66 protein-coding genes (2 of these 66 only partly in view) are annotated in these 57671 nt (G+C 41.7%); 60 read left to right on the forward strand and 6 right to left on the reverse strand.

The window, feature by feature from the left end:
* Nucleotides 1-229: the 3' end of a CcdC family protein gene (locus G6R08_RS20735; protein WP_163530818.1), read on the forward strand. 233 nt of this gene lie to the left of the window's left edge; the window shows 229 of its 462 coding nt (coding positions 234-462); its start codon lies beyond the left edge, outside the window; the stop codon is at nt 227-229.
* 92 nt (nt 230-321) lie between these two features.
* On the opposite strand, the gene G6R08_RS20740 is transcribed toward G6R08_RS20735, so the two are convergent.
* Nucleotides 322-750, reverse strand: coding sequence for a DUF2621 domain-containing protein (locus G6R08_RS20740; RefSeq protein WP_163530820.1), 429 nt, complete (start codon nt 748-750; stop codon nt 322-324).
* A 270-nt stretch (nt 751-1020) separates the two neighbouring features.
* Here G6R08_RS20740 and acnA point away from each other — a divergent pair, with 270 nt between their 5' ends.
* From acnA to G6R08_RS20770, 6 genes are all read left to right on the forward strand, one after another.
* Complete coding sequence (gene acnA, locus G6R08_RS20745) at nt 1021-3726, forward strand: aconitate hydratase AcnA (RefSeq protein ID WP_163530822.1); 2706 nt, start codon at nt 1021-1023, stop codon at nt 3724-3726.
* Between the two features lie 257 nt (nt 3727-3983).
* Nucleotides 3984-4586: a TlpA family protein disulfide reductase gene (locus tag G6R08_RS20750; RefSeq protein WP_163530824.1), complete on the forward strand. Its 603-nt coding sequence runs from the start codon at nt 3984-3986 to the stop codon at nt 4584-4586.
* Between the two features lie 52 nt (nt 4587-4638).
* The gene (locus tag G6R08_RS20755) at nt 4639-4782 is read left to right on the forward strand and encodes an FbpB family small basic protein (RefSeq protein ID WP_163530826.1); all 144 of its coding nucleotides are present in this window, start codon (nt 4639-4641) and stop codon (nt 4780-4782) included.
* Between the two features lie 171 nt (nt 4783-4953).
* Nucleotides 4954-7215: an AAA family ATPase gene (locus G6R08_RS20760; RefSeq protein WP_163530829.1), complete on the forward strand. Its 2262-nt coding sequence runs from the start codon at nt 4954-4956 to the stop codon at nt 7213-7215.
* A gap of 9 nt (nt 7216-7224) precedes the next feature.
* The gene (locus tag G6R08_RS20765) at nt 7225-7650 is read left to right on the forward strand and encodes an acyl-CoA thioesterase (protein WP_163530831.1); all 426 of its coding nucleotides are present in this window, start codon (nt 7225-7227) and stop codon (nt 7648-7650) included.
* A complete protein-coding gene (locus tag G6R08_RS20770; RefSeq protein ID WP_163530833.1) occupies nt 7650-7958 on the forward strand; it encodes a hypothetical protein in 309 nt (102 codons plus the stop codon). Before G6R08_RS20765 ends, G6R08_RS20770 begins: the two co-directional genes overlap by 1 nt.
* A gap of 20 nt (nt 7959-7978) precedes the next feature.
* Here G6R08_RS20770 and G6R08_RS20775 read toward each other — a convergent pair whose 3' ends face one another.
* The 4 genes from G6R08_RS20775 to plsY form a co-directional block, all read right to left on the reverse strand.
* Entirely contained in the window at nt 7979-8272 is a 294-nt protein-coding gene (locus G6R08_RS20775) for a HesB/YadR/YfhF family protein (RefSeq protein WP_163530835.1), read from the reverse strand.
* Nucleotides 8273-8361: 89 nt separating this feature from the next.
* Nucleotides 8362-8607 carry a membrane protein insertion efficiency factor YidD gene (yidD, locus tag G6R08_RS20780; RefSeq protein WP_163530837.1) on the reverse strand — a complete coding sequence of 82 codons (246 nt, stop codon included), beginning with the start codon at nt 8605-8607 and terminating at the stop codon, nt 8362-8364.
* Nucleotides 8608-8613: 6 nt separating this feature from the next.
* Nucleotides 8614-9552: a GTP cyclohydrolase FolE2 gene (folE2, locus tag G6R08_RS20785; protein WP_163530839.1), complete on the reverse strand. Its 939-nt coding sequence runs from the start codon at nt 9550-9552 to the stop codon at nt 8614-8616.
* 149 nt (nt 9553-9701) lie between these two features.
* Nucleotides 9702-10283 (reverse strand): glycerol-3-phosphate 1-O-acyltransferase PlsY, encoded by a 582-nt coding sequence (plsY, locus tag G6R08_RS20790; protein ID WP_163530842.1) that lies wholly within the window; start codon nt 10281-10283, stop codon nt 9702-9704.
* A gap of 184 nt (nt 10284-10467) precedes the next feature.
* On the opposite strand from plsY, the gene G6R08_RS20795 reads away from it, so the two are divergent.
* Nucleotides 10468-11718 (forward strand): glycosyl hydrolase family 18 protein, encoded by a 1251-nt coding sequence (locus tag G6R08_RS20795; protein WP_163530844.1) that lies wholly within the window; start codon nt 10468-10470, stop codon nt 11716-11718.
* A gap of 85 nt (nt 11719-11803) precedes the next feature.
* Here the strand turns inward: G6R08_RS20795 and G6R08_RS20800 are convergent, their stop codons facing one another.
* Entirely contained in the window at nt 11804-13345 is a 1542-nt protein-coding gene (locus G6R08_RS20800) for a recombinase family protein (RefSeq protein WP_163530846.1), read from the reverse strand.
* A 910-nt stretch (nt 13346-14255) separates the two neighbouring features.
* On the opposite strand from G6R08_RS20800, the gene G6R08_RS20805 reads away from it, so the two are divergent.
* The 52 genes from G6R08_RS20805 to G6R08_RS21055 all read left to right on the forward strand — a co-directional run.
* A complete protein-coding gene (locus G6R08_RS20805) occupies nt 14256-14657 on the forward strand; it encodes a phBC6A51 family helix-turn-helix protein (protein WP_163530848.1) in 402 nt (133 codons plus the stop codon).
* 203 nt (nt 14658-14860) lie between these two features.
* A complete protein-coding gene (locus G6R08_RS20810; protein WP_163530850.1) occupies nt 14861-15772 on the forward strand; it encodes a tyrosine-type recombinase/integrase in 912 nt (303 codons plus the stop codon).
* A 323-nt stretch (nt 15773-16095) separates the two neighbouring features.
* Complete coding sequence (locus G6R08_RS20815; RefSeq protein WP_163530853.1) at nt 16096-16275, forward strand: hypothetical protein; 180 nt, start codon at nt 16096-16098, stop codon at nt 16273-16275.
* Between the two features lie 188 nt (nt 16276-16463).
* Nucleotides 16464-16805 (forward strand): hypothetical protein, encoded by a 342-nt coding sequence (locus G6R08_RS20820; RefSeq protein WP_163530855.1) that lies wholly within the window; start codon nt 16464-16466, stop codon nt 16803-16805.
* A gap of 122 nt (nt 16806-16927) precedes the next feature.
* Nucleotides 16928-17464: a hypothetical protein gene (locus G6R08_RS20825; RefSeq protein WP_163530857.1), complete on the forward strand. Its 537-nt coding sequence runs from the start codon at nt 16928-16930 to the stop codon at nt 17462-17464.
* 122 nt (nt 17465-17586) lie between these two features.
* Complete coding sequence (locus G6R08_RS20830; protein ID WP_163530859.1) at nt 17587-17994, forward strand: hypothetical protein; 408 nt, start codon at nt 17587-17589, stop codon at nt 17992-17994.
* 67 nt (nt 17995-18061) lie between these two features.
* Nucleotides 18062-18529, forward strand: a complete 468-nt coding sequence (locus G6R08_RS20835) for a SprT-like domain-containing protein (RefSeq protein WP_240339790.1) — start codon at nt 18062-18064, stop codon at nt 18527-18529.
* Nucleotides 18530-18648: 119 nt separating this feature from the next.
* Complete coding sequence (locus G6R08_RS20840; RefSeq protein ID WP_163530861.1) at nt 18649-19329, forward strand: hypothetical protein; 681 nt, start codon at nt 18649-18651, stop codon at nt 19327-19329.
* Nucleotides 19330-19406: 77 nt separating this feature from the next.
* Entirely contained in the window at nt 19407-19574 is a 168-nt protein-coding gene (locus G6R08_RS20845) for a hypothetical protein (protein WP_163530863.1), read from the forward strand.
* A 1-nt stretch (nt 19575) separates the two neighbouring features.
* Nucleotides 19576-19719 carry a hypothetical protein gene (locus tag G6R08_RS22025; RefSeq protein WP_205439445.1) on the forward strand — a complete coding sequence of 48 codons (144 nt, stop codon included), beginning with the start codon at nt 19576-19578 and terminating at the stop codon, nt 19717-19719.
* Between the two features lie 18 nt (nt 19720-19737).
* A complete protein-coding gene (locus G6R08_RS20850) occupies nt 19738-19905 on the forward strand; it encodes a hypothetical protein (protein WP_163530865.1) in 168 nt (55 codons plus the stop codon).
* Between the two features lie 112 nt (nt 19906-20017).
* Nucleotides 20018-21751 (forward strand): phage terminase large subunit, encoded by a 1734-nt coding sequence (gene terL, locus G6R08_RS20855; RefSeq protein ID WP_205439446.1) that lies wholly within the window; start codon nt 20018-20020, stop codon nt 21749-21751.
* A gap of 18 nt (nt 21752-21769) precedes the next feature.
* The gene (locus G6R08_RS20860) at nt 21770-23287 is read left to right on the forward strand and encodes a phage portal protein (RefSeq protein ID WP_163530867.1); all 1518 of its coding nucleotides are present in this window, start codon (nt 21770-21772) and stop codon (nt 23285-23287) included.
* Between the two features lie 39 nt (nt 23288-23326).
* Nucleotides 23327-24253 (forward strand): phage minor capsid protein, encoded by a 927-nt coding sequence (locus G6R08_RS20865; RefSeq protein WP_163530870.1) that lies wholly within the window; start codon nt 23327-23329, stop codon nt 24251-24253.
* Nucleotides 24254-24419: 166 nt separating this feature from the next.
* Nucleotides 24420-25094 carry a hypothetical protein gene (locus tag G6R08_RS20870; protein WP_163530872.1) on the forward strand — a complete coding sequence of 225 codons (675 nt, stop codon included), beginning with the start codon at nt 24420-24422 and terminating at the stop codon, nt 25092-25094.
* Between the two features lie 86 nt (nt 25095-25180).
* Nucleotides 25181-26080 carry a major capsid protein gene (locus G6R08_RS20875; protein WP_163530874.1) on the forward strand — a complete coding sequence of 300 codons (900 nt, stop codon included), beginning with the start codon at nt 25181-25183 and terminating at the stop codon, nt 26078-26080.
* Nucleotides 26081-26165: 85 nt separating this feature from the next.
* The gene (locus G6R08_RS20880) at nt 26166-26381 is read left to right on the forward strand and encodes a hypothetical protein (protein WP_163530876.1); all 216 of its coding nucleotides are present in this window, start codon (nt 26166-26168) and stop codon (nt 26379-26381) included.
* On the forward strand, nt 26381-26707 hold the full coding sequence (locus G6R08_RS20885; protein ID WP_163530879.1) for a hypothetical protein: 327 nt from the start codon (nt 26381-26383) through the stop codon (nt 26705-26707). Before G6R08_RS20880 ends, G6R08_RS20885 begins: the two co-directional genes overlap by 1 nt.
* A gap of 19 nt (nt 26708-26726) precedes the next feature.
* Nucleotides 26727-27155, forward strand: coding sequence for a hypothetical protein (locus G6R08_RS20890; protein ID WP_163530881.1), 429 nt, complete (start codon nt 26727-26729; stop codon nt 27153-27155).
* Entirely contained in the window at nt 27152-27463 is a 312-nt protein-coding gene (locus G6R08_RS20895) for a hypothetical protein (protein WP_163530883.1), read from the forward strand. Before G6R08_RS20890 ends, G6R08_RS20895 begins: the two co-directional genes overlap by 4 nt.
* Entirely contained in the window at nt 27463-27906 is a 444-nt protein-coding gene (locus G6R08_RS20900) for a hypothetical protein (RefSeq protein WP_163530885.1), read from the forward strand. The genes G6R08_RS20895 and G6R08_RS20900 overlap by 1 nt, the downstream gene beginning before the upstream one ends.
* Before the next feature lie 2 nt (nt 27907-27908).
* Complete coding sequence (locus G6R08_RS20905) at nt 27909-28277, forward strand: minor capsid protein (RefSeq protein WP_163530887.1); 369 nt, start codon at nt 27909-27911, stop codon at nt 28275-28277.
* 30 nt (nt 28278-28307) lie between these two features.
* A complete protein-coding gene (locus tag G6R08_RS20910; protein WP_163530889.1) occupies nt 28308-28487 on the forward strand; it encodes a hypothetical protein in 180 nt (59 codons plus the stop codon).
* Nucleotides 28488-28500: 13 nt separating this feature from the next.
* Entirely contained in the window at nt 28501-29043 is a 543-nt protein-coding gene (locus tag G6R08_RS20915) for a hypothetical protein (RefSeq protein ID WP_163530891.1), read from the forward strand.
* A 213-nt stretch (nt 29044-29256) separates the two neighbouring features.
* Entirely contained in the window at nt 29257-29643 is a 387-nt protein-coding gene (locus G6R08_RS20920; protein ID WP_163530893.1) for a hypothetical protein, read from the forward strand.
* Nucleotides 29644-29801: 158 nt separating this feature from the next.
* Complete coding sequence (locus tag G6R08_RS20925; RefSeq protein WP_163530895.1) at nt 29802-29999, forward strand: hypothetical protein; 198 nt, start codon at nt 29802-29804, stop codon at nt 29997-29999.
* Nucleotides 30000-30040: 41 nt separating this feature from the next.
* On the forward strand, nt 30041-33109 hold the full coding sequence (locus G6R08_RS20930; RefSeq protein ID WP_163530897.1) for a phage tail tape measure protein: 3069 nt from the start codon (nt 30041-30043) through the stop codon (nt 33107-33109).
* 3 nt (nt 33110-33112) lie between these two features.
* A complete protein-coding gene (locus G6R08_RS20935; RefSeq protein WP_163530899.1) occupies nt 33113-33844 on the forward strand; it encodes a distal tail protein Dit in 732 nt (243 codons plus the stop codon).
* Nucleotides 33845-33953: 109 nt separating this feature from the next.
* A complete protein-coding gene (locus tag G6R08_RS20940; RefSeq protein WP_163530901.1) occupies nt 33954-36554 on the forward strand; it encodes a phage tail spike protein in 2601 nt (866 codons plus the stop codon).
* A 16-nt stretch (nt 36555-36570) separates the two neighbouring features.
* Entirely contained in the window at nt 36571-36810 is a 240-nt protein-coding gene (locus G6R08_RS20945) for a hypothetical protein (RefSeq protein WP_240339791.1), read from the forward strand.
* Entirely contained in the window at nt 36807-37775 is a 969-nt protein-coding gene (locus G6R08_RS20950; RefSeq protein WP_163530903.1) for a hypothetical protein, read from the forward strand. The genes G6R08_RS20945 and G6R08_RS20950 overlap by 4 nt, the downstream gene beginning before the upstream one ends.
* An 18-nt stretch (nt 37776-37793) precedes the next feature.
* Nucleotides 37794-41063, forward strand: a complete 3270-nt coding sequence (locus G6R08_RS20955; RefSeq protein WP_163530905.1) for a hypothetical protein — start codon at nt 37794-37796, stop codon at nt 41061-41063.
* Between the two features lie 15 nt (nt 41064-41078).
* On the forward strand, nt 41079-41435 hold the full coding sequence (locus tag G6R08_RS20960) for a BhlA/UviB family holin-like peptide (RefSeq protein WP_163530907.1): 357 nt from the start codon (nt 41079-41081) through the stop codon (nt 41433-41435).
* Entirely contained in the window at nt 41435-41677 is a 243-nt protein-coding gene (locus G6R08_RS20965) for a hypothetical protein (RefSeq protein ID WP_163530909.1), read from the forward strand. The genes G6R08_RS20960 and G6R08_RS20965 overlap by 1 nt, the downstream gene beginning before the upstream one ends.
* 155 nt (nt 41678-41832) lie before the next feature.
* Nucleotides 41833-42021 carry a hypothetical protein gene (locus tag G6R08_RS20970; protein ID WP_163530910.1) on the forward strand — a complete coding sequence of 63 codons (189 nt, stop codon included), beginning with the start codon at nt 41833-41835 and terminating at the stop codon, nt 42019-42021.
* A gap of 354 nt (nt 42022-42375) precedes the next feature.
* Entirely contained in the window at nt 42376-43179 is an 804-nt protein-coding gene (locus G6R08_RS20975; protein WP_163530911.1) for a helix-turn-helix domain-containing protein, read from the forward strand.
* Between the two features lie 94 nt (nt 43180-43273).
* Nucleotides 43274-43597, forward strand: a complete 324-nt coding sequence (locus tag G6R08_RS20980; RefSeq protein WP_163530912.1) for a hypothetical protein — start codon at nt 43274-43276, stop codon at nt 43595-43597.
* A 23-nt stretch (nt 43598-43620) separates the two neighbouring features.
* Nucleotides 43621-44388 (forward strand): ATP-binding protein, encoded by a 768-nt coding sequence (locus G6R08_RS20985; RefSeq protein WP_163530913.1) that lies wholly within the window; start codon nt 43621-43623, stop codon nt 44386-44388.
* 20 nt (nt 44389-44408) lie between these two features.
* Complete coding sequence (locus G6R08_RS20990) at nt 44409-45671, forward strand: DnaB-like helicase C-terminal domain-containing protein (protein WP_163530914.1); 1263 nt, start codon at nt 44409-44411, stop codon at nt 45669-45671.
* Nucleotides 45672-45706: 35 nt separating this feature from the next.
* Nucleotides 45707-46654 (forward strand): toprim domain-containing protein, encoded by a 948-nt coding sequence (locus G6R08_RS20995; RefSeq protein ID WP_163530915.1) that lies wholly within the window; start codon nt 45707-45709, stop codon nt 46652-46654.
* A gap of 351 nt (nt 46655-47005) precedes the next feature.
* On the forward strand, nt 47006-47692 hold the full coding sequence (bacL2, locus tag G6R08_RS21000) for a BacL2 family protein (protein ID WP_163530916.1): 687 nt from the start codon (nt 47006-47008) through the stop codon (nt 47690-47692).
* 48 nt (nt 47693-47740) lie between these two features.
* Nucleotides 47741-48559 carry a hypothetical protein gene (locus G6R08_RS21005; protein WP_163530918.1) on the forward strand — a complete coding sequence of 273 codons (819 nt, stop codon included), beginning with the start codon at nt 47741-47743 and terminating at the stop codon, nt 48557-48559.
* 100 nt (nt 48560-48659) lie between these two features.
* Nucleotides 48660-50933, forward strand: coding sequence for a DNA polymerase (locus G6R08_RS21010; RefSeq protein WP_163530920.1), 2274 nt, complete (start codon nt 48660-48662; stop codon nt 50931-50933).
* 42 nt (nt 50934-50975) lie between these two features.
* Entirely contained in the window at nt 50976-52001 is a 1026-nt protein-coding gene (locus tag G6R08_RS21015; RefSeq protein ID WP_205439447.1) for a hypothetical protein, read from the forward strand.
* Nucleotides 51998-52492 carry a crossover junction endodeoxyribonuclease RuvC gene (locus G6R08_RS21020; protein WP_163530923.1) on the forward strand — a complete coding sequence of 165 codons (495 nt, stop codon included), beginning with the start codon at nt 51998-52000 and terminating at the stop codon, nt 52490-52492. Before G6R08_RS21015 ends, G6R08_RS21020 begins: the two co-directional genes overlap by 4 nt.
* Nucleotides 52493-53599 (forward strand): N-acetylmuramoyl-L-alanine amidase family protein, encoded by a 1107-nt coding sequence (locus tag G6R08_RS21025; protein WP_163530925.1) that lies wholly within the window; start codon nt 52493-52495, stop codon nt 53597-53599.
* Nucleotides 53600-53726: 127 nt separating this feature from the next.
* Nucleotides 53727-55928: a ribonucleoside-triphosphate reductase, adenosylcobalamin-dependent gene (gene nrdJ / locus G6R08_RS21030; RefSeq protein WP_205439448.1), complete on the forward strand. Its 2202-nt coding sequence runs from the start codon at nt 53727-53729 to the stop codon at nt 55926-55928.
* A complete protein-coding gene (locus G6R08_RS21035) occupies nt 55925-56377 on the forward strand; it encodes an HNH endonuclease (RefSeq protein WP_163530929.1) in 453 nt (150 codons plus the stop codon). The genes nrdJ and G6R08_RS21035 overlap by 4 nt, the downstream gene beginning before the upstream one ends.
* Nucleotides 56378-56479: 102 nt before the next feature.
* Nucleotides 56480-56881, forward strand: a complete 402-nt coding sequence (locus G6R08_RS21040; protein WP_163530931.1) for a hypothetical protein — start codon at nt 56480-56482, stop codon at nt 56879-56881.
* 4 nt (nt 56882-56885) lie between these two features.
* Nucleotides 56886-57125 (forward strand): hypothetical protein, encoded by a 240-nt coding sequence (locus tag G6R08_RS21045; protein ID WP_163530933.1) that lies wholly within the window; start codon nt 56886-56888, stop codon nt 57123-57125.
* A gap of 4 nt (nt 57126-57129) precedes the next feature.
* Complete coding sequence (locus G6R08_RS21050) at nt 57130-57420, forward strand: hypothetical protein (RefSeq protein ID WP_163530935.1); 291 nt, start codon at nt 57130-57132, stop codon at nt 57418-57420.
* Between the two features lie 11 nt (nt 57421-57431).
* Nucleotides 57432-57671 carry the 5' portion of a hypothetical protein gene (locus G6R08_RS21055; protein ID WP_163530937.1) on the forward strand. Its footprint extends 54 nt past the window's final position, so the window shows 240 of its 294 coding nt (coding positions 1-240); its start codon is at nt 57432-57434; the stop codon falls past the right edge of the window.

Genomic DNA, 57671 nt, shown 5'->3' on the forward strand with positions numbered 1-57671 from the left:
CTCAAAATTTGAAGTAAGGGAAGAAAACATCTATTTAAAGCCTTCAAAAGCATTTGTATTTATTTTATTTGGGTTACTGATTTTACGGATCATACTAAAGTTAATTATAGGTCAGACTATAGCTTTTGGAGAAATGAGCGGGATGTTTTTTCTGCTTGCTTTTGGAATGATCTTCACATGGCGTCTGGCTATGTTAAGACAGTACTTACAGTTAGAAAAAACGTTATAAGCAGCAAATGTGAAGGTCTCCTATAAGGATTTCTTCTTTTATACTAAGCCAAACTAAAAAAGATCGTACCGTGTTTAGCGGTCCGATCTTTTTTATCGTTCAAACAAAGGTTGATAAGGGGTAATATCGATTTCTTTTTCTTTTAGCTTCTTGATGAGAAATTTGTGGTCTCGTTTAGGAGTCGCGAGAATATAGCCTTCTATAATTACATCCTGCGTAATTTTAGAGCATTTCTTTTCCAGGGCCACCTGTCCAATTCTGCCCGCAATCTTCTGTTTGGCTATATCACGAAAAAGTTCGGGCACAGGGCTCACAAGTTCTTCAAGCAAGGCTTTTTGCTCGATGTTCCACATGTGAATGGTTTGCTCAATATAATGTTCTTCCCAGTCGATTGTCGACTTACCATCTTCTTTAGGCATCCGTTTAAGGAATTTACGAAACATAAAAAAGCCGCCAATTCCCATAAGAACAACCATGATGACAATCCACCCGATAATAAATAGGGCAAAGCCACCTGACATACAATCACCTGTTTCGTTTTTATGCTTATTTTTTCTGCTCCTCTAATTATAAAAGCATTGCCAAAGAAAGACAAGCAGTTATCTTGTAAGAAAACTGTCGGTATACTAATAATGGTGTCTAAATGTTTTACATATTAATCGTTTTCATTTAAAATAGATGGTGCCTATTTGTGAACTTTCGTGAAAAAAGGAAGCAAATGTACAAATTTGGGGAATGGGGATGCTGATTTACAGCTCACCATTTAATTTTGATGAGGGGGTAAAAGGAATATGGCTAACAGCGCATTTAATGCTCGCAAACAATTCGACTTAAATGGCAAAACGTACAACTACTACGACTTAAAAGCCTTAGAAGATGCGGGACATGGCAAGATTTCCCGTCTGCCTTTCTCCATTCGTATTCTGCTTGAGTCTCTGCTCCGTCAACATGATGGACGTGTGATTCAGGATAGTCACGTGGAGAGTCTAGCAAACTGGGGAACTAGTAAAGCAAAAGGGGAAGATGTTCCATTTAAACCTTCCCGTGTTATTTTACAGGACTTCACAGGGGTTCCGGCTGTTGTTGACCTTGCTTCACTTCGTAAAGCAATGGTTGATATGGGAGGAAGCCCGGATGAAATCAACCCAGAAGTACCGGTGGATCTAGTTATTGACCACTCTGTACAAGTTGATAAATATGGTACAGCTGATTCATTGAACATTAATATGGAATTAGAATTCGAACGAAATCAGGAGCGTTATGAGTTCCTGCACTGGGCTCAAAAGGCGTTTAATAACTACCGCGCTGTGCCTCCCGCAACTGGAATCGTTCACCAAGTAAACTTAGAATACATTGCAAATGTCGTTCATGCGAAAGAGAACGATGAAGGCACTGTTGATACTTATCCAGATACACTTGTTGGTACAGACTCCCACACAACCATGATCAATGGTCTTGGTGTGTTAGGATGGGGTGTTGGCGGTATTGAAGCAGAAGCAGGAATGCTTGGCCAGCCATCATACTTCCCAGCGCCGGAAGTTATTGGAGTGAAGCTGAACGGCAGCTTCCCACAAGGAACTACTGCAACGGACTTAGCGTTAAAAGTTACACAGAAACTAAGAGAACAAAATGTTGTTGGTAAATTCGTTGAATTCTTCGGTCCTGGCTTGCAGGAAATGCCGCTTGCTGATCGTGCGACAATTTCTAACATGGCACCAGAATATGGGGCTACTTGTGGGTTCTTCCCTGTAGACGGTGAATCTTTAGAATATTTACGTTTGACTGGACGCAGCGAAGAGCAGATCGAGCTTGTTGAAAAGTATTGTAAAGAAAACAACCTTTGGTATGATCCATCTCAGGAAGATCCAGAATTCACATCACTTGTAGAAATTGAATTAAATGAGCTTGAACCTAACTTATCAGGTCCTAAGCGTCCACAGGATTTAATTCCATTTTCTCAAATGAAGGAATCCTTTAACAAAGCGATTACTGGCCCGGCAGGTAACCATGGCTTTGGTCTGGATGAGTCTGAATTTGATAAAGAAGCTGAAGTGAAATTCGAAAACGGCAAGAAAGCTGTTATGAAGACAGGAGCACTGGCTATTGCAGCGATTACTTCTTGTACAAACACTTCAAACCCGCACGTCATGCTAGGTGCCGGTTTAGTAGCTAAAAAGGCAACTGAAAAAGGTCTTAAAGTGCCTGAATATGTGAAAACATCCCTTGCACCAGGTTCTAAAGTTGTTACGCGCTACTTGGAGGATTCAGGTTTAATGCCATATTTAAACCAATTAGGGTTTAACCTTGTAGGGTACGGCTGTACGACATGTATCGGTAACTCTGGTCCATTGCTTCCTGAAATTGAAAAGGCGATTGCCGATAGTGATCTAACGGCATCTTCCGTTCTTTCAGGAAACCGTAACTTTGAAGGACGTATTCACCCGCTGGTCAAAGCAAACTATTTGGCCTCACCGCCGCTAGTTGTTGCTTATGCCCTTGCTGGTACGGTTGATATCGATCTCAAGAAAGAGGCGCTAGGTACGGATAAAGATGGAGAACCTGTGTATTTTGATGATATCTGGCCTACACAAGAGGAGATCAAAGCTGAAATTTCTCGTGCAGTAACACCTGAAATTTTCCGTAAAGAGTATGAAAATGTCTTTAACTCTAACGAGAAGTGGAATGAAATTAATACAACAGACGAACCGCTTTACGACTGGGACGGAGAATCTACTTATATCCAGAACCCGCCATTCTTTGAAGGGTTGTCTCGTGATCCAGAAACGGTTAAGCCACTTTCTGGTATGCGTGTAGTGGGTAAATTTGGCGATTCTGTCACAACCGACCATATTTCTCCAGCTGGTGCAATTCCTAAAGATATGCCTGCAGGAGAGTATTTACAGGAGAAGGATGTGTCACCGCGAAACTTTAACTCCTACGGTTCTCGCCGAGGTAACCATGAAGTAATGATGCGCGGAACATTTGCGAACATTCGTATTCGTAACCAGTTAGCTCCTGGTACCGAAGGCGGATTTACTACGTACTGGCCGACAGAAGAAGTAATGCCGATTTACACTGCAGCGATGAAATATAAAGAGGATCAAACACCTCTTGCTGTAATTGCTGGCGATGATTACGGCATGGGAAGCTCCCGTGACTGGGCCGCTAAAGGAACAGATCTTCTTGGCATTAAAACGGTTATAGCCCAAAGCTTCGAGCGTATCCACCGTTCTAACCTTGTTATGATGGGCGTATTGCCACTGCAGTTTAAAGATGGAGATACGATCGAATCACTAGGATTAACGGGCCGTGAAACCATTGATGTTCAAGTTGATGAATCTGTTAAGCCGCACGACTTAGTGAAAGTAACGGCAACAGATGAAGAAGGTAACAAGAAAGAATTTGATGTTATTGCCCGTTTCGATAGTGAAGTAGAAGTAGATTACTATCGTCATGGTGGAATTCTTCAAATGGTACTACGAAATAAATTAAGCTAAATAGCTTCTAAAAAGGTCCGCTCGTACTTGAGCGGACCTTTTTTTATGAAATATTTTCAAACAATAAGCACCAAAGCTTTACAAAGAACTGATATGGTTTATATTGTTATGTATGAGAAATCACTTTACCGACTGTATTTTTATGATTTAGCCTAATACTATTTTGTTTCAATAGGCATGTCTGCTGACTCGCTATGATATGTATAAGTAGAAGCGTCCTTTCTATATATGATCAATACTTAAGGGATGGGTGATGAATGGGAAAACAAATCGGTGCAGGACTCTTTTTAATTGTATTACTAGGTGTGGTAGTTTTTAATATTTTTACAGAAGAAGACAGGAATCCTGCTGCAGATGAGACAGCTGAGTATAATGTTTCAGGTGATCCTTCACAGGAAGGGACAGCCATCACGCCGCCTAACGCTCCTGACGGCCTTGAAGTGGGCGAAATGGCTCCAGATTTCACGTTAAAGACGATCGATGGGGAAACGTTGAGTTTATCTGATCTACGCGGCCAAAAAGTCATGTTGAACTTTTGGGCCACATGGTGTCCTCCATGTCGTGAAGAAATGCCAAGAATGGAAAAGTTTCATCAACAATATGGTGACGAAATTAAGATTGTTGCTGTAAATGCCACCGGATCTGAGAGCAGTATAAATAAAGTCGAAAAATATATCCAAGAAGGCGGCTATACGTTTCCAGTAGTCTTAGATAAAGAACTAAGCGTGAATAACGATTATCAAGCTATTGCTCTTCCGACTACGTACTTTATTGGAACAGATGGTGTCATTCAGCAGCCGCGTAAAGTAGGCCCGATGAGTTATGACTACATGGTAGAAATGATGAATGCATTAGAATAGGAATATTTTGTCTCACTTATGGGCATCCTTAGTTCTTAAAGGAGAGATTCTCATGAGAAGAAGACACAAATTATCCTATAGCGAACGAGTTCAGGAAAATATTCGTTTAATTAAAGAAGACGAAAAGTTATTGGACCAAATTGAAGAAAGAATTGAGCAGCGTCACCGTAAACGTATAAAGCAGATCCCTTCATAAAAGAGGGATCTGCTTTTTCTATATGAACGTAATGGCCCGGGCAAGTTAATCTACATTAAAGAACGGCTATGTTAAAATGAAGAACAGTGACAAATGGGATAAGGGAGCGTTATCTAACCTTAACCTTCTAAATCATATCTATTACATACTACCAGGAAGGGATGTGAAATCATGGATGAATCCACCCTTAAAGATTGGACCAGTCTGGATGCAATACCTCCCATAACAGAAATTGAAGCATTAAAACTGATGGATGATCAGGTTGAACTCGATCAGGACATCAAAGTACGTCTTTACATCGTGCTTGCATACTATCGCATGCAGCGTCATCAAGATAAGGATCCACTTGCTGATCAGTTTATTGAGGAGGCTCGGATCATTCAACCTGATAACTCTTTAGTTCGTGATCTATACGAATCCATTCAGCTGTTAAGAGCTTATCGGATTTTGAGGGACACGCCCTATGAACAATGGCTGCTTCACGAAACAGACCACGATTCTACTAAAGGGAAAAAAGCCCGAGTTATGTACAATGATGTGGATGCGGTCCAGCAACAGTGGGATGAAGAGCTTGCGACGAAAACTTTAATTGATGCCACCAGTCATAGACTCAAACTTTATCAGGAAGTATATGAGCACCTTTCATCTTTAAAAGCAATTCTAGCTGAGGCTCTCGATTCCATAGAGCATCGCCGTATTCACATCCCGGTAAAACAAGTAAATGAAAAGGCGAGAAAGCTTACTGAATATCAGGGGGAACTGTATCAACGTTTGCCATCATTTTTAACGGTATCCGTCGATCTCAATCCAATTGAATCACTTGAAAACATGGTAGGATTGCAAGACGTAAAAAAATATATGACGAGATACTATCAATTTTTAAAATATCAGCAGCAGCGCAGAAGTTTTGGCTTCTCTATGGTGGATGACCCTGGGCTTCACATGATAATTACAGGGAACCCCGGCACTGGGAAAACAACGATCGCCCGCTTACTGGCGAATATCTATTACGATTTGGGTATCCTTGATACGAGAGAAGTAGTAGAGGTTAATCGTTCCCATCTCGTCGGCTCATACGTAGGTCAAAGTGAAGAAAACACACTCAATTACGTTCAACAGGCAGTCGGTGGTGTGTTATTTATTGATGAAGCTTATAGTTTGAAGCGAGAGGGCCAAACAGGAAACGACTATGGTCAGGCTGTTATCGATACGCTTGTATCGGCGATGACGAGCAAGGAATATGGCGGGAAATTTGCTGTTATTCTAGCTGGATACCCCGAAGAAATGAGACAATTTCTATGGTCCAACACGGGTTTGCGCAGCAGGTTTCCGGAGCAGAATCATATTGAACTCCCAGATTATCAAATGAATGAGCTCCTGGAAATAGCTGAATCAATCGCCCTTGAGAATGACTTCTTTTTTACCGAAAAGGCACTAAGACTATTTGAAACACTCATTGAAAAAGAGCGAGTGGATGAGTCATTCGGCAATGCGCGAACTGTGCGTAACCTCGTGTTAAAAACAATTTTCCAAAAAGGTGCCTCCGAACAGTTAGAGGATAAACATCATTGGCTGGATCATATGAGGATTCAAGAAAAAGATTTAAGCTTTGATGATAATCCTGACGAAACATCGACATCACCTATGGAGCGTCTGAAGTCACTGATTGGCTTAAGCAATGTAAAAGAAGAAGTGAAAAAGCTTTCAGCATTTGTACACTCTCAACAAAAAAGAAAAGAACGCGGCTACCCAGTTGTACCGATCCAGCTCCACTCCGTGTTTTTTGGAAATCCGGGTACAGGGAAAACAACTGTTGCAGATATCTATGCACAAGTTTTAAAAGAATGCGGGTTGTTAAAACGAGGACATGTTGTGGTCGTCTCTAGAAGTGATCTCGTTGCCGGCTATGTTGGTCAAACAGCTATCAAGACAAAGCGGAAAATTCGTGAAGCTTTAGGCGGTGTGCTTTTTATCGATGAAGCCTATGGATTATATAATGGCGGGCGTGATGATTTTGGCAAAGAGGCGATAGAAACGTTAGTAGACGAGATGACGCGCCATAATGAGAACCTTGTCGTTATATTAGCGGGCTACCAACAAGAGATGAAGCAATTGATTGCCAGCAATCCCGGGTTATCATCACGCTTTAAAAAATATTTGTTTTTTCCAGATTATGATGAACAGCAACTGTTGGACATGTTAATCTATCAAACTTCACAGTATGGATATGAACTGTCCGAAGAAGTTGAACCCTATTTATTACATCAGTTTCAATCACATAAAATAGAGGGAAATGGTCGTTTTATCAATAATTTAGTCAATGAAGCGATTCAGTATCAGGCCATCCGTTTAATGGAAGAAGATAGTGACAGTTGGAACACGCTCACACTAAATGATTTAACAAATGCATGGCATAACGTTCGAAGGGAGTAGTCATAAGAAATGAAACAAAACAGGACTACAATCAAGGTACGCTATCAGGAAACAGATATGATGGGGGTAGTGTACCACGCAAATTATTTAGTATGGTTTGAGATAGGACGAACAGCATTTATTGAAGATCTTGGCTTTAAATACCATGAAATTGAGCAGCGAGGGGTTTACTCTCCTGTAGTGGATGTATCGATCCATTATCAAAAACCTGTCCGTTATGGTGATGATGTCCACGTGCTGACATGGGTAGAAGCGTATGATGGACTTCGAATCACCTATGGTTATGAAGTGAGACACGAGAGTGGAGAAGCTGCTGTGAAGGGTACAACTAAACATGTGATTGTAAAGCAGGAGAGCTTCCGTCCGGTTTCAATACGCAGAAGCTTTCCCGAATGGCATGAAGCCTATCTTCAATCCATGGAGTCAGAAGCGTAATGGCCTTTGGTGTAAAAAGACAGGAATTGCAACAGTGGAAAAGACGGGTTCAAAACGGAGAGGTTGCTTTCTTAACTCATTACTGGATTGATGAAAGGTTCCCTGGCTGTGATACAGTAACGAAGGCAGGCTGTTCAGACATTAATAAATTAATCGAGTGGGGAAAACAGTATAAATTGCAGAAAGAATGGATTCATCAAGATCCTTCTTACCCGCATTTTGATCTATTTGGGGCCCGACAATATTCTATCTTAGCAAGCGAGAACCAATGGGACCAAATTAGACGATTTTCGTTAGATAAAAAGTAGACGCCGTCGCGTGACGGCGTCTATTGTTTTTCATACTTAAATGCAGGTTCATCCCACTTTTCATCTAATTGAACTTTTAATGAATGCTGATCAAAGTACCATTCGTCATCTTTTTCAATGAAGTATTCAACATGGTTGACTTTCGCAGTGGCGAGAGGCTCTCTCATTTCATCTTCACGAATAGCCAGTGAGAAGCCTGGCTGCAGACCGCCCGCTCCTCCATAGCGAACATAGAACCGAATAGAGGTTTCCTCATTGATATCTAATTCATTCTCATACCATTTGGCTGCGTCTTCTGTTACAACTAAATTCATAAGTTCATCTCCTCATCTAAGCCTCGTATAACCTTGTCTATCCTTAAACGCAGCGAGATAAACATTCACAATAGAATGCACGTCCTGACTTAACGTTCCGATTCTTCTTTGCTGCGATGATTGTGGAGTGGAACTGGATCAAAGCCTCCTTTATGAAAGGGGTGGCATTTCAGCAGGCGCCGGATCGTCAAGTAAGTTCCTTTCAACAAACCAAATCTTCTCAGAGATTCAAGGCTATATTCTGAACAGGTCGGTTGAAAACGGCAAGAAGGTGGTGTCAACGGGCTGATAAACTTACGGTAGAACGTAATAGGTCCAATTAGGATATACTTCATGAGCTGTTACTTCGGTGTCTTTTCCTGTTTTTTGTCATAACTTAACGTAGCAACCGCATCATGTAAATGAATAGATTCTTCATTACGACAGCTCACCTCAAAAGCCTCCACAAAGCTATACTCATACAAATCAGCAGCAACAAGGCGGACAATATCTTCAACAAAGCGAGGATTCTCATAAGCTTGCTCTGTGACCATTTTCTCGTCCGGACGTTTTAACACAGGGTGAATTCTTGCACTGGCATTACTTTCTGCAGCTTCCAGTAAAGCAGCTTTCCAATCAGTTTGCTGTTCATCAAAGTCTTCAGTAAGCTTTACGCTCATTGATACATTTCCGCGCTGGTTATGAGCACTATATTCACTGATTTCTTTAGAGCAGGGACATAAAGTCGTTATTTTACCAGTCAGCTCAACTGTTACATCATACCCCGTGTTTTGATCGTAAAGTACTTTGATTGTGGCATCGGCATGGTTCATTCCAGCTAAGTCAGAATAAGGACCTTTTCTTTCGAAAAACCATGGGAAAGACACCTCAACTTCTGCATCTTCCTGTTTCAAGCGACCAGCCAGTTCTTTTGTAAACGCTTTTAACGTTTCAATATCTATGGCAAATCCTTCACGGTGATACTTATCGAGCTGCTCAGTAAAACGGCTCATATTGGTTCCTTTGCTTCCTTGAGCGATCGAGGAGCCAAAAGAAAACGTTCCAATCGTCGTCTGAATTTGCGGTACGAGCTGACTCGGAATTTGAATGGGGTGTTTCACATTGGAAATGCCCACCATATCGATGTTAAATAAGAAATCCTTTTTGGAGTTTTGTAAATCCACCATTTTCTCTTTTTGTTCAGGTTTCGTACGGGGCCCTGGATCCACAGAGCCGAAAAGTTTATGTCGCTCCTTCTTTGAAGGGAGTTGTTTGTTTTTATTCAATTCAGTTTGATTCATAGCGATGACTCCTTTTTTGACCTTCGTTATACGTCAAAGTATACAATATGTAACAATAATTATACAATTTATTGCTTTGCCAATGTGTGTTCATTTTACACTTTTCAGAAGAAAAAAGTCTACAACAGTTCACCTGTCATAGACTTCTTTCACATCCAAGTTATTTTTGGTTCCGTTTTGTTTATAATCCGCTTGATATTTGACAGGTGGCGATAGATCACGAAGATTGTAAATAGTGCGATAAGAATCGTTAACCCATATTCCTGAAATATAATAGAAACAACGACTGAGACTATTCCAGTAATCATGGAAGATAGTGACACATACTTGCTCATATACAGGACGAGGAAGAAGGTTGCTAACATAATAATAAAAATAATCGGATTAATTCCTAACACGACACCAGCGGAAGTGGCGACCGCTTTCCCGCCTTTAAATCCTGCAAAAAGAGGATACGTATGTCCAATCACAGCAAATATTCCAATGATCAGAGTAATCACATCGGCTCCCATTAAAAGCGGCAAAGCCGTGGCGACCGTTCCCTTTAACATATCTGTACTGGTTACGAGCAATCCTGCTTTAATGCCTAATACCCGAAACGTATTAGTACCTCCAAGATTGCCGCTTCCATGCTCGCGAATATCGATACCGTAGCCTATTTTACCAACAAGCAGACCTGAAGGTATTGATCCAAGCAAATAAGCTATGATGATGTAAATGGCGTACTCCATGCTGTACAACTCCTTATGTCTTGAAGAATTGGGTAAGGGAGACTCCAATGGTACTTCCCTTTTTTATATAGTTTATCACTATATCTGGTGTGAAAGAACAACAAATTAACTGAGCCTGGAACCTGCTTTTATTTTCTTTACCCCTTACATCCTTTATGATTAGTCTAGAAAGGATCGTATGAATATGAATCGTAAGAAAAAAGTATGGCTTTGGGTTTTTGCTGGATGTTTGCTGCTCGGTGCAATTATATGGTTATATCCATTCCCATCGAACGAAAAGATTGAGTTTTCCTCCTATGAACAACCTTTGTTTTATGAAGGAAAACGTTCGGAATTTCATGGGGTGATGAAAGATGAGCGCCTTTACATACCTATTGAATATGTACGACAGGCTTTGAATAAACCCGTCGTTTATGATCGGAACAGTGATTCCATGATCGCTACTACGGTAGAGAATGTTTATCAAATTACCATTGGCAAGCCGTTTTATAAAAAGAATGATAGATTGATAGACATTACTTATCGTGCTGTCCTCGAAACAGAGGAGAATCGATGGATCGCTGCGGAATTTCTTCAAACTATATATGCTTTATCTATTAAAACGTATCCAAATGGTGCTGTCCATACCTTTTCGCAAGGGTTTGAAAAGAAAATAGCAAAGGTTAAGGCAGATGTAGAAGAGTATAAGCTTGCTGTCAGAAGCGAACCTACTGTAACGTCATCCTATTATACCAGTCTGCAAGGATTAGACAAGGTCACCGTTCTTATGGAGAAGCAGGATTTCTATCTTATTGTGACCCCTTCCGGTTATACAGGGTATGTTCCTAAAAGTTCTCTGCAGATTAAAGGTACCTCCACTGTACAAACTCAGAAAGAACGAGAAAAGAGAGAAGTGCCAGGCGAAGTCACCCACCCCATTCACCTTGCCTGGGACGGGATTTATACCGAACGTGCAAATCCAGAAGAGCTTCCTAACCGTCCTGGTATTACTGTGCTTTCTCCCACATGGTTCACCCTTGTTAATGACAAAGGTGAAATTCACAGTCGTGCCTCCGCTTCCTATGTACAATCGGCCCATTCAAACGGAGATCAAGTGTGGGCGCTTTTTTCGAATGGCTTTGATCCTGAATTAACTTCAAAAGTATTGCCGGCTTATCAGAAGAGGACAAAGATGGTCCATCAGCTGTTACGATTTGCAGAAAAGTATAACCTGGATGGAATTAACCTGGATTTTGAAAATGTCTATCAGGAAGACGGCAAATGGTTTACACAATTTGTTAGAGAACTTACTCCCCGAGCCCATAATCAAGGGTTGGTTATTTCGGTAGATGTTACATTTATTTCTGATAGTTCTCAGTGGTCGGAATTTTATGAGCGGGCTGAATTGGTGGAAGCCGCTGACTACTTAATCGTAATGGCTTACGACCAGCATTGAAGGACTTCTCACGAAAGACCATTGATAAAAAGTCTCTATGACGGGATTTTTACATAAAAAAGACGACAGGTCAACGCCTGCCGCTTCAATAATACGTTATTTCTATTTCCATATTGTCGCCTTCACGTTTGTATTCGATTTTCTCAATCAACAACTTCAGGATTTCGTTTTTCTCCTTTACGCCCATTTCGTCACTAAACAATTCTTCAATATCAACTGATTCCCATTTTTTAAGACGGTCTTCTTTCGTAACACGGTTTATCAAATCGTGGTCTTTTTCAATTCTTTCGATTTCCTTCATAGCTTCGTAAATCTTTCCTTGCAGCGTACTTTTTCGGTCTTCATATTTTGATTTATTGATATGCCCGTCAATGTATAAATCGTCAAGACGTTCGATTGATTCTTTTGTTTCTTCAACAATTCGTTCCTGAACGTTTATCAATTCTTGACCACTTTCCCGTTCTTCTTGTTGTTCTTCAAATTTCTGTTTGTCCAACACTTCTTCTTTATGACGAAGCATACTTTTATAAACGTAATCAAGAACAACTTCCTGCTTGCAGGTCTTGTTTGCTTTGCAAAAATCCTTGCCGTTATTTATAGGATTCATACATTTACGAACATAAATATAATAATCGTCTGTTTTTGCGGTTTTTGGATTCTTCTTTTGCTTACGAAAGGTTAAACCGCCGCCACAAACACCGCAGACCAATAAACCCGAAAGAATATGCGTTCCTTTCTTCGCCCGTGGACTGATTCGTTCTTGTTGCGCCATACGTTTCAAAATCAATTCGTGTTGTTCTTTCGTTTTTACGGGTGTATGTTCGCCTTTGGTAGTAATCATTTCCTTTGGGTCACGTAATAACGTTTGATTTCCGACCCGCTTCGTTTTTCTATATTGGACGTATCCAAGCGTGAATTCACTTCTTAATAGATTGCGAACTTGGCATTTCCGCCAAATTGCGTTTGGTTTATTACTTGGCGGAGTATACCCTTTTCTATTTAATGTAACGGCAATTTCTCTTGTTCCTTTGTGCTTTTCCAAGTAAAGATTCAATATGAGGTCATAGACTTTTTTCTTTTCGTTGTCTATTTTAATTTTCTTGTCGTTTCGGTCGTATTTATACGGAAAAGGCGCACGTCCGTTCACATGCTTTCCATTTTTGACCGCCGTTATTTTACCGTTTTGTAAACGTCGCTTGATTGCACGATATTCCGAACGAGCAATGACGGATTCAAATTCGCTCATCATTTCGTCGGATTCGTTGTTCAGGTCGTAAACCTTTGTTGGCGTTAAAACCAACGTGTCGGAATCCTTCAGCGTTTCGGCGACCCTTCCCGAATCTATTTGCGAACCCCTTGTCAATCTGTCCCAAGCGACAACAACAACCGCTTCAAATGCGCCTGCTTCAATCATAGAAAGCAAGCCGACGAAAATTGGGCGTTTGTTTATCGAATCGGCGGAACTTACTTCTTCGAACCATTGCGTATTTTGAAAACCTTCTTTTTCAAGAAATTCGCTTAATTGTTGCTTATGTTTGGTCAACGTATTTTCCGAATCGTCTTCGTCTTTACGTGATTTACGCACATAAACCGCAAGTTGTGAATTTTTGTGTAATCCTTCAATCACGACGAATCATTCCTTTCGTTTACTTATACATTAAATTATATTGTAAACAAGATTACATTACAAGCGAAAAATAATTCGTCAAAATAACTTGTAAATAACCGCTTCGGCGTACTTACTTAATAGGAAAAGAGACATTGGCGTTCATGCCTTTGTCGCAGGAATTCGAATTCAACCGTTACAATGCACCGTTCGAATAAAATGAAACGGGTTGGCGAAACGGTCAATGATTCGATTTCCAACTTTCGTATATGCCGACAAATCGGGTTGCGAAAGAATGTGAAATTGCAGCGCAAAAAAGCCGCTTCAGAAATTTAAAATTTAATACTTGTCAAGATTTCGTTTCACTTCGGGTTGTGAAATACGTTTCATCACGGGATTGTGAAATGCGCTTCACAAGAACTAGAAATAACGTATTGAACGAAATCCATACGAACTAGAACCAATAATTATTGCTTTTAAGAAAACCAATAATTGCGAAGCAATTTCCCGAAAGGGATAATAACGCAAATTGAAGCGAATATTGATTTCGAATATCTTGACGTTAGAAACGAAAGTAACGTTATAGACGTAAATTGAACGCATATTGAACGAATATATTGTCGGATATATTGACGTAAAAATAGCGTCAAAGACGTGAAAATAAGCGTCAAAAACATTGTCCGAAAATAACGTAAAAATAGGCGTTACTGACATTTTGGAATGACGTAATAATTGACGTAAAATTAACGTTTTATGGACGTATAATTGACGTTAAAAGAACGTTACAAAATACCGTCACGAAGGCGTTTATTGGCGTTAAATACGGTGCAAATTACGTTGGTTTTACGTTGGTGGATTACGTTTCAAATATACGTTGAATGCCGTCTTTGGACGACCGAATAAAATTTTTCATTTACGGGGGTTATTTGTTATGGTAGATATGACGCAATTCAAAGAAACGCAAATTCAGGCAATCGGATATTTGTCTATGCCGAAAAAGGCGGGAATGTCGTTTGACGAAATTGCTGAAGCTTGTGGCGTAAGTGTTCGACAATTGCACCGTTGGCGACAAAAACCTGAATTCAAGCAGGCGATTGTTGAACAGTCGTTGAATAACGTTAAAGATGAAATTCCTGACGTATTGAGCGCACACAAAAAGCAAGCTGCAAAAGGTAACGTAAAGGCGATAGAGCTATTTTACAAGCTATTTGGACTATTGGTTGAAAAGCAGGAAATCGAACAAAACGTATCTAATAAAGATAAGGATAATGGCGACATTGAAAATGAACTATCTGAATTACGTGGGCTTATTGATGAAGCAAAGGGCGATTAATTATTGTCGCCTTCCCTTACATATAGACGCAAGATATTCGTTATATAATAGAGAATATACGACGAATAATAATTGTATGAATAAACAGTAACGTTGATATAATAGGAATACGCAAAATAAATTCGTCATATAATATTGTTGACTTCTCTTGTTGATTCGTCGTATAATATTCATAGCGAATTAAACGAAGGGAATGAACGAAGATGATTGAACAAAACTTCATTGAAATGTTTATCGAAGAAATGAACGAAGAAGGACGAAGCGAAGCAACCGTTAGAAATTACGTGTATGATTTGAAATACTTCAATAAATGGGCGCAAGAAAACGTTGAAGAATTCGACCCCGCCCAACGGGGGACGGGGGGCGTTCCGACCCATAAGCAAGCATTCAAAAAATACGCAACTCATTTGAAAAACTCGGGTGCGAAACCTGCAACGATAAACCGACGGTTGCAATCATTACGGACGTTCTTCAACGTAATGAAACGAAAGGGTCACGTCGAAGCGAATCCAATGGACGGAATCAAGCCGAAGAAGGTCGCCAAGCAAAACGAAACAAAATGGCTTGACCGTAATCAAGTAAAAGCAATCTTTGACGAAATCAAACGCATTGCAAACGACAAGAAGCGGGTCAAGTATCACGCTATATTTTCGCTTATGGTCAACGCAGGATTACGGGTTGACGAATTGGTGAACCTGAAGGAAAACGAAGTTGATTTCGAAAATAAATTGATTACGGTTACAAACGGAAAGGGCGAAAAGTTTCGACACGTTCCATTAAATAAAGCAACGGCGCAAAGCGTTAGGCATTGGCTTTTATATCGTGAAGACTTGGACGTTGAAAGCGACTTCCTATTTCCAAGTGAACGTTCGCCACAAATGACGACAAGGGGCGTTCAACATATGGCGGGTAGGTTAAACGAAAATCTAAAGTTCCATTTTACCGTTCACCAATTGCGGCATACTTTCTTGAAAAATGTTGCGGATACAACGGGAAAGATTGAAATTGTCGCAAGCTTGGCGGGTCATGATTCGGTTGATACGTCCCGACGATATATTGAACCGTCAATGAAAGAAATCGCTGAAGCGTTAAACGGAAATGAATACGATTTTTAAAGGGTTGGCGAAATGCCGACCTTTTTATTTTGCATAAAGGTAAACAAACAAACATGTTGACAAAATATTTATTCGCCGTTTATGATTTGGAATGTTCAACGAAAGGAGGTTCGCAACATGGCGGAATTCTTCAAACGAATATTCAAATGTAAGCTTCGGGGCGTTCATAAGTACACCGCCGAAACGGATTTTAAAGTTTGTATTCGTTGTGGTCATTTTAAACGAAGAAGAAAAACGTAGTCGGTAGTAAATTATAGAGAATGTCACAAACGCCGCTTCCTTTACAACACGTTTCATTGAAAACGTACAAGGGGGGCGGCATTATGAAATTTGTTGGCGACATTCTATTGAATACGTTTATTTTTATTTGCGGGTTCGTTTGGTTTTTACTAATCGTAATTTTTAACTTTTTGATTTACGTTATATTTCCGCTTGCAATGATTGTTGGCGCATTTGTTATTGCGTTATGGTATGCAGGAATCGAAATCAATCCGCCGTTTTAACGAAAAGTAACTTGTTCTTTATCCGTATAGTTTAATTATGAAATGTCGCCAAACACGGCGGCATATTTTTTTTTTGTTCTTGTGTCATTGTATTCAACCTTTGGTGTTACAAATCGTGATTCAAGCACAACACGTTTTATCGAAAGACAAGGAAGTCTTTCACAAATCTAATTTTAAGGAGTGATTTTATGTATTCTGAAGTTTATTACACTGAGGGAACAGCTTACCCAAATGAACCAATGTATTTGTATGTTGACCAAGATAGTTACAGCATTTTTACAACTTTCACCGCAAGTGAACACGGCAATTTTAATGTCAAAATGACAATGCAAGAAGGTAATACCGAATATTATTGGGACATTGAAACCAAATATGCGGGTAATGCTGCAAGCGGAGGTTCAGTAAACGAAGCATTTCACAATTATTCCACGGCAGGAACTAGGGTAATGCGACTTTGGGTTGACCTTTATAGCGGTTGGTCTGGTTACGAAGACCATATGCAAAGTATTGCGCTTGTGTTCTATCGCTAATAATAAACAATACGTTTTGGCGTCTTCCTTCGGGAAGGCGTCTTTTTTTTGTAAACTTGTTGACATAGCGGAAATCTATTTGTACCATTGAAGGGAATCATTGGAATATAGGGGGAACAATTATGAAGAAGAAATTACTTGCGGCGGGATACGGCGTCCTAGTCGTTGGAGCAATTTTCGTTATGTCTAATATGGACGGCGGGAACGAAACCGAAAAAGTACAAGCGCAACAACAAGCGTCGGGAACCGTTCGTTTCGAAGAAGTTCCTGATACGAAAAAGGAACTACACCCAACGGAAGCGGATTCGAAAAAACACGAAGCACTCGAAGAAGCATTTACGGAAATTGAAAAGGCGTTTGAAAACACGACTTCAAATGTTGACAAAGGCTACGAAATTTACAAGAAAGCAGAAGCCGTTAGAAACGCAATATCCGCAAATTATGAAACATTAATGAATTCTAAGTATAAAGATGACATTGAAAAATTGATGAAACTTCGTGCGGGAATAGGACACAAACAATATGTAAGGACTGCAAGCATTGATTCGGACGGGGACGCAATAGAAAAAACGCAATACGCTGACCAATGGAAACCAACATCCGATTTCACTAAGCAAGCATACGAAGATATGAAAGAAACGATTCAGGAACTAACATAATACAAACGAAGGCGGCGAATAATTTTCGTCGTCTTTTTTATTTTTCTTTCGTAAACATGTTGACGTACATACATAATTCGTCGTATAATGGAATTATCAAATCGCAAAGGGGAAATTTAAAAATGAAATTACTTAACACAACGGGACAAATTCAAAAAGGAAAATTCGCTTGCAAGGTTGACCACGCCAACGAAATCGAAACGCATTGGTCACACGTCGAAGGAATTTCCGAAGACTTCAAGGTTGTCGAAATCGCAATTATGGACGCTGAAGAATACGAATATTTTAAATATAATCTTCTTGCGGATTGGGACTTTCTCGAAGGTAAAGGCGGAACGGATTCAACAACCGCACCCGCTTCAATCGAAGGCAAACGATTCTTCGAATGGACGGAAGAAGAAAGGCGTCAAGTAATGCGTGGGGCGTTCCGTGAATGTGTCGGGGTTACAACGCCACAAGCGAAAGAAATGATTGTCGTTGACCCACAAGGCTATAATTACGCAAGATATTCAACAATCGTTAGAAGGTAATACAGGCGGGGCGATTTATTTCGCCCTTCTTGTAAACAAGTTTACTTTTCGAAAGGGGAAAATAATAATGATGAACGGAAAACAATTGTTTGAAGCTGCCGAAAAATTTCTATTCGATAATTTCGGAATGGCTATCGAAGTTCCAATCGAAATTAATAAACGACTGAAATCAACGTTTGGATATTTTCAGTTTAGCGGAAACCAACCGAAGAAAATATCAATGTCGTATGAGTTCGTAAAAAATCAACCAAATAAAATCGTTCTTGACGTCTTATATCATGAATGCGTTCATTACGCTTTATTTATGCAAGGGAAGCCGTTTCACGACGGCGACGTTACGTTCAAGCGAACCGTTGACCGCCTTGGTGTAAGTCGAACGGGAACATACCGCTTCAAAGGCGTCGGGCATTTGTACCGTTGTAAAAACGACGTTTGCGGGAAGAAGTTCACGAAGAAAATGAAAGGCTATGACAAACGGTATATTTGCGCCAAATGCAAAAGCCGCTTCGAATACCTTGGTGAAGTTGAGATTTAAGAGGGCGAAGGATTTTCGCCTTCTTATTTTTTTGATTAATTTTCGAAAACATGTTGACCTATTATAATATTCGTCGTATAATATAATTATAGTCAAACAAACGAAAGGGGAACGACAAAATGAAAAACGAAACAAACATCAAAGTACCGAAGAAATATCAAGGAATGATTGAAATTGTAGAAAACGACGGCGACGGATATTGGGCGATTGCAAAAGAAGGTTATTATTTCGGAAACATGGGTTACGGCGTACACACGGCGCACGAATACACACAAAAAGAAATACTTGCGGCTATCCGTACAATTCAGGAATGTGATTGTGAACAATGCGAACATAACGAAGAAGAAGCGGCTGAAGAAAACGAAGAAGTTATCACAACGGCAAGCGTTCGCAAGGCAGGAAAGAAATTCGAATACAATGTCGTTCTTCCTGACGGTCGGGTTGCAAAACGCAAAAGCGAAAAAAGTAATTATCAATTTGTTCTTGCGGCTTACGACAACGGAAGTTGGGGCGTCCTTTCCTACCATTCCCGAAAGGATTTAGCGGAAAAGAATCGAAACAGTTATGCGGGAATCTTCGAAAAGTTTCAAATGATTGAAGTCGAAAGCAACGAAGAAATCGAAACGCCTGAAGAAGTGACTTTCGAAAAGCACGGAACATTCTGGAAAGCTTCAAACGGAATGTCAATCAAGGCGAAGCACTTCCCGAAAGTTGGTTACATTGTAAAGGACGCCGACAAAAACGAAATCGACTTCGTTCCAACAATCCACGAAGCGAAAGCAATTATCAAAAAAGCATAAGGGGCGGCGGGGCGACCCGCTTCCCAAATTAATTGTTGTATAATATTAATAGAGTATTTCGAAAGGGGAAATTGTAAATGAATGAAAAGATAATAGAATTGGTCAAAGACAAAAAGGTTGCGGTCATTCGAGGGGAAGACGTTGAAATTCGCACATATAACCGATTGACCGACAATGTTGATTTTGTTCACCTGACGAAACAGGAATTCGAAACAATTGCTGAAGCAATGAAAGGCGGCGAATAAAATGGGAATCAAGAAAATTATTTACGACGCACTTAAATTTTCGAACGACGTGAATGCAGTCCAAAAAGGAAAGGTTGGTAAACGTGTCGGTCGAAGAATCGCAGGCAAAGCGGCAGGAAAAGCAATCAATAAAATTTTCAAATAACAGAAGGGGATTTTTAAAATGGCAAAGCAATATTTGGATTTAGACGGTTTGGGATTAAGGGCAATCAAAGACGAAAAAGGGTATATAAAAATTCGTTTTGATAAAGACAATATTGCAGGCGTTCCCAAAAATTCGGCACTATATGAAAAACTATCTCATTACTTTGAAAAGGCGAATGAAAAATAGTATCTTGTTATTTCACTTTTCACCCTATTTATGACAATAGAAGATAAGCGAATCAAGGCGTAACCCAAACAGGGTTGCGTCTTTTTATTTTGCACGAAAAGGGGTGAAGTGAATGAACGAGAATGTCGGCATTGTTGACCGAAAATATATCGTTGACCAAACGGCACGAAAGAAACGAATGAAACTAATCGCCGAAGCTATCGAATTATTGTCACGGCTTCGGAAGGAAAACGGAAACTTGAACGAAAGGCAAACGAATCAATTGATTGATTATATGGAAGAACTGAAAGCGTTGAACCGTATTGATAAGAGCGACGGCGACACGCTTTATTTTGCGTATGAATACTTTTCGGAAGAACGAAACCCTGAAAACGGCGGGAACCTTATTCCTGAAGGAATCGAAATTGACGACGCCCCTGAATTCCATACGGAACTTACGGGGATTATGAACGTTGTTTCAAACGAAGAAATCAACAAAAGGGTTGCGTGGTCTGCCCCACGGGGTCATGCGAAATCGGCGTATCTTTCGAATATCTTCCCCGTTCACCAAATTGCATTCGGCAAGCGGCACTATCTTTTGATTATTTCAGAAACGGACGCCGCCGCCAAAAAATTCGTTGAATGGATTGGTGACGAAATGAAGCATAACGAAAAGCTTCGAAATGACTTCGGGGAATTATTGTCGCCTGAAAAATCACGAAATGAAAAAGATAACGAACACGGATTCTTGACGACAACGGGAACAATGGTCGAAGCCGCTTCAATTGGGAAACAGTTACGGGGTAAACGTAACGGCGCACACCGTCCCGATCTGGTAATTTGTGACGATTTAGAATCTTCTAAAAATACAAATACGCCTGAACTGATTGAGAAAAATATTCATTGGTTCAATTCGGTTGTTATTCCAATCGGTGAACCTGACCGAACCGCATTTATTTACATGGGAACGGCGGTCACGGCTGAAGGATTATTGCAACACGTTATGGGTCGAAGTGATTTCCATTCGAAGAAGTTCGCCGCAATTGTCGAAGAACCTGACAGGGGCGATTTATGGGACGAATACGAATCCATTCTTCGAGATCAAGAGAACGAAAACCGAAAAGAAGAAGCGGAAGAATTTTTTGAGCGGAACAAAGAAGAAATGGAAAAGGGTCATGAAGTTCTTTGGTCTGGACGTTGGAATTATAAAGCGTTGATTCACGAAAAGGTAAACATGGGAAGCAGGGCGTTCAATTCCGAATTTATGAACAATCCTATCGACACGGAAAACGCAATCTTCCGACCTGATGAACTAACGTATTTCGATTATGAAGAAAAGCACGAAAAGGAACGTTTCTTCGAATACTTCACGGCATGGGATATTGCAATGGGTAAAAATAAAAATTCCGACTATAACGCAATTGTAACCGTCGCCCGTGATAAACGAACGGGCGTTTATTATATCGTCGAAGCGTGGGCGAAAAAAGTACCCGCTCACCAAGCGTTGAATAAAGCGTTAGAAGTTATGAAGAAATACAATCCGAAAGTCTTCATGATTGAAACAGTCGCAGCGCAACACGACTTCTATCGTCAACTGAAAGCGGCAATGCCGAAAGAAGGAATCTATCGAACGAAACTTCTTCCTGTTCAATCAAGGACGAAAAAAGAAGAACGTATTGAAGCACTTGAACCGCTTGTTGAAAACGGTGCGCTTCGTTTCATGCGTCACCAACGTTTGTTGCTTGAACAACTTGAACAATTTCCAAACGGCGTCAACGACGACTTGCCTGACGCTTTACAAATGGCAATTGAAGCAGGAACGAAAATGCGCCGATTGACGCATTACAAAAAACCGAAAGGAATCTAAACGAAAGGAGGTTTGACAATGGCATTATTTAAGACAGGCGAATATTATCCGCCAATTGGTCACAGGGAACGAATCGAACGTTATGCACAAAACAAAAAATTATTTCTTGGCGACCATTACGACGTTTTCGAAAGGCTGCAAAATGTTCCGTCGGATTCCGTTTATATTTCTTCGAATCTTGCGGGCTTAATTTGCAAGAAATCCGCAGACTTTTTATTTGGTGAACCGCCAACATTTTCGGCAGGTCGTGAAGATGAATCGGAAGAACAAAAAGCGATTGACCGAATTGTTGAACAAAATGATTTGAATATGAAGCTGCAACAATCCGCAACAGGAAATGCGTTCCGTGGCGATTCTTTTTTAAAAATTCGTTGGGGTCAAAAGTGGGGCGGAAAAGTACCGAAGAAATTCGACCCGTTCCGTGTAATCATTGAACCGCAGAATCCGAAATATGTATTTCCTGAAGTTAGTGAAGGTGACGCTTCAGAAATCGAAGTTGTTCACGTTGCATATCCGACAGTAGTCGAAGGAACAGGCGACGAAGAATGGATTCTTCACGTTGAATCGCATTATCCGAACCGAATCGAATATTCCAAGTTCGAAATTATGCCGTTCGATACTTCAGGAATGAAAGTTGTGGAATGGAAGATTCAAAACGAAATTAAAAGCGAACGCCGCACGGTTCAAACAGGCGTCCCGTTTCCGCTTGTCGTTCACATTCCGAACTATTCGACTGACGACGATTGGCAAGGGATAGACGATTTGTCCGAACATAAACCAATGTTTGACGAAATCAACAACCGCTTGACCCGTATCGCTGAAATTCTCGACAAACACGCTGACCCGTCAATTGCGGTTCCTGCTGGTGTACTTGGCGAAGACGAAAGCGGAAATCCTGTTTTTGCGGTTGGTCGTGACAAGGTATTCGAAATCATGGGTAAAGACGATATTGTTCCGCAGTATATCACATGGGACGGACAACTTCAGGCAGCGTTTGAAGAACTCGACAGGGTGACGGAAATGTTGCTTGTAAACGCTGAAATTCCCGCCCTTGCGTTAGGGAAAGGCGATTCAGGAACGTCGGGGTCTTCAGGTCTTTCAATTAAATTTCGAATGAATTCGTTGCTTTCAAAGATTAATAGGAAGCGTCAATTCTATAATAAAGGCTTGAAGAAAATGTTTATGATTGCACAAATGCTTGAACATGAAAAGTTAGGAAGTAAAGCAAATTATGACATTGTTGAACCTACCATTCATTTCAAGGACGGTTTACCGCAAGACGACGCCGAACTTGCGAATATCATGAACGTTCGAACAGGCGGCAAGCCGACAATCAGTCAAAAAACCGCACTCATGCGAATCGACGGATTGACCGAAGAACAAGCGGAAGCGGAACTTCAACGTATGGAAGAAGACGCCGAAAAGGAAGACGAACGAAATTCCGAAATGTTCGCAAGCCCTTCCGCATTTCAAACGCCGCTTGAATCGGAAGACGACAATTCAAATCAAGAAGACAATGACGAAAGTGGGGAATAACTGATTCCCTGCTTTTTCTTTTTGTAGGGGGTGAAAGATTTGGCAAAGCCGAAATGGGATTTGGAACTTCCTGAATATGAAGAAGAAATTGATTTTTTGGTTCGTATTTACGGAAAGGCAATTGAAGATATTCTCAATCGAATTCTTGAATTGTCAACGTATGGAAAGGATAAAGAAATTTCGCAAGCGCAAATGCGAAAGGTCTTGGCATATGTTGCGTCACGACTTCGCACCGTTGACAAAGAATCTGAAGAATGGGCGAAAGAGAAAATCGAAACGGCGTTCAAATTAGGGCAAGCCGAAACAATTGTTGCGCTTGGAGAAGCCGCAAGTTTTGACGAAGCGATTGGAATGGTTGCCGCTTCCGAAACGATTGTTGACGCCCGTCGCCAATTGGTCACGGACACATATAAAGACTTGCTTCAGGCGAACAACAAAATGAAAGAAGAAACGATCAAAATGGTTCGCAATGTCGTTCGTGAACAACAAGCGAAATCGGCGGCAATGAATCAGGGACGAAGGTCGGCGACTTACGTGACGAAAAAAGAACTTCGGAAAATGTTCAAAAAGACAGGTAACGTCGGAATCGTTGACAAGGCGGGCAGACGTTGGAAGCTTCACACTTACGCCGAAATGGTTACACGAACGAAAATGCTGCAAGCACACGTTGAAGGAACACGTCTTGAAGCGAAAGAAAGGAACGTTGACTTGGCGATTGTTTCCGACCATAACGCTGAAGACGCTTGTCGAAAATTCGAAGGACAAATTATTTCTATGAATGGAGAAACGGAAGGCTTTATGACTTACGAAGAATTGCGTCGGTCGAACCTTATCTTTCACCCGAATTGTCGTCACAAAATCACGCCTGTTCGTGACTTGGATATTTTACCGCAAGACATTCGTGACAAGTTCGAAGAAAATCGAAGCGAAGCGGAACGACTATTGAAGAAACAGAAAAATAAATAAAAAATTTGAAACTTTTTCTTGTGAAAGTGTCACATGGTCGAATTAACTATTGAATCGGTTCGTGAATCCTTATTTTATGGGTTTTCGAATTCGATTCCTTTTTATTACAAATGCCCAACGTCGGTCGTGACGACGAAAACAATTCGAAGGCAAGGAGGAATAAATAATGACAGTTGAAAACGTACTTGCAGAAAAACAGGAACAAACAGAAAAACCATTTCTTCGTTTGAATCTTCAACATTTCGCTGAAGGTGGCGACGGTGAAGGCGGTGACGGTCAAGCTTCCGACGGGAAGGAAAACACGGATACGACCAAAACCGACGATAAGGACGACGGGAAAGACGACAAGGAACACATGATTCCGAAGCACCGTTTCGACGAAGTAAACAAAAATTATAAGGAAATGAAGAAAGAATTGGATTCTTTCAAAAAGCAACAAGACGAAGCAGAAACGGAACGCCAACGCAAGGAAAAGGAAGAAGCCGAAAAGCGTGGCGAATATGAAAATCTTTACAAGCAAGCGCAAGATGATCTTGAAGCCGTACAAACGGAAAAACAATCCGCCGACGAACGCATTGAAGCGTTGGAAGGTACAATCAACGGTTTACTTGACGCAAAGCTTGAAACTATTGACGAAGATTATCACGACCTGATTCCTGAAAATTTGTCGCCTGAACAAAAGCTTGCATGGGTGAACAATGCGGAACAAAAAGGTCTATTTGGCAATAAAGCGGAAGAACCAGTTGGTGAAAAGACAAATCCGCAAGAAGGTCAAGAAACAAAAGACACAAACAAAATGAACCCTATGGAAAAACTTCTATCGGGATACGGTCGGAAATAATTTTTGGTTGTAACGTAAACAAGTTTTCTTTTTGCGTTGTAAACCTTTTGATTTCGACCAAATAAATCGAAAGGGGGAATGACAAAATGGCTTTATCACTAGCACAAGCAGCGAAGCTATCAACCGATACTTTGCAAGCGGGCGTAATTGAAACATTCGCACGAACTTCACCTGTCCTTGAAATGCTTCCGCAAATGGAGGTTGCAGGGAACTCTTATCAATACAACCAAGAAGATTCACTTGGCGAAGTTGAATTCCGTAAGGTGAATGAAGGTTACACCGAAGGCGGCGGAAGTGTTGTTCAAAAGTCTGACACGCTTTCTATCGTTGGGGGCGACGTTGACGTTGACAAATTTATTGCACGAACACTTGGAAACGTAAATAACCAACGTGCGGTTCAAACGAACTTGAAGGTAAAAGGACTTGCGAAAGAGTTTACGAACAAGTTCTTCCACGGTGACGCTTCCGCAAATACGGGCGAATTCGACGGCTTGAAAAAGCGTATCGCCAATAACGGAAACGAAGTTCAGGCAGGCGGTAAAGCATTAGAATTGATTATGCTTCACGAACTACTTGACGGCGTTGAAGGCGGTGCTGACGCCTTGTTTATGTCGAAAGCAATGCGTCGTGAACTTCAGATTCTATTGCAAGAATCGCCGCACTATATTCAAAACGGAACTGACGAATTCGGTCGTCCCGTCGATTATTTCGGTGATGTTCAAATTCGAACAGTTGAAGACGGTATTCTTCCGTTTGCTAACGGGACGAATTCAAACGAAGGTTCTATTTATGCAGTACGTTTCGGAGCGCAAGAAGCGATTTCAGGTCTAACGAATGGCGGCGTAATGGTCGAAGACTTAGGCGAAATTGATTCCAAACCTGTATATCGTACTCGTATTGAATTCTATTGCGGTCTTGCTGACTTTCACCCGAAAGCGGCGGCACGTCTTGGCGGTGTAATCCGTAAGCAAGACACAACCGCATAATTTGAATAACGAACCAAAGGCGGTTGCGGGTTGATTCCGCTTCCGCCTATTTTTTTTTTATCTCAAAATTAGGAGGGTCTTTCGAATGGCACAACTTAAAGCTTTAAGCACTAATTATAATGCAGTTTATTTTGGATGGGAATTCCGAAACGGCGTTGCTGAAATTCCTGAAGGTGAAGAAGAAAAAGCAAAACGTATTGCACAAGATTTTGGATATGAATTTGTCGAAGATAAACCGAAAAAGCAAACGAAAAAGCAATCTGGAAAGAAAGCCGAAACTAAAAAAGAAGGTGATGAATAATGGCGTGGGATAGTCTTCTAACAATTACGGATACAGTAACGGCGACGGCGACAAGCGACGCAATTGAAGTGAATTCTAGTCAATCCGAACCGCTTGAAATTCGTCTTGACGTTTCCAACGTATCAGGGACTTCACCGATTCTTGATATTGTTGTTGAAGGAAGTGACGACAACGCAACGTTTGAAGAAATTTCCGCAATTCCACAAATTACGCAAGCCGTTGTTGACAAACGTTTTGGCGTTATTACAGACAAGAAATATATTCGTTTGAAATACGAAACGGGCGGAACTTCGCCTTCATTCGACGTTCAAGCGTTGGCACGATAAACAAACGGGGGTGCTATAAATGGCGATTGATTTACAAGCAGCGGAAACCTATTTCACCGAAGAAGTTTTCGAAAATGCTGCATGGGTAAACGCCGACGAACCCGACAAGAAACGGGCGTTGAAAAACGCTTCAAATATTTTGTATCGTTACTATTCGCAATACGACCCTGAAAAACGACCAATTCCGAATCAAGCCGTTTTCGAACAAACGCATTGGTTGTTGAAGATTTCGGAAGCACGAAAGCAAGCCGAAGCAGGTGTCACGTCTTATTCAGTTGACGGAATTTCCGTTTCCCTTTCGCAAGTTGACCGAACTATTGCACCGCAGGCGAAAATGGTGTTGGGGCGTCGTGTTGGACGCTCTATCAGTACAAGGGTCGGCTATATTGATTCAGAATCCAAGTATATCGAAAGGCGCAATCGTCGTGCGGCAAGAGGTTTCGAATGATTCCAACGCCGCATGATATTCAAATTGTAAAGGCTGAAGGGCTTGATATTTGGGGCGACCCGATTGCAGGGGAAACGTTAAACCTGAAGGGCTTTGTTCGTTCGAAGACAACCGTCAATGACCGCACGGAAGGAGAAGACGTTGTTCCTGAATATACGATTCTATTCATTGGATTCGTTGACGTTGTTCATGCTGACGAAGTACGTTTCACCGAACCAAATGGCGAAGTGAAAACCGATCAACCGAACAATATTAAATTCATGCGAAACATTGACGGAAAGGTTTCATTTACGAAGGTGGTGGTCTAATGGCTGACGGAATGAATTTTGACGTGAACGCAAGCAGCTTTCTCACAAAAATGGAAATGGCGGATAAAAACGCAATGGAAGCAGGCGAACAGGGAATGAATGACGTTGTTGACGAATTGATTCGGATTTCTTCAGAAATCACGCCGTTCTATAAAGGAATCCTTCAGAAATCGCATAAACGCAAGGTTCGAAAGACCGCAGGAAACATTGAAGCCGAAGTTTCTTATTCCGTTCTTGAAGGTGATTTCAACTATGCGTTATGGATTCACGAAGGCGTTTATGAACTTGGCGAAGAATCTGAAGCGAAAGGCGGTACAACAGGAATGTCGGGTAAAACGTACCAGGTCGGTCGTAAATATCTTGAACGTCCATTGAAAGGAGAACGTCAAGCATTTTATGACCATATTGCGAAAGTAATGAAAAATAAATTGAGGGGTCGATAATTATGGAAGTTGCCGAAGTTATTTCGTATATGGAAACGGTTGAATCTATCGACTATTATGCGAATCAATTTCCCGAACGTGCGAATGATTGCGCCGTTGTTCGTGTAGAAGGTGGCGAACCGCCGAACCATTATATTATCGGACTGACTTCGCCAAACATTCAAATTATTGTACGGCATAGGCAAGCAAGCGAAGCCGAACGAATTGCCAAAAAAATTTGGAAACATTTTCACGGTCGGGAACATTTCGAAATCGGTTCGTCTTATGTTTACGGAACATTTGCGGAACAAAGTGAACCTATTTATCTTGACCACGACGACAACGGTCGTTCAATTTATTCTATCAATATTGCTTGTAAAGTACGGCAATAGAAGAATTGAACCAAAGAAGGAGGTTTTCGCATGAAAGTAAAATTTATTGAAGTCAAGCATGACGAAATTTTCGTCAAAGATAAAAAGAAAATTAAGGTTGGCGACATTGTTGACCTTCCGAAAGACCGTGCGGAATCTTTTATTGCACGGGGCAAGGCTGAAAAATTCAAAGAACAACCCAAAAAGAAAGAGGGTGAAAACAAAGCATAAGGAGGTTTTGTAGATGGGCGATATTTCGAATGTTCAAATCGGCGTCCAAAATTTAACGTATGGAACGGAAGATTTGGGACACACAAACGGCGGTTGCGAATTTGCTTATGAACCTGAATATACAGACGTCATTGTTGACCTTTACGGAAACACGGCGGTCGATAAATCGCTGACAGGCGAAGTTGTTCGGGTGACTGTACCATTGGCGGAAGTAACCGTTGACAAATTGAAGAACGCAATTCCAACAGGAACGATTGTCGAAGATTCAACGGCAGGGACGAAGAAACTTACGATTGGTTCGCAGGCAGGAAAGCGACTTTCCGAAAATGCACAAGAACTTGTTCTTCACCCTTCATGGTTGCCGACTTCCGACAAGTCACTTAATATCACGCTTCACAAAGCGGTTATCACGTCCGAAGTTACGCTTCCATTCCGTAAAGACGAACAATCAGTTTACGAAGTGGAGTTTACCGCATTGATTGACGAAAGTCGGGATGACGGCGGTCTTCTTGCCACAATTGGCGATACTTCCGTCACTTCAGGTTCAACAACGTAATTTATGACCCGTCCTTGTTTGGGCGGGTTTTCTATTTTAAAGCGAAGGTGATTTGAATGGCGAAAGAAAAACGTCAAGACGATAAACGATTAAAAGAAAACAAGCAGCAGAAAACGGCAATCAATATTGCACGTAAGACGCAAGGAAAATAGGTTCGCAACCTTAAATGCGAAAGGAATCGAATTCGAAAATTTATAAAAGAGGTGTTACGAAATGGAAAAAGCAGTTGGAACGAAGAAAGACGTTATTCTTGGAAACGGTGATACGATTGAGGTTAAAAAACTTCCGCTTGGCGATTACGCACAATTAATGCTTGCGTTGAAAAAACTTCCGAATGGCGTTATGTCTGAATTGTCGGATATTGATACGGAAAATGAAGAACAAATGTTTCAAGCAATGTTCGGATTGTTCGGTGAAGCGTGGGGTCAAGTAATCGAAATCATTTCAATTGGTTCAGGCATTGATAAAGACACGCTTGCGAATGACCCTGAAATTGGTCTTGACGGCGGTGTTGAATTGTTCCTTGCTATTTACGAGGTGAACAATCTTCAAAAGGTGATTGGTCAAGTAAAAAACGTGATGAACCGTCCGACGAAGTAAGTTCGGGCGGTGCTTCCGAAGAAGAATGGCTTTTCGACATTATCCATTTATTCGCAATAAATTATGGTTGGTCGAAACAACAAACGCTTGAAGAAGTTTATCCTGACGAAGTTGAATTTTATCTTAAACGAATCAAGAAGGATGAAGTCAACGACCGAATGACTGAATTGGCGATTGCCCAAAACCCGCATACGCAAGACCCGAACAAATTGGCTACGAAGTTTAAGAAGCAATTGCAAGACGTTGATGGCAAGTCATATTTAGGTAAAGAAAAAATGACAAAAGAAGACGAAAACGACTTGAAGGCTATCGCCCGTAAAATGCGTGAGAATTCTCAAAAACGCAAGGGGGCGTAATGCCTTCTTTTTTATTTGACTATTTTCGGGGGTGTAAATAAATGGCGAAAGCGGGGGAAATCGTTGCAGCGTTAAAACTTAAAGTTGACGAATTCAAACAGGGAATGGACGAAGCAAAATCCGAATTGAATGATTTTTCGAAAACGACGCAAAGGGTCGGCCAAGCAGCAGGCGCAACATTTGCAGCGTTAGGAGTAGCGGCGGCAGGTGTTGGCGCAGCAGGCGCAAAAATGGCACTTGAACAAGAAAAGGCGTTAGATAAAATGCAAGCTGCAACAGGCGCAACGAAAGAAGAAATGAAAGAGTTCCAACAAATCGCAGACAATTTGTTTGCAAATGCAAAAGGGAACTATCAAGATATTTACTCAACGTTGACAAGTATTAAACAGGTTCTTGGACAGACGGGCGAAGAAGCCGAAAAAACCGCTACGCAAGCACTTACGTTACAAAAGGCGTTCGGTTGGGAAGTAACCGAATCTATTCGGGCGGCGGATTCCGTTATGAAGGCGTGGGGTGCAACGTCAACCGAATCTATGGATATGTTTACGAAGTTAGCGCAACAAGCGGGGGATAAATCAGGCGATTTACTAGAAACATTTAACGAATATTCGCCCGTACTAGCTGACGCAGGTATTTCTATGGATACGTTCGCAAGCGCATTGAACGCAGGTATGGCAGCAGGGTCGAAAGACTTCGATAAAATTGCCGATAGTTTGAAAGAGTTTAATGTTAAATTGCACGACGGAACGGCGCAATCAAACGAATTGACAAAAGAATTGTTCGGGTCGCAAAAAGCGGCAGACCAATTTTTCAAAGGTGTCGCAAACGGTTCAATCACAGGTGACGAAGCGTTACAAAAGGTTGGGTCACGTTTGTCAAAGATTGATAACAAGACGAAGCAAAACCGTTTGGGTGTCGCCTATTTTGGTACTATGTGGGAAGATTTGGGAAGTGACGCCGTACTTGCTATGTCGCAAGCGGAAAACGGTTTGAAAAACGTCAAAGGCGCAACCGCAAGGGCGGGAAAAACGCTGCAAGACAACTTACTCACGAAGATTACGAAAATCAAAAATGAGTTCATGTTATGGGCGAAACAAATGGGAAAACGAATGCTTCCGCAATTAAATTCATTTGCGAATTGGGTCATGAAGAATATGCCCGCAATCAAAGCGACGTTGACGGCGGTATTCGGGACGATTGGAAAAGTCGTCGGAACGACCGCAAGTATTTTCGGGTCAATCCTTTCGTTCATTTGGAAAAACCGAACGGCGTTTGCGGTACTTGCAGGCGTACTGACGGCGGTTGTTATTCCTGCAATGCTTGGCTTTATCGCACATGCGGCGATTGTAAAGGCGAAAGCGTTGGGCGCACTTATCGTTAGTACGGCACGAATGATTGCATTTAACTATGCGTTAGGGCTTTCTTATCTTGCTGCATATGCGCCTATGCTCTTAATTGTCGCAGGGATTGGGCTTATTGTCGGTGCATTTATTCTATTTTCGAAATACGGTGACGTTATCATTGCGAAGCTGAAGAAAATGGGCTTCAACATGGAAAGCCTTCGTTCGATTATTACGAAGGTACGGACGAAAATCATGCAAATGTGGAAGGCTTTCCAACAAACGAAAGTCTATGCAGTCATTTCGAAAATTATCGGAAGTTTGGTCAATAAATTTGTTGACCTATATAAAGCAATCAAGAAAGCGATTATGACGGGTGACTTTACACCGTTATTAAATGCAGTCAAACAATTGATTCCGCAAATTATCGCATTTCTGATTGGCGGTATTCCACGATTGATTATGATGGGACTTACTTTATTTTCAAGTCTTGGCGACGGGGCGCAAAAAGCAATTCCGAAGCTATTGACGAAGGTTGTCCAAATCATTACACGGTTGATTCAACAATTTGTGTTGTATTTGCCGAAAATCATTCAGTTAGGTATCCGTCTTCTTATGACCTTAATTAACGGAATTCTAAAGGCGTTACCGTTTATTTTAGGTGCGGTGACAAAGGTTATCAATAAACTTGTTGCCATGATTACGTTACTATTGCCGAAAATCATTCAAATGGGTATTAAAATTCTTATGACGTTGATTGATGGAATTGTTCGGATTTTACCGCAATTGATTACGGCAGCTATTAAATTAATTACAACGATTATTCAAACGTTGATTAAGTTGCTTCCGAAAATCATTCAGGCAGGAATCAAAATTTTAATGGCGTTGATTGACGGTATTATTCAAATTTTACCGCAATTGATTCAGGCGGCGATTACGTTGATTTTAGCGATTGCCGACGCACTCATTCGGAATTTGCCGACTATCATTCGGGCAGGTATCGACATTTTACTTGCATTGATTGACGGCATTATTCAAATTCTTCCGCAATTAATTTCGGCAGCTATTAAGCTGATTTTCGCCATTGTGGACGCTCTTATTCGAAATCTTCCTGCAATCCTTTCCGCAGGTGTCGAAATCATTTGGGCGTTGATTGACGGAATTCTTTCGATTATCGGTCAAGTTGGTTCCGCAGCATGGGACATTGCAAAAGAAATTCTCAATACGATTTCTGATATTAATTTATTAGACGTCGGAAAGGACTTGATTCGTGGTCTATGGAACGGAATTAGTGATATGGCAGGTTGGATTTCTGGAAAACTTTCAGGTTTTGCGGGTAACGTACTCGGCGGAATCAAAGATTTCTTCGGGATTAATTCACCTTCCCGTGTGTTCCGTGATGAAATTGGCGTAAACTTGATTAAAGGTTTACAAATCGGTATCGAAAGGGTTGCGAAACTTCCGAAAAAATCAATGGCGAATGTTGCTGAAAGCGTACTTGGAAGCGTTGATTCCTTGAAGAAAGCATTTATCGGCATGAACGGAATGCAGATTTCCGCACCGCAAATTGGCGGATTGTCTTCAGGAAGGGTTGATTTTAGCGACTTACCTGACGGTGGAAATGGTAACGGAAACGGCGGAACGAACTATAATGCGCCGCTTGTCAACGTTGAACGGATGGAAACGAATGATGAACGGGACGTTCGCAATGTATCGAAAGAATTATACAACTTGCAGCGTAATCAAGACCGTTCACAAGGGGGGCGATAATTTATGAACGGATTCACGTTCGACGGCGTTCATTCCGATAGTTTGAACGTCGTTGTCAACAAAAAGAATATTCCAATGACGCCGCCTATTTCGAACAGGTTTCAAGAAATTAAAGGTTTCGACGGGGCATGGGATTACGGAATGTCCTATGACCCCCGTGAAATCGAAGTCGAATGTACGATTTTCGGCGACGGAACTTCGTCAATGAAAAATAATGCACGAAGGTTTGCAAGCGTTTTGAATCCACGGAAAGGAACGAAAATGATTATATTCGACGACGAACCTGACAAATGTTATTTCGGGCGGGTTTCGAATCAAATTCCGCTTGAACAGGTCGGGCAAATGGGAACATTCACGATTCAATTCACATGCGCCCAAATGCCACACACTTACGGCGTTGACCTTCGTGTTGGGACGTATTCAACCGTATTCCCCGTTACTCATAACGGAATGTATGTTGCAAAACCAACGTTGACCATTACGCATAATGGCGGTGACGGTGCGGTTTCATTGACACGAAACGACGGAAACACGTTGACCCTTACGTTTTCAAGTGATTCGCCTGCAAGTGTTTACGAAATTGATTGTATTGAAAAGACTATGGTCGAAACAGGTTCGGCAGCTTATCAATATGTTTCGGGCGATTGGTTCGAAATGGACGAAGGCGAAAACACTTATGAAGCAAGCGGAAACGTTGCGGAAGTAACATTCGAATTTCGTGATACGTGGCTATAAAACTTTATATTGTCAAACTTTCATTTGGTTTAATTGTCAAATGGAAGACAACGAACGCCTTCCTTCGGGAAGGTGTCTTTTTTATTATCTAAAAATTGGAGGTGCGACAATGGCAACAGAAAAAGCGTTGTTTACGGATACAAAAGATTTCCGTTCAATTGACCTTCCGAATTTCCCTATCAATCCTTATATTTATTACAACGGAAATTCTGACCCTGATTTTGGTCTTGAAACCGAATCAACGTTTGAATGGCTTGACGCAAGTCGTCCAACAATTGTTTCGGGCGCAAGGGGTCAAGCAGCAGAATTGAACGGGTCAACGGCGAATTGGAAAGACGTGGGTATTCCCGCTTCAAATAAACTTATGGTTTCGTTATGGATAAAACCAACCGAAAACGACGTTTCGGCGTTGTTCGCTATTCCTGCAACGAACAGGGGTGACGGTTACAATAACGCAGGTCTTCACGTTGCATTAAACTATGATTCAAATTACGGTTTTTCAATGTTAAACGTAAGGGTTTACGGTGCAACAACTTCCGTCAACTTATATTCAAATGGTTCGGCTTACGGAAGGGGAAAACAGGCGTTTGAAGCGAATAAATGGTATCACATTTGTTTAGTATGGGACGCAAACGCTTCCGATTGGGCGGTAAAGGCTTATGTCAACGGCGAATTGATTCTATTCACAAGCGGAAACCCTGACGCTTCAGGCGGCTTTCCAAACTCTTTTTCAGTCGGTCAAATGATTACGGCAGGTTATCCGTTCGAAGGTTCAATTGACGACGTGATTTATTGCGTTGGCGAAGACGTTTGGACTGAAACGCAAATCAAAAATTATTATAACAATATTTCGAATGGTCGCTATCTGGATTATGAAACGGAAGAAGGTTCGCTTCGACTTGGAACGGCGATAAATGGCGACTATACCGCTACGCCGCAAACGTGGCTTTCTCCAATTGTTGATTTAGGCGAAGGCGGCTTGACGGATTACGGAAAAGTTCAATCGAATGTTGCGTTATCTAACGGAACGAATGTTGAAATTGAATATCGAATGAGTAACGACGGAACGACTTTTGACGCATGGAAAGCAACCGACGGCGGTGGTCTTGTAACAGAAACCGACAAACGTTATATACAAGTTCGGGCAACGCTAACGTCGGATTTCGTTGCAAATACGCCTATCCTTGACGAAATTCAAATTCTTGATTTCGAAGAGAAGAAACGAATTTCGCTGGTTGATAAACCGCTTGAATTGTTCTTCGACCTTGAAGGCGGTCTTGTACCAATGGGCGATTTTCAAAACGCCTATGACCTTATTATCGAAGAAAAAATTAATGCTGAAGATATTTTGACGTTCAAGCTTCCTTATAACGACCCGAAGCGTAAACAAATCGGCGACGACCCCGTTGAAATGCGTGTCGTTATTGGAAACCGTCATTATATCGTGAAGGAAACGAAAACCATTCGAGGGAAGCAAGGCGCAATTCATGTTGAATTCATTTGCGAAGCCCTTTGGACGGAACTTCGTGAATGGAACGTTGCAGACTATGAAGTTGTCGAAGTGAACGCATATACGGCGGTTGAACAGGTCTTTTCGAATGTGTTTTACGAAGAAGGCGACCCGCTTATTGATTGGAAAATTGGTCGTGTTCAATCGGACGGAAGGAAACGAACACTTCGAAAGGATTGGGGAAACGTTCTTGAATTGCTTCAGGAAGTTCGAAAGATTTGGGGCGGTGAATTGTTGTTCGATACGGAAACGAAAACCGTTAGCTTGTTGAATCGTATTGGCGAAGACAATGGCGTTCGTTTCTATTATCATAAGAACCTTGAAGAAATCGAACGGCAGGTTGACACGTATGACCTTGTAACACGAATTTATCCAATTGGAAAAGGCGAACTTAATATTACGACCGTAAACAACGGCGTTCCTTATCTCGAAAATTACGAATGGGTTGAAAAATTAAACCTTCGTAAAAAGGTTCGAACTTACCGTTGGAAAGATTCACGTTATACGATTCCCGAAAATTTAATGTCTGACGGCGAAAAAATGCTCGAAGAAATGTCGAAACCAACAATGAAATACACGACAAAGGTTCACGACCTTTCGACGCTATCGGGACACGAACACGAAGCGTATCAATTAGGCGATTCGGTTGCGGTTGTCGATAAAGATATGATTGACGAAGAATTGCCGCAAAGGGTTGTTCGTCGTAAATGGGACGTAAGGAAACCCGAAAATTCGGACGTTGAACTTTCCGAACCGCAAAAAACGTTGGCTGACGTTCAAAGCAGGGCTATTGACGACCGTCTTCAGGAATTAGAAGCGAACGACCCGCTTTCACAAACGGACGCCCAACAAATGACCGTATTTAACCAACTGTTAAATTCACGGGCTGACGAAGGTATTAATTCCGATTGGATTGAGGTCGGGACGAAATTCGCAATTGCAAATTCAGGATTTTCGGGTGATTGGTCGTTTGTGGTCACGCCAAACTTTGACGAAACGGCTTCCATTACGCAAGAAGTCGCAGGGGTCGCACACCGTTCAACTTATACAATTTCGGCAGCAGTCGCAACCGAAGGCGATATTGTACGGGGTGGAAGTGAAGACGCCTTTGTTGGAATCAAAATAAACGTTTACTATGACGACGACCCTGAAGTTCCTGAAACGCATTACTTGGGGATTCCTGACGTAACAGACGAATAAAAAAGGAGGTGCGGAAATGGCAGTTACAACGAATAGTTTTCGAAACATGGCAAAACAAATTGATACTGACCCAACCCGCAGGATTCAAAAAATAGAAATTTCACTAGAAGCGACGGATTGCGGAAAACCTGACGATTCGTCGTTTTCAGGTGAACCGAAAGTTTATTTAACCGACGTTATGCTGCAAGGCGGAACGGTGGCAACGTCGTGGGTCGGTCATGTATCCGAAATTCAATGGTCGTTGGGTAACGTATGAGCCAACTTCCAACGCTTCAAGATTGGATTCGATTTAATGGCACGTTTGAAGCCGACCCAAATCGCCAGGTGCAAAAAGTCGAATTCGAAGTTGAAGTCAATGACGCCGTTTCGTCAACGGACGGAATCGACCGAAAACCCGTTTATTTTACCGACATTCAGTTTCAAGGCGGTCGGCAGCTTACGGGTTGGATTCCGAACACAAAAGAAATGATGAAACAATTGAAATGGACGGACGACGAAAATATAAACGTTGCAAGCCCGAATGAATTTGAAGCGAATCCGCCGCAAGTGTTCACCGACGTCAAAAAGCGTTGGTTTAACATTATGGGTCGTGGTCATAGAACGGTTATTGTTCCGAATTATCTTCCTGAAGATTGGTCGGTTCCTATTCTTCCGACGGGTCTTGATATTACGCTTTACCCGAAAGAAGATTTCGACCTTTGCCGCATTTCAACGAATGCAGGCGCAAAGATTCCTGAAGACGAATGGCATTATAAACCTATTATCGAAGAATACCGTCAAAAGGCGGAAAATGGCGGTTTTGCCGAAAACCAAAATAAAGAATTGGTCGAATCAATGTTCGTTGAACATCCGCTTCATTATCGCTATACAAGGGAAATGTGGTTCGACGGAGCGGCAGCAGGAACAGAAATAAACGTTCATGCGAATACAAGGGTCGCAAGGGTCGGAAATGAACACGTTGATTTGATTCAGGAAGAACCGATAAATATAAACGGTTACGACTACCCCGTTCAAATTGACGGGAATAAATTTCTTCTTGCACCAAAAGGTTCGACCCGTTTTCGTATTGAGTTTTATAAACAAAAAACGCTTGAAATTATAACGAAAGATGACGACGGAAACAAAATTCGAAAGCAATACAAATATTTAGAAGACGTGGGCATTGGTTATTACGGATATGCGTCATTTTTTCAATGGACGCACGGTCGTTCACGTTACTAATTCAAAGGGGGTTTGATTATGGAAAACAACAATCGTCGCTTGCTTACGTGGTCATTCATGGGACGAAGCGAAGACGACGCATTTCACCGTTCATTACGAAACTATCATGACCAAATTTATTCGATTGGTCTTCACGAATTCGGCGTTGATAGCGAAGGGAAAATTTACGACTATTCAAGCGGCGGATATTATTTTGACGACGTGAACGGTTCGCTTTCTCATACGGGCGTTCGTATGCCTATTATTCTGGAAAACGACATGATTGAATACCCTGATTTGAATTGGCATATGCAATTTATTATTCCGTTCGATTGGGCGACGGTCAAGGACGTTCTTTCGAATGATGTTACGAATTCGGCGGGACGTTTACCGCAGGAACAATTGATTCTTGAATTGAATGCGATTGTTGACGTTTACAAGTCTTCACGTAATTCAGGAACGCCGTTGAATATGGTTGGAATCGAAATTGACTTCGAAGGTTCTATGACAAGCGACCCGAACGCACAAGGTTACGACCAACGCTATATTCAATTATTAGAGCGAATCAAGAACGAAGTATGTATTCCGAAGGGTAAACGTCTTCGGGTGAATTCTTATGGTATGTGGGGCAATTCAACGCCTTATTACTACCGTTTCCACAACTATAAATTATTCGCCGAATCAACCGATATGAACGGAAATCCAACGTTGGACGAATTGCAATGTATGACGTATGACTTTCATTGGGGCGGAAGTTCCGCAGGTGCTTCAACGCCTATTTGGTGGCTTACGGACGTTTGTGAATGGATTGAAGAAGCGATTGGACAAAACCCTAACGCCGCATTGAAAAAAGAAAATGTTTACGTTGGTGCGGCTGCATATGGTCATAGGTGGGGAATGCACGACGAAAGTGTTGTCGAAGCGGGTACAACTATCACCTATTTACAATTGCTAGATTGGCAGAATGGTCGTTATAAACATTATCAACGTATTCAAAAAGACGTAGACGGCGACGGCACGGACGAAACGGTTTTTCAATATTCACCGCAAGATTATCTTTATTTTGCGGCTGAAGAAGACGGCGAATCGTTAAATGAAGTTATGTATCCACATGTTTACGATTACTTCGAACCTAAATACGTTGATATAAAGGAGCATAACGGCGGTACTTCAACCGCTACGATTGGCGAATATAACCGTGTTGAATATGCGACTTCCTTTTCGAAACAACAAATGCCGGTATGGACGAATGTTCACGACATTGCGAATATTCCTGACAATGTAAGCGGCAAGGCGTTCGCAGTCAATCCGCCTGAAGGTGTTGGCGATAAATCACCCTATTCCGAACGAAGGCAATACGACCCGAACCTTGACCCTGATACGTTAGACTTCAATCACGTTGTCAAAACGGTTGATGGAACGGACGAAGTTTTCGTTGGATACGAATTCGTTCACCGTATTTGGTCGCCGAATAGCGACGGAACGGCTTGTTTACAAGAACAAGTTCCTGAAGGTTTGGTCGAATATAACGTAAATGTTCCCGCTTCAGGTGATTATCAAATTGTGGCGATAACTTCTTTTTCATGGTATGACCAAATGACCCTTGTTGGAAACGTGAACAGTACAAATTTTACAATAGGGGGCGGAAATACCGAAGAATGGTATCCTTTCGTTTTGAATGGTTCGCATTGGTACGATTGCGGTACGTTTACATTAAACGAAGGGTCGAACACAATCACGGTTGACGGTGCGGGAAGTACCGAATTCACCCCGATTTTTGGTTTTGTCGTTTGTGACGCCTTCGACCAAAATTATTCAGGCGGCGAACTTATGTTAAATTCGAATCTTCAACCGTTAAAAAAGAAATCATCCGACGACTTCAACAAGGACACGAACGGAAATACGATTCTTCCAAAGAACGCTGATTTTCCGACGAAAATGGCATTGGCGGCGAAAATGCTTCGACGTGACGCCCGTCCCGCTATTTTATGGGAAGACAACTTTCAATCTTATTATGATAGCGAAAGGGCTTTTAATGACGAACCGCAACCGCAGCTTCAAGATACAACCTATTATCGTGAAGCACAAAGAGGTTATACGGTGCAAGGTCAAGGCGACAATCTTGGAACCAACGAAAACGGCGAAAAGATTTGTTATTCAGACCCACGAAACGTCGGTTTCACAACAGGAAGTTGGCAAATTATGAACGAATCAGGTTCGATTGTTCTTGATTACAATGATTCCGCTTCGTCGCAGTTAGTTCTTGCGAAAAAATGGGAAGGAAACATTCAAATTGAAGCGACCATGCAAATCATTAGCGGAAGCAAAGCGGGAATTCGTTTAATGGCACAAAACGAAGGAAGTGTCGCCGACGGTTACGCATTCCGTGTTGACCTTACACGTAATTATTCATTCACTAATAGCGCAGGTCAAACGGTAACAGGAACAGGGGTCACGGAATTAGTTCTTGAAGAAGACACGTACAACGCCGAAACGGATAGTTGGGAATACACCGAAACAATTGTCGCCCGCCAACCGCTTTTAAATGTAAGCGAAGGTGACGAAGTAACATTCACCGCAAAAAATCTTGGCGAACAATGTGTTCTTTACGTTGACGGCGTTCAAGCATTCGTTGAAGATAATTCCACAATCGAAGGCGAAAACCTGACGAAAGTATTCGTAAATAACGGTGACGTTGACCCTGCAAGCGGCAATGTAACGTTGCAACGAACTTCAGGGGCTTGCGGTCTTTACGCATGGGACGCACACATTCAGGCGACATTGTTGGGAATTTCCACGCTTGACCGTTGGGAAACGTTGGAGAAATTCGAAGTCGAAGTTGACGGCGAACGTCGTGAATATGGGCGTATTGCCCGAAGCGGTTATGATTACGACAAATACGGTTATTTGATTTATTCAGGACTTGACGAAACGGAAACCCGTGACGAAGCACCGTCTGAAGATGGTACGACCGACCGTGACACGGATACAACGGATAAAGAACTTGTTTATGAATCCGAAGTTTCGCTTGACTACGAAATAACCGTTGACGGGTGGAATTCTTGGCAAGGCGACAAAGAAATAAAAGTTATTCTGAAGGACGCGGGCGTTTGGTTCGGTCAAATGCTAATTGGCGACCGTGAAGGAATGTCGGTCATGTGGGTCGGTGACGCTCAATCGTTCTTACGCACTATGAATATTGCGGTCAATGATTTTGGATTGAAAGGCGTCGGTCTTTGGACAATGGGTTATGAAGACCCACGAATGTTCGAAATGATTCCGAAAGTTAAACCGAAATATCGTTTATAAAGGGGGATAGTCGAAATGTTCAATGAAGTTCTAATTGCGGAAGCGGCGAAACAAGGCGTTTGGGCTTTGTTATACGTCGCTTTATTTGCGTACACGCTGAAAGAAAATCGGCGTCAACAAGAAATTGCGAAGGAACGGGAAGACCGTCTTCGGAGCGAATACCACGAAGTTCGTCGGGAAAGTTTGGAACGTGAAAACAAGTTGACGGAATTTATTACGACCATTTCGCAGCAGTTCGAAAGGCTTGCGACAGGGGTCGAAAAGTTGACGGAAGACGTTGACGAAATCAAGGACGAATTGCATTTACGAAATGAAGTAAAGAAACAACGCCAAGAATGGCGAAATAATAATGAACAAGGGGGTAATGAATAATGATTGAAATGGCATTGATTGTTGCGGTGATTACGGCGGTAGGCGAAGGATTAAAGAAAGCGGGGGTTCCTGCTAACTATATGCCAATCGCTTCCGTTGGTCTTGGACTTGTCGCAGGGTACTTTTTTATTGGCGGGGCGATTGAAGAACGTTTATTCTATGGCGTCGCCGTCGGTCTTGCTGCAAGCGGATTTTTCGACCTTTCGAAACTTCCAATCTTGAACAAAGAAAATAATAAGTAATGAGGTTCGCCCGTTTGCGTTTTCATACGTTTACGGGCGTAATCTTTTTTAATTGTTTACTTGTATAAAAATTTTCATTTTGGTAATATTATAAATGTATTCAAATAGAAGTGTAATCCAATATACTGTAATAACTTAAAGGGGGAAATTTGAAAATGGCTAAAAAACCGTTTTCAGTTAGGGTAGAAGGGAATGTTGTAAAAAGATTTAAGGCATTGGCAACCGTGAAGAATATTGATAGCGCAACCATGCTTTCAGAAATGCTTACAAACGAAGAAGGTAAATTAAACGAAGAAGAACACAAAGCATTTTTACAATTAATGAACATATGGAAAGAAGATTGATTAAATAAATAAACTAATATTATTTAATAGAACCATATACTAATTTAAATATTTTTTACTAAAATTCTAATACAAAAAATAATTACTTAAATTAATAGAGTGAAATAGGCGTCTTCCTTCGGGAAGGCGTCTTTTTTTGTGTATTAATAGAATAGCAAACGTTTGTTCGTATGTAAAGAGAACGAAAAACTTTTTTAATTTAGGTGTCACAAAAAGGGGGTTGTGAAGCTACACGTTACAACGAAAGCAAATACAAATGGGAATTGCGTTTTCCTTCAGGGTTACGCAAAAATGTGTTGCTTGGAATTCCGAAAATGTGACGCATTCCCGACAAAATCGAAGGAGGAATTTTCATTGTCAAAAAATCTTTTCGTCAAATTGGATATTGAAACATTGCAGCAGGGTCGAATCAAATCGTTAGGAATCGACAAGTTTGCGATACTTGCAGCGATTTCAACATTCGCCAATAGCAAAGGTGAAGCGTTCCCGTCGCAAGACAAGATTGCGGAAATGGTCGGGTATTCACGTCGAACCGTCGTAACAAAGTTGAAAGCATTGACTGAAACGGAAATTGACGGTGAAAAGGTGATTCGTATTGTTCAAGAAAAAACGGCGAAAGGACGCCGTAACAAATATATCATTTCGCCCGTTGTCGGTTTCACTTTCGGTGTGAAATCTGACGCAACCAATGTGAAACAGTCTTCACAAGGGGGTTGTGAAACAGCTATTGCACAAGAACTAGAAAAAGAATTTGAACTAGAACCAAGTAACGAGAACCAAGAACAAGATAATATTCTTTTCAAGAATGCGAAAGACGTTGTGAATTATTTCCGCAACAAATATTTCGAAACCTATGAATCAACGTATCAACCGAATTGGGGTCGTGATTCCGCAATGATTAAGAATAAATTGTTGTCGAATTACACGGATGAAGAAATAAAGACGATTCTGGACACGGTTTTCGCTCAATACGACAAACGTTGGGCAAACGGTCAATTTCCACGCCCTACAATTGGTCAAATTTGTTCATGGCTTGCGAATAAAGCGTTAGGCGTTGCGAAGTATTCCGAACAGGAAGAAGCGAAAGTTGAAGCGGAATCGGAAAAATATGATTACGACGATTCCCATTATGACGCACTTCTTGACGAATTAGATTAAAAAATTATTGTTACGTGTCACAAATCGAACTTACGGAACTACACGTTTGGGTGAAAGTAAAGAAAACAAAAATTCAAAGGGAAGGTGATTATTAATGCAAGATTTAGTAATGATGGTGATTGGCGTACAAATGGAAGAAAAGATGACGGAAAAGGATGTTTTCAATCGTGTTGAAGCGGCTGAAACAGATTCCGAAAAGTTTGACATTGTAAGAGAAACTGAAAGTGACGTTTTCGACGTTATTGGTGACGTATTCAAGAGCGAAGACGAACTTCCGCCCGAAGGTATCGAAGCGAAAGACGAACTTACGAAAGCGGTTCTTGAAAATCAATACGAATATTTCAATCTATCAACGCCGTTCAACAATGGCGACACATTGGACACGTTGAAAGAACGTAACGGAATCGCACTTCGATAAAAAGACGAAAGGGGGTTCACGGCATGACGCTTGAACACAAATGTTTACTAGCCGAATATTGTTCGAAAGCAGGCAATCCGACATTTTGCAACCCCCTTTGCTTCCCGTTTACGAGAATGCACGGGGTCAACGGTGACGGCGGTCTTCTTGCCGTCGCCAATATCCCCAACAAATATAAGAATGCGACGATTCAAAACTTGCCTTTCGAAGAATCCAATCCGAAGGCATTTTTAATTACGCAAAAATACGGGGCAAAGGTTGTTGAAAAGGTTGACGAAGGTGTTGGATTGTATTTTTTCGGCGTACCAACGAAAGAGAATTCGAAAGGAACAGGAACGGGAAAAACGACGGCAGCAATTGCGCTTGTCATTGAATACTTGCGACAACGAAGCATTCTTGAAGCGAAACAAGAACGTTCTATCAATAACGAACCCGCCTTCTTTATGAAAATGGCGAAATTCCAAAACGTTTATTCTTCGCAATTTAGCGGTTCAACCGAAACGAAGGAAGCAAACGGCGACAAATATCAAGCATTGAAACGCAAAATGAAAAACGTTGACTTGCTTGTTCTTGACGACATTGGTCTTCGTGGAATGACTGAAGCGTTCACGACTGAAGTTTACGAAATCATTGACGAACGTGAAACGGAAGAACGGGCGACAATTTTCACTTCAAACACGCCTGACGACCGAATTCATGAATACGTCGGTGAACAAGTCGCTTCACGAATCGAAGGCATGACCCACGCAATTCCATTCAAAGGAAAAGACAATCGCAAGAAGTCGTTATAAACGAAAGGGGGTTCGACTTCATGGTTGAAGAACAAATTATTTCGAAAATGTTAGATAATAACGACGTTCATTCCGTACTGAAGTACAACGTCAACAAGGACGACTTCAAGCGATTGGACGACGTTTTTGAATATATTGTTGACTATCGAAAGCAATACGGGGCTTGCCCAAACGTTGAAACGGTAGTTTCTGAATTTGACGATTTTGAATATCAAGAAGCCGTTCATGAACCGTTCAAAGGTCTTTCGGCACGTTTGAAAAAGCAATCGGCAAAACGTCAAGCATTCGAAATGCTGCAAATGGAAGCGAAGACGAAATACAAGGAATTAGACGGTGACGAATTCGTTTTGTGGCTTGGCGAAAGAACGAAACAAATTGAACGTCAAACGTCAACCGAATTTTCGGCGGGAACTAACTTCGCAATTAATGGACAAGAACGAAAAGAACGGTATGAAGAAGCGAAAGAAACCCGAACACACCGATATATTCCCCTTCCATATAACACGTTGAACGAAAAAATGACGGGCATGGAATTAGGTGATTACGTTCTTTTAATGGCTTATACGAACAGGGGTAAAAGTTGGATTGCGACGGATATGGGTCGGAAAGCTTGGCGAAGTGGATTCGGCGTCCTCCATTACTCACCCGAACTTTCGAAATCACAACAAGAATCACGTATTGAAACGATAGACGGAAAATTTGTCAATTCGGATTTACGCCGTGGGCAATTGGAAAACGAAGAAGAATATTACGCTTACTTGGAGCAATTCGAATTATCTGAAGAAGAACAAACGCCCTATATCGTGAAGACAATGGAAGACTTGCCGCATGGATTGACGCTTGAAGCGATAGAAGCCGACCTTGAAATGAATCCGAATATTTCGTTGGCAATTATCGACGGTTTCAACCTTATGACGCATAAAGGCGGAGGTTCGAACCGTGACGCAATGTCCAATACTTCACGAAAAATAAGACAATTGTTCGCCCGTTACGGTGTAACCGTTCTTCTCGTACACCAAACGCCAACGTCGGCGGAAAAAGAAAACAAGGAAGACGACGAAGAAGGCGCAAGACTTGTGAAGCCGCCAACCGTTGACCAATATTCCGAAACAATCGCCGTTGTTCAAGACGCTGCAACCGTTTTGACTTTCGACCAACATGACGGAATAGGAAAACTACTTGTTGCGAAATGCCGTGAACCTGCCGTTGGTGAAGTCGTTGACTTGCATTGCGATTTTAACCGTGGATATATTGGCGAACCTGACTTGACCGCACGTTTTTAGAATGCGGTCTTGTTTTTTATGAAGGGGGAACAATTATGATATTGATAAGGGGAAAAGAACTTCCAATCAACGTCAAAGCTGAAATTGAATCGTTTGATTGGGAAAAACCGAATTGGAAGGAAGAAAGATTGATAGCTTGTTCACCGTTCCGTGACGAAACACACCCGTCATTCGCCGTAAATCTTGAAAATGGAACGTTCATTGATAGCGGAAATGACGACGAACAATGGCGCAAAGGGAACTTCGTCAAATTGCTTTCTTGGATACGTCGGGAATCGTACGAAGAAACGGAAGAATATCTTCTTGCAATGTATTCGCCTGATTACGGCGATATTGAAAACTTCGAATTGAACTTTGACGATTGGAAAGCGGCGGAGGTAAACAAGCGAATTTTCGACCGTTCCGAATTGAAACCGTATCTTTTCAAGCACCCTTATTTGGAAAGGCGGGGCGTTCCGTTCAACGTCCAACGGGCGTTTGAAGTGGGTTACGAACCTGAAACGAAATCAATTGTTCTTGTATGGCACGATATGAAAGGGAACGTTATTTCGTGGAAGCACCGAAGCGTTCATTCAAAGGCGTTTTGGTACGTGAAAGGCGGTCAACCTATTCGAAATCATTTGTATGGCATTCATTGGGTCGTTCATAAAGGAAAAAAAGAAGTTTGGATTGTGGAAAGCGAAATTGACGCTTTGACATTGTGGGCAAAAGGAATTGCGGCGATAGCAATAGGAACTTCGAACCTGACGAAAGCAAAACGGGACATTATATTGAAATCGGGAATTGAAACGTTGATTATCGCAACGGATAACGACAAGGCAGGCGAAAAGGCAAGGAAATCAATAATTGATAGGCTTGGCGGTCTTGTTGACTTATACGAAGTCGATTGGTCAAACGTTCCTGAAGAACTGACGGATATAAATGAAGCCCGTGAGCATATAGACGGAATGAAAATTGTGGAATTAAATGCCTTCGAATGGTAATCATTCGGGGCTTTTTTAATGCCTTTTTCCATGTAATACCAACGTTTTTGAGACTTCCGTTGTGATTACGTGCTTAATTGTTTACGTTTATATGTATTCGTCGTATAATAGGTAACACACAACAAACAAAGTGGCAATTTTAGGGACTTCAGGGAAATCGGCACAACAAAAAACCTTTACGAAAGATTCTTCTTCCGTAGGGGTTTTCTATATTTTTATGCCTATAACGTAAACATGTTTTCATTTAAAAAAGTTTTCGATTATGTGTCACAAATCAAGTTTACGTCGCAACACTTCTTCCCGAAACGACCGAAAGCCGCAATTCAAAATTTCGAAAGGTTGGATTTAAAAATGGAACGTAATCAAAATCATTGGACAAAAGTTGAAGGTTTGGCGGTGGCTTATTACAACGAAACGAATGAATTTATCCGTGAAGACATTCTCGTTGAATTAGTCGAAACAATGAAAGGTTATGTTGACGTTTGTTCAAGCAATGCGGTCAACCGTGCAACCGAAACAGGCGTTGAACTACCGCACGAAGATTTTTATTCCGCATTCTATGAATCTATTTGGGCAGCACTTGAAGCGTTTGAACCAACGAAAGGAAAGTTCAAGTCAATTGTAAGTTTTCGTTTCCGAATCGCTGAAGCGGGCGTATGGCGCAAGTATCAGACGAAAGGCAATGAAGACGACAAGGACGGAAAATCATACGCTTCCGCACGTTGGGATTCGCTCGACGCACCCGTTGGAAACGGTGAAGAAGGCGAAACAACACTTGCCGACGTTGCCCTTGAAAGTGTTCCAAGCGTTGAAGAAACGGTTGTTGAAGACGGAGAAAACGAAGCGGTTGAAATCATTCGTGAGTACGCAAAGCAAAATGAACGCTATGCGAAAGTAATCTTTTTCTTGTTTCAAGGTTACGAAGGCGAAGACCTTGCGGAAAAGCTTGGATATGAAGAATATGACGCCAACCTTCGCCAATTGGTCAAACGTTCCAAACAGTCATTTGCGAAATTTATGGAAAAGCGGGCGGCGTAAAAACCCCCGCTTGCGGTACGTTTCTAACAAAAAGAAGGGGGGTTTTAAATGGGCGTTATTTTAGGACGTGGTGACGAAGCAAAAGAAGCAATTAAAAATCAAGGTGGAGGTCTTGACCTGAAGAAAGCGTTCGTTCGCTTGAAGGCAGGGGAAAGCCGTAAGGTTCGTGTTCTATCCGCAAGGGATTACGTTGCGTACAAAGGGCATACCCACTTCACAAACGGAATTTTCACGCAACCATGTATTCACGTAGCAGGCGAACGTTGTCTTCTTTGCGAAGCTGCAAATTATGAAGGCGAACTTGTTGGCGGTCTGATTGGTACGACTAAAACGCAACAAGGCGAAACGGTTTCCGAATGGGCGGGAATGTACGCCAAGAAACGGGTATTGTTCGCATTTGTTGACCTTGAAGAAGGGGCGAAAGACGACGACGGAAATCCTGAAGGAATGCTTCGTGTTTTCGACGCTACAAAAAATCAAAGCGACAATCTGATTGCAAATATTGACGATTATGCCGACGAACTCGAAGACGTTGCTTTCACTCTGAAACGAACAGGCGAAAAGAACGAAACGACTTATTCGTTAAATCCGATTATGCCGAAGAAAATGACGGAAGTTCAAGCGACCTTCGATAAATGGGATGGCAAAGAAGTTCCCGACAAAACGTTCGAACAAGCACTTCAGGAACGAACAACCGAAGAACAAGCGAAGGAATTGCAAAAAGCAGGATTCCCCGTCAAGGACGCCTTGGGTTACGAAATTACTGAAGTCGCAAAAGATAACGAGAGCGAATCCGAGGGTGACAAGAACGAAGACGCAGGCGAACCGATTGACGAAGGTGAAGATGACCCAACAAAAGACTTTTAAGAGAGGGGCGGCGATTGCCGTCCTTTTTTGTTGTATCTGTCACAAATCGAAGGAAATTCGCAACACTCCTTATTGATTACTAATGAAACGGGGGTCTTTTATGGACGAAAGTCAACTTGAATTGGATTTTGACGAATGGGAATCCGTAACAACCGAAGAAATGGAAGAACGGAGAAAAGAACGGTTGAAGGAAACGAAGGAGAAAAAGAAGGCTTCGCAAAAATCGCCTGACGAACTTTGGGAAGAAGTATTTTCACGTAAAAACACGCCAAAAGATGAAGAAAAGCTTCGCATGACTTATTCGGCGTGGAAAGCGGGTGAAATTGAAGCCCGTGCGAAGATAACGAAAGCCGAAGCCCTTCGAATGTATGCCCGTCTTATGGAAGTCAAACGGGAAGAACATTTGAAGCAAATGGTCGAAGAAACGCCCGACAATTATCACTTGATTCAAACGGAAGATGAATTGCGTTGGATTTGTGAAATTTGGGGAACGGAAGATTTGGTTGGATTGGATACGGAAACCGACGGCTTGGACATTGTTCACGGCGACAACAAACTTGTCGGTCTTTCGATTTCATTTCCAAACGAAGACGTTCATGTTTATATTCCGACCCGTCACGAAGAAGGCGACCAATTATCGACCGAATATGTTATGAAGCAGTTGAAACCGTATTTGGAAGATAAGCACAAATTGAAGGTGCTTCACAACGCCAAGTTCGACGCACATGTTTTTTCAATGGAAGGCGTTCGACTTCGTGGAATCAAGATGGACACAATGCTTGCAATGTGGGTTTTAAATGAAAACGAACCAACGTTCAAGTTGAAAGACCTAACGAACAAATATGCGAAAATACTTGGCATAAAAGCCGAAAATGATACGTTCAAAGATTTATTCGGCAAAGCGACATTTGACACAATTCCGCTTGACGTTGCGCTTGTTTATGCTGCAAAGGATACGGCGTTGACCGTTAAAATGTACGCATTTATCGAAAAGCAATTCCAACGAAACGACCTGAAGCAAATTCGAAAGTTGTATTACGAAATAGAAAATCCGTTGCTTGACGTTTGTATTGATATGGAAGAAAGCGGCTTTCTATTGAATAGTACGAAGGTCGATTCCGTTCGAACCGTTTTAAAGCGTGACGAAAAGAAAGTTGAAAAAGAACTTAAAGCGGAATTAGGTGATATTAATTTCAATTCGCCTGACCAATTGCAAAAAGCGTTATTTGAAGACAAAGGTCTTCCCGTTATTGCTAAGAACAAAAGCGGCGCACCGAAGACCGATAAACCAACGCTGAAGAAATTGGCGGAGCAATACGAGATTGCGGAAAAACTTCTTGAATATCGGAAAATATCAAAATTGTTGTCGTCGTTCATTGACAAGCTGCCTATTTTGGTTAAATCGACAGAGCGTGTTTACGGGCAATTCAAACAAAACGGAACGGATACGGGGCGTTTTTCTTCAAGCGACCCGAATCTTCAACAACTACCGCCGAAAGCACGAACAATTTTCCGTGCGCCTGATGGTCGAATTATTATCGGTTCCGACTTCAGTCAAATCGAACCCCGTGTATTGGCGCATATAACAGGCGACGAAGAACTTCAACGCCCATACAAAGAAGGTTACGACCTTTATTCAACGTTGGCGTCGAAAACGTTTGGCGTTCCAATGGAAGAATGCGGCGACGGTTCAACGTATCGGAAAATGATGAAAACGGGATTACTTGCGGTTATGTATGGAACGTCAATGTGGACGCTTGCAAGTCAACTTGAAATTTCCGTTGACGAAGCTGAAAAATTCATCCAAGACTTTTATGACGCTTATCCAACCGTGAAAGAATGGATTGCGTCAATTCACGAATTGGTAGCGGAACAAGAATTCGTTGAAACCATGTATGGACGTAAACGACGTTTCCCTGACCATGCACAAGACGCAAAACTTTTGAAAAAGCTTCGTAAGGAAGCAAGTGAACGTATGGGTGGCGACGAAGTTCCCGAAAACATTTGGGACGTGAAAAAGCGTCTTCCGTACAAATTCAAACGCAAGATTCACGACGTAAATAAACGTGTTTCAAGGGTACAACGCCAAGCGGTAAACGCAATTATTCAAGGTTCGGCGGCGGATATTATGAAAATCGCAATGATTCGCCTGCATGAACTGACGCTTTATCGAAATGATTGGCTTGTTGTTGGAACGGTACACGACGAAGCACTTTTCGAAGTTCCTGACGATATTACGGAAGACGAAACAGAATTGATTGAAAACGCAATGACAGGCGCAACGGAATTAAATGTTCCGTTAAAGGTTGACGTGGCATTCATGCACGAATGGGGCGAAGAAACTTCAAAAGACGAATGGTTTGCGGCGGCTTAATTGTCGCCGTTTTCCTATTTAACGATAGAAGGGGGGTTTTACTTGGATAAATCGAAACTATTCGTTTCCGACGGCGAAGAACTTCACAATGAAGTTACGTCGAAAGGTCGGGGCGAAGAATTGACAAAAGCAATGAAGCAACACTTTCAAAAATTCCATTCAATGGACGAAATTTTCGACAAGGACATTGAAATTCAAATATTAGAAGAAGAACTTGAAGCGTTGAAGAATCCGAAGAAACCGAACTTTCAACGGCTGCCGACGTTTTCACCGTCTTCGGCTTCAAAATGTGAACGTGAATTGTTTTACAAATTGAAAAAGGAAGACAAGGACGAACAGGTTATGCACCCGTTTCAAAGACGTTGGGTTCGTAATGGTTCGGCGATTCATGCAGCAGTTCAAAAAGATTTGCTTTATGCAGAAGAACATTTGCAGAATCCAAAATTTAAGGTTGAACGAATGGAAGACGGTTCGCCTGCATGGGAACACAATATCAAGGACGTAAAGCCATTCAATTACAAGGGCGTTGACTTTCAAGTTTTCGGAATGATGGACGGAATTCTTGAATACACGCCTGACGGTTCGAAGATTGGATTCGAATTCAAAACGAAATCAACAACGATTGGCGCAATTGGTGATTTTAAAATGAAGGATATTCAACAAGGTCACAAAGAACAGGCGGTTGCTTATTCGCTATTGTTCGACGTTGACGAATTCATTTTCGTTTATGAATCGCTTGCAAAAGATAGTTGGCTGAAGCAGGAAGACGCAAAACACGATATGCGTTATTTCTATTACAAGCCGACCAAAAAAGAGAAACAAGCGTTCCTTGCGAAATGTGCCTTTGTTGCGAAATCGAAGCATAAAGACAAACTTCCTGAAGGTCGATTCCCTGAAAAATGCCTATTTTGTCCGTTCAAGACAATTTGCGAACAAGACGGCGGTACAAACGCCTATGATTCCGAAGCAGTCGAAGCGGAAAAGATTCGCAAAGAAGAAGAAAAGAAACGGAAGGCTGAAGAACGAAAACAAAAGGCGGCGGCAAAACGCAGGGCGAAGAAGCAATGACGGAAATCTTCGTTTTAGGTCTTGACGTTTCAATGAATTCGACAGGTTGGGCGGTACTTGGCGTAAAAGGCGAAGCCGTCCGACTTATTGATTCGGGCATTGTCAAAGCAAATACGAAAAAGGCGCACGGGGAACGCCTGACGAAACAACGGGAAAATTTCGAACAAATCTTGAACGAATATCCAATTGAATACGCCGCAAGGGAAGCAGGATTTTCGCAGCACAAGAAAGCGACGCAAGTTTTGTTCAAGGCTTACGGCGTTGCTGAAGAATATTTTTCGAAAATGGGTCTTGTAGAATACGCCGCTTCAACAATTAAGAAAGTAGTCACAGGAAGTGGAAGGGCTTCGAAAACTGAATTGCAACAAGCAATTGAAGTTGAATTGAATCTTCCCGACGATTTCGAATTTAAGAGCGACGACGAATCTGACGCAATGGGCGTTGCTTTGACGTTGATTGAGAAGAAAAAATTACGAAAGGGGGCGAAATAAATGGCTTTTAAACTAGCACTTGGCGGAGGACACGGCGCAAATACGCCAGGTAAACGAACTCCAAAATTTGATGATGGAACGTATATGAACGAACACGATTTCAATTATCCAACGGCATGTTACGTTGAAGAAAATCTTGTAAACGAATATGAAGACGTTGAAATTGTAAGGGTTGACGACGAAGTTCGTGACGTTCCGTTGATTGAACGGACAAATAAAGCGAATGCGGAAGGTGCTGACGCTTACGTTTCTATTCATGCAAACGCAATGAATTTCACTTGGGGCGAACCCGCACCACGGGGCATTGAAACTTATGCGTATGTATCCGAACCGCCTGAAGCAATGGAACTTGCCGAAAAAGCGCAAGACGAAATGATTGACGCAACGGGTCTTTTCAATCGTGGCGTTAAAACGGCGAACTTTCACGTCCTTCGTGAAACGCACATGAGCGCAATTCTTGTTGAATGTGGGTTTATGGACAACAAAGAAGAAGCCCGTCTTCTAATGTCTGATGAATACCGTCGAACATGTGCAAGGGCGATTACAAACGCTATTGCGGCACAATATGGACTGAAGAAACGTTCCAATCCGAAACCCGCAGCACCAAAACCAACGTATGAAACTTACGTTATTGACGAAAACATTGGAAACTATCGTTTGGAATCAAAAGTTGCTGACCTTCGTTTTTACGTTGAACCTTCATGGGCTGACGCTGACGTTTTCGGAAGGATTGACGAAGGGGTTGGATTCCCGACAATTGTTCGAAAGCTGCAAGTTGGCGACGGTGAACAATACGAAGTTCAAAATTCGGACGGCGCAACGTTCTATATCACGGCGGCTGACGTTTTTGTTCAACTTATTGAAAAGGAAGAAGATGAACCGTGGTTTATTGGAAAAAGGGTAGAATGTAAGGTTGGCAAACTTCGTTTCTATTCACGCCCTTCATGGGATGATTCCGCACTTGCGGGACACGTTACCGAAGGAATCGGTTTCCCGAATATCCTTGATAAATTGACGGTCGGAGCGGGCGAACAATATGAAGTCGCAAATAGTGACGGTGACGTTTTCTATATTACGGCTTCAGACGAATATGTTCGTGTTGAATAGTTCGAATTGAATAAAACACATGCGGCGGGGTTTTCCCCGTCGTTTTTCTTATCTTCAAAAGTCACATTTTAAAACTTATTCGCAACACTTTTATATGAATTTTTTAAGAAAAGGAGGTAACGGGAAAATGGCAAAAATCACTTTATCAAATGAATTCGTTGAATTCGAAAAAGAGAATTTCACACCGCATTGGGGCGAATTAGGTTGGGTCACATATAAGCGAACTTATGCACGTTGGATTGAAGAAAAGGGGCGAAAAGAAGAATGGCACGAAACCGTCAAGCGTGTTGTCGAAGGTAACGTAAATCTTGACCCACGTTTGAAGCACGGTCACGTTCCGCAAAAGGTTTTAAATGAATTACAAAGGGAAGCGCAAGACCTTTATCATTTAATTTACACGATTTCAGGCGTTTCAAGTGGTCGTAACCTTTGGATTTCTGGAACGGAATTCGCCGAACGGAACGGTGACGCCTTAAACAATTGTTGGTTTATTGCCGTTCGACCGCAGGCATACGGCGATAGTCATATTGTTCCGTTCTATGCGAAGAAAGACGACAAACTTGTTTCTATGCCGTTTTCGTTCTTATTCGACCAATCTATGAAAGGCGGCGGCGTTGGGTTTTCCGCAGTTGACGAAAATATGAAACTAATGCCAAAAGTTGACCGTGAAATTGAAACGGTTGTTGTAACGGATAAATCAAACGGTGATTACGACAAACTGATTGAAGCGGGTGCGGTTGATAAAGACGAACACATTCGAAATATGAAAACAACGAAATTTATTGCCTTCAAAGTACCCGACAAACGTGAAGGTTGGGTTGAAGCTGAAGCGTTAGTTATTGATTCACATTTTGAAGAAGCGACTGAAAAAGACATTGAACAAGTCATTATTGACGTTTCAAGTGTACGTGAAGAAGGCGAACCAATCAAAGGATTCGGCGGAATTGCTTCAGGTGCGAAACCGCTTGTTGAATTGCTATTTGCGACAAATAAAATCGTAAATGAAGCGGCAGGTCGTAAACTATCAAGCGTTGAATCAACCGATATTATGAATCTAATCGGAAAAACCGTTGTTGCGGGTAACGTTCGACGCACGGCTGAAATTGCGCTTGGAAGCCCGAATGATTCCGAATTTATTACAATGAAACAAGATACGGAAAAACTAATGTCGCACCGTTGGGCGTCCAATAATTCCGTTATTGTTGACCGTTCCTTTGACGATTATGACGAAATTGCAAATGCGTTAGTTGTCAACGGTGAACCTGCAATTGTGAATATGGAACTTTCGAAAGACTTCGGGCGTATTGTTGACGGTTATCAACCAAACGTTGACCCTGACGTTGAAGGAACGAACCCTTGCGGCGAAATTTCGCTTGCAAACGGTGAACCATGTAATTTATTCGAAGTATTCCCGTTGATTGCCGAACGAAACGGAATTGACGTTGAAGAAGCTTACGCACTTGCGGCACGGTTCGCAAAACGTGTGACTTTCTCATATTACGAATGGGAAGTTTCCCGAAACGTTATTCAAAACAATCGTCGAATTGGCGTTTCAATGTCTGGAATTCAGGATTGGGCGTTGAAAAACTTCGGCGGTCGTCTTGTCGTTGGATTCGAAGAAGATGGAACGGCAATCTTTAATGAAAAGGCGGCAAAACGTGTTGACGAATTATATCAATCTGTTAAACAATCCGACATTGATTATTCGGAACAATTAGGCTGCAACCCTTCCGTTAAATTGACAACCGTTAAGCCAAGCGGAACCGTTTCGAAACTTGCGGGAATGTCTGAAGGCGTACACTTCCATTATGATTCGCACTTAATTCAACGTATTCGTTTCCAAGCGAACGACCCGTTGCTTGTTGCGATTAAATTGGCAGGTTATCACATTGAAGACGACGAATATTCCGCAAATACGAAAGTCGTTGAATTCCTTGTTGAAGCACCTTCCGCCAATGAAGACGGATTTATTGGAGCGGGTGAAGCGTCAATCGAAGAACAATTCGCCAATCAAGCATTTATGCAACGTTATTGGGCGGATAATTCCGTTTCATGCACAATTACGTTCCAAGAACACGAAGGCGACAAAATTGCCGATTTATTCCGTCAATATCGGGATTATACGAAATCAACGTCCTTGCTGCCTTTTGCGGGTCATGGTTTCGTTCAAGCACCGAAAGAACCTATTACGAAAGAAACGTATGAAAACCGCAAAGGACAAATTCGGGGCGACATTCAAGAAATCTTTACCGCTATGAATCAAAGCGACAAAGACGTTGAACTTGTCGGTCAATCGGATTGCGAAAGTGGAAGTTGCCCGATTAAATGATTATTAAAGTTCAGCACAAGGAACAGGTCTTTGACGTCTTAATTGACGTTGAAGACTTCAACCTTATAAGTAAAAGATATACGTCTTTGAAAATACGTTCGGGAAACGGTTATGTTGTCGGATATGTAAAAGGAAGTAACGGTAAACAAGAATATCTTCACCGTTACTTGTCACAACCAAAAGAAAACGAATTTGTTGACCACAGGAATAGAAACAGACTTGACAACAGAAAGAAAAATCTTAGAAACGTAACGCCAAAAAAGAACGCACAAAACCGCAATGTTTCAGGAAGGTCTAAAAGCGGCGTTCGTGGCGTTGAAAAGAATCATAATAATTGGCGTGTTCGTTTCTTTGTTGATGGACAACGAAAGTCATTCGGAAGTTATGAAACAATTGAAGAAGCGGAACAAATTGCAAAAATTAAAATGGGTGAATACGGTTGCTTATAGGGCGTCTTCCTTCGGGAAGGCGTCTTTTTTTATGCCCATATGTCACAAACGAACCAAACAACGCAACACGCTTACGTGAATACAAATAAGGAGGTTTCGCAAATGCAGGAAGCAGCACTTATTGATTTGCAAAAGTATAAAGACGAATTGAAGAAGTTGAAAGCGGGGCGTGAACTTGACGAATTGGTTGCGGCAAATGTTCTTGGATTCAAACGGGGCGCAATTTTCCAAACGGTAAAGCACCCGAAAACAGGAAAGGAAGTCGGTCAAACGAATTGGACGGATTCGAACGGAAGACCTGTTTTTGTTCCGCCTGTTTCCGTTGAAACGCATATTGCAACGGTATTGTTGGAAGACCTGAAGCACGAATTTACTTTCGGTTTCGACGGAAATAAATATTGGATTGACGTCAAAAGAAGTTTATTTCACGGTTCAACGCTTGGCGAAGTTTTTGCGAAAGGTCTTTTATATCAAGTCGAATATGAAAAATACACATTGGGGTGATTGTATGAGTACAATTTTTGTTGCAGTTCGAAAAGATACCGACGTCATAATGACGGGTCAAAAAGGTCAAGCAGCATTTCACGATAAACCTACACTTGGACGTTCTATCGGTTATTCATACCAACATGAAGCGAAGAAAAAGGGCGTAAAAGCTTCGGAACTTTATGACGTTTATGAAATAGACGTTTCGGCGTTGCTTATGTACGGCTATTCAGAAATTATAAAATTTCACGATAAGAGGTGATTGGATGAGCAGACCGCAAGTATTCGAAGAAAAATGTGTTACATGTGAAAAAGTCGTCAATGAAGCACCTGAATATGAAGGTGCAAAGAAATTCGGAAATTGGTATTGCGACAATTGTAAACCAAACAATTATTATATTGTTCTTGTTGACGGTCAAATTTTAATGAAGGAAGGTACAATTCGAAAGTATAAAACACGTAAAGCGGCACAAAGGCACAACGAATTTTTAAAAACGAAGCACGGTCGAAAAGTGGAAATCGGGCGTTTGGCACTTGAACACGTTGAAGAAATATAAGGGGGAATTTCATGCAAGCGAACGAAGCGGTAATTGGACGTTGGGTCGAATGTAACTTCCGCAAGAATATAGAAAAGGGTTTTATAGTCGGGTTCGAAAAGCAGACATTGCGAACACTTGCGAAGGTTGCGGTTCCACGTCTGAAGAAAACTATTCCCTTTCGAATTGAAGCATTGACCGACATTGAAGAAGTAACGTTGAAGCCGCAAGACTTCGACGAAATGATTAATATGGCGATTGATATGAACGAC

Origin of the sequence: Halobacillus ihumii (assembly GCF_902726645.1) — a bacterium.
Taxonomy (GTDB): Bacteria; Bacillota; Bacilli; order Bacillales; family Halobacillaceae; genus Halobacillus_A; species Halobacillus_A ihumii.

Excerpts from the sequence above, each read along its gene's own strand:
- G6R08_RS20980 (WP_163530912.1), top strand. The coding sequence starts at position 43,274 with ATGCAAGATTTAGTAATGATGGTGATTGGCGTACAAATGGAAGAAAAG.
- G6R08_RS20900 (WP_163530885.1), top strand. The coding sequence starts at position 27,463 with ATGGCTGACGGAATGAATTTTGACGTGAACGCAAGCAGCTTTCTCACA.
- G6R08_RS20825 (WP_163530857.1), top strand. The coding sequence starts at position 16,928 with ATGAAGAAGAAATTACTTGCGGCGGGATACGGCGTCCTAGTCGTTGGA.
- G6R08_RS20815 (WP_163530853.1), top strand. The coding sequence starts at position 16,096 with ATGAAATTTGTTGGCGACATTCTATTGAATACGTTTATTTTTATTTGC.
- G6R08_RS20905 (WP_163530887.1), top strand. The coding sequence starts at position 27,909 with ATGGAAGTTGCCGAAGTTATTTCGTATATGGAAACGGTTGAATCTATC.
- folE2 (WP_163530839.1), bottom strand. The coding sequence starts at position 9,552 with ATGAATCAAACTGAATTGAATAAAAACAAACAACTCCCTTCAAAGAAG.
- G6R08_RS20945 (WP_240339791.1), top strand. The coding sequence starts at position 36,571 with ATGGCAGTTACAACGAATAGTTTTCGAAACATGGCAAAACAAATTGAT.
- G6R08_RS20820 (WP_163530855.1), top strand. The coding sequence starts at position 16,464 with ATGTATTCTGAAGTTTATTACACTGAGGGAACAGCTTACCCAAATGAA.
- G6R08_RS20845 (WP_163530863.1), top strand. The coding sequence starts at position 19,407 with ATGAATGAAAAGATAATAGAATTGGTCAAAGACAAAAAGGTTGCGGTC.
- G6R08_RS22025 (WP_205439445.1), top strand. The coding sequence starts at position 19,576 with ATGGGAATCAAGAAAATTATTTACGACGCACTTAAATTTTCGAACGAC.
- bacL2 (WP_163530916.1), top strand. The coding sequence starts at position 47,006 with ATGGAACGTAATCAAAATCATTGGACAAAAGTTGAAGGTTTGGCGGTG.
- G6R08_RS20835 (WP_240339790.1), top strand. The coding sequence starts at position 18,062 with ATGATGAACGGAAAACAATTGTTTGAAGCTGCCGAAAAATTTCTATTC.
- G6R08_RS21025 (WP_163530925.1), top strand. The coding sequence starts at position 52,493 with ATGGCTTTTAAACTAGCACTTGGCGGAGGACACGGCGCAAATACGCCA.
- G6R08_RS20750 (WP_163530824.1), top strand. The coding sequence starts at position 3,984 with ATGGGAAAACAAATCGGTGCAGGACTCTTTTTAATTGTATTACTAGGT.
- G6R08_RS20880 (WP_163530876.1), top strand. The coding sequence starts at position 26,166 with ATGGCACAACTTAAAGCTTTAAGCACTAATTATAATGCAGTTTATTTT.
- G6R08_RS20775 (WP_163530835.1), bottom strand. The coding sequence starts at position 8,272 with ATGAATTTAGTTGTAACAGAAGACGCAGCCAAATGGTATGAGAATGAA.
- G6R08_RS20760 (WP_163530829.1), top strand. The coding sequence starts at position 4,954 with ATGGATGAATCCACCCTTAAAGATTGGACCAGTCTGGATGCAATACCT.
- terL (WP_205439446.1), top strand. The coding sequence starts at position 20,018 with ATGAACGAGAATGTCGGCATTGTTGACCGAAAATATATCGTTGACCAA.
- G6R08_RS20935 (WP_163530899.1), top strand. The coding sequence starts at position 33,113 with ATGAACGGATTCACGTTCGACGGCGTTCATTCCGATAGTTTGAACGTC.
- G6R08_RS20810 (WP_163530850.1), top strand. The coding sequence starts at position 14,861 with ATGATTGAACAAAACTTCATTGAAATGTTTATCGAAGAAATGAACGAA.
- G6R08_RS20805 (WP_163530848.1), top strand. The coding sequence starts at position 14,256 with ATGGTAGATATGACGCAATTCAAAGAAACGCAAATTCAGGCAATCGGA.
- G6R08_RS20950 (WP_163530903.1), top strand. The coding sequence starts at position 36,807 with ATGAGCCAACTTCCAACGCTTCAAGATTGGATTCGATTTAATGGCACG.
- G6R08_RS20915 (WP_163530891.1), top strand. The coding sequence starts at position 28,501 with ATGGGCGATATTTCGAATGTTCAAATCGGCGTCCAAAATTTAACGTAT.
- G6R08_RS20960 (WP_163530907.1), top strand. The coding sequence starts at position 41,079 with ATGTTCAATGAAGTTCTAATTGCGGAAGCGGCGAAACAAGGCGTTTGG.
- G6R08_RS20860 (WP_163530867.1), top strand. The coding sequence starts at position 21,770 with ATGGCATTATTTAAGACAGGCGAATATTATCCGCCAATTGGTCACAGG.
- G6R08_RS20870 (WP_163530872.1), top strand. The coding sequence starts at position 24,420 with ATGACAGTTGAAAACGTACTTGCAGAAAAACAGGAACAAACAGAAAAA.
- G6R08_RS20795 (WP_163530844.1), top strand. The coding sequence starts at position 10,468 with ATGAATCGTAAGAAAAAAGTATGGCTTTGGGTTTTTGCTGGATGTTTG.
- G6R08_RS20885 (WP_163530879.1), top strand. The coding sequence starts at position 26,381 with ATGGCGTGGGATAGTCTTCTAACAATTACGGATACAGTAACGGCGACG.
- G6R08_RS21005 (WP_163530918.1), top strand. The coding sequence starts at position 47,741 with ATGGGCGTTATTTTAGGACGTGGTGACGAAGCAAAAGAAGCAATTAAA.
- G6R08_RS20925 (WP_163530895.1), top strand. The coding sequence starts at position 29,802 with ATGACTGAATTGGCGATTGCCCAAAACCCGCATACGCAAGACCCGAAC.
- G6R08_RS21040 (WP_163530931.1), top strand. The coding sequence starts at position 56,480 with ATGCAGGAAGCAGCACTTATTGATTTGCAAAAGTATAAAGACGAATTG.
- G6R08_RS20765 (WP_163530831.1), top strand. The coding sequence starts at position 7,225 with ATGAAACAAAACAGGACTACAATCAAGGTACGCTATCAGGAAACAGAT.
- G6R08_RS20770 (WP_163530833.1), top strand. The coding sequence starts at position 7,650 with ATGGCCTTTGGTGTAAAAAGACAGGAATTGCAACAGTGGAAAAGACGG.
- G6R08_RS20910 (WP_163530889.1), top strand. The coding sequence starts at position 28,308 with ATGAAAGTAAAATTTATTGAAGTCAAGCATGACGAAATTTTCGTCAAA.
- nrdJ (WP_205439448.1), top strand. The coding sequence starts at position 53,727 with ATGGCAAAAATCACTTTATCAAATGAATTCGTTGAATTCGAAAAAGAG.
- G6R08_RS20920 (WP_163530893.1), top strand. The coding sequence starts at position 29,257 with ATGGAAAAAGCAGTTGGAACGAAGAAAGACGTTATTCTTGGAAACGGT.
- G6R08_RS21050 (WP_163530935.1), top strand. The coding sequence starts at position 57,130 with ATGAGCAGACCGCAAGTATTCGAAGAAAAATGTGTTACATGTGAAAAA.
- plsY (WP_163530842.1), bottom strand. The coding sequence starts at position 10,283 with ATGGAGTACGCCATTTACATCATCATAGCTTATTTGCTTGGATCAATA.
- G6R08_RS20840 (WP_163530861.1), top strand. The coding sequence starts at position 18,649 with ATGAAAAACGAAACAAACATCAAAGTACCGAAGAAATATCAAGGAATG.
- G6R08_RS20740 (WP_163530820.1), bottom strand. The coding sequence starts at position 750 with ATGTCAGGTGGCTTTGCCCTATTTATTATCGGGTGGATTGTCATCATG.
- G6R08_RS21010 (WP_163530920.1), top strand. The coding sequence starts at position 48,660 with ATGGACGAAAGTCAACTTGAATTGGATTTTGACGAATGGGAATCCGTA.
- G6R08_RS21020 (WP_163530923.1), top strand. The coding sequence starts at position 51,998 with ATGACGGAAATCTTCGTTTTAGGTCTTGACGTTTCAATGAATTCGACA.
- G6R08_RS20965 (WP_163530909.1), top strand. The coding sequence starts at position 41,435 with ATGATTGAAATGGCATTGATTGTTGCGGTGATTACGGCGGTAGGCGAA.
- yidD (WP_163530837.1), bottom strand. The coding sequence starts at position 8,607 with ATGAAGTATATCCTAATTGGACCTATTACGTTCTACCGTAAGTTTATC.
- G6R08_RS20970 (WP_163530910.1), top strand. The coding sequence starts at position 41,833 with ATGGCTAAAAAACCGTTTTCAGTTAGGGTAGAAGGGAATGTTGTAAAA.
- G6R08_RS20930 (WP_163530897.1), top strand. The coding sequence starts at position 30,041 with ATGGCGAAAGCGGGGGAAATCGTTGCAGCGTTAAAACTTAAAGTTGAC.
- G6R08_RS20995 (WP_163530915.1), top strand. The coding sequence starts at position 45,707 with ATGATATTGATAAGGGGAAAAGAACTTCCAATCAACGTCAAAGCTGAA.
- G6R08_RS20895 (WP_163530883.1), top strand. The coding sequence starts at position 27,152 with ATGATTCCAACGCCGCATGATATTCAAATTGTAAAGGCTGAAGGGCTT.
- G6R08_RS20850 (WP_163530865.1), top strand. The coding sequence starts at position 19,738 with ATGGCAAAGCAATATTTGGATTTAGACGGTTTGGGATTAAGGGCAATC.
- G6R08_RS20985 (WP_163530913.1), top strand. The coding sequence starts at position 43,621 with ATGACGCTTGAACACAAATGTTTACTAGCCGAATATTGTTCGAAAGCA.
- G6R08_RS20830 (WP_163530859.1), top strand. The coding sequence starts at position 17,587 with ATGAAATTACTTAACACAACGGGACAAATTCAAAAAGGAAAATTCGCT.
- G6R08_RS21045 (WP_163530933.1), top strand. The coding sequence starts at position 56,886 with ATGAGTACAATTTTTGTTGCAGTTCGAAAAGATACCGACGTCATAATG.
- acnA (WP_163530822.1), top strand. The coding sequence starts at position 1,021 with ATGGCTAACAGCGCATTTAATGCTCGCAAACAATTCGACTTAAATGGC.
- G6R08_RS20755 (WP_163530826.1), top strand. The coding sequence starts at position 4,639 with ATGAGAAGAAGACACAAATTATCCTATAGCGAACGAGTTCAGGAAAAT.
- G6R08_RS20990 (WP_163530914.1), top strand. The coding sequence starts at position 44,409 with ATGGTTGAAGAACAAATTATTTCGAAAATGTTAGATAATAACGACGTT.
- G6R08_RS20940 (WP_163530901.1), top strand. The coding sequence starts at position 33,954 with ATGGCAACAGAAAAAGCGTTGTTTACGGATACAAAAGATTTCCGTTCA.
- G6R08_RS20875 (WP_163530874.1), top strand. The coding sequence starts at position 25,181 with ATGGCTTTATCACTAGCACAAGCAGCGAAGCTATCAACCGATACTTTG.
- G6R08_RS20890 (WP_163530881.1), top strand. The coding sequence starts at position 26,727 with ATGGCGATTGATTTACAAGCAGCGGAAACCTATTTCACCGAAGAAGTT.
- G6R08_RS20955 (WP_163530905.1), top strand. The coding sequence starts at position 37,794 with ATGGAAAACAACAATCGTCGCTTGCTTACGTGGTCATTCATGGGACGA.
- G6R08_RS21035 (WP_163530929.1), top strand. The coding sequence starts at position 55,925 with ATGATTATTAAAGTTCAGCACAAGGAACAGGTCTTTGACGTCTTAATT.